This window comes from Bacteroidetes bacterium SB0662_bin_6, assembly GCA_009839485.1.
Taxonomy (GTDB): domain Bacteria; phylum Bacteroidota; class Rhodothermia; order Rhodothermales; family VXPQ01; genus VXPQ01.
In genome coordinates, this window is sequence record VXPQ01000039.1 from 1 (window position 1) to 57,671 (window position 57,671).

The 57,671-nt window shown below is 59.1% G+C and carries 47 protein-coding genes (1 of these 47 running past the window's edge); 29 read left to right on the forward strand and 18 right to left on the reverse strand.

What is annotated here, in order from left to right; genetic code table 11:
* From F4Y00_07395 to F4Y00_07405, 3 genes are all read left to right on the forward strand, one after another.
* On the forward strand, nucleotides 1-890 hold an 890-nt coding region (locus F4Y00_07395; GenBank protein ID MYE04777.1), incomplete at its 5' end, for a T9SS type A sorting domain-containing protein.
* A gap of 34 nt (nucleotides 891-924) precedes the next feature.
* The gene (locus tag F4Y00_07400; GenBank protein ID MYE04778.1) at nucleotides 925-1,812 is read left to right on the forward strand and encodes a hypothetical protein; all 888 of its coding nucleotides are present in this window, start codon (nucleotides 925-927) and stop codon (nucleotides 1,810-1,812) included.
* A 28-nt stretch (nucleotides 1,813-1,840) separates the two neighbouring features.
* Nucleotides 1,841-2,551, forward strand: a complete 711-nt coding sequence (locus tag F4Y00_07405) for a haloacid dehalogenase type II (protein MYE04779.1) — start codon at nucleotides 1,841-1,843, stop codon at nucleotides 2,549-2,551.
* A 21-nt stretch (nucleotides 2,552-2,572) separates the two neighbouring features.
* Here F4Y00_07405 and F4Y00_07410 read toward each other — a convergent pair whose 3' ends face one another.
* Both F4Y00_07410 and F4Y00_07415 read right to left on the reverse strand, forming a co-directional pair.
* Entirely contained in the window at nucleotides 2,573-3,391 is an 819-nt protein-coding gene (locus F4Y00_07410) for an intradiol ring-cleavage dioxygenase (GenBank protein ID MYE04780.1), read from the reverse strand.
* A gap of 139 nt (nucleotides 3,392-3,530) precedes the next feature.
* Entirely contained in the window at nucleotides 3,531-4,190 is a 660-nt protein-coding gene (locus F4Y00_07415) for a hypothetical protein (GenBank protein ID MYE04781.1), read from the reverse strand.
* A gap of 279 nt (nucleotides 4,191-4,469) precedes the next feature.
* Here F4Y00_07415 and F4Y00_07420 point away from each other — a divergent pair, with 279 nt between their 5' ends.
* Entirely contained in the window at nucleotides 4,470-5,369 is a 900-nt protein-coding gene (locus tag F4Y00_07420; GenBank protein ID MYE04782.1) for a LysR family transcriptional regulator, read from the forward strand.
* A 7-nt stretch (nucleotides 5,370-5,376) separates the two neighbouring features.
* A complete protein-coding gene (locus tag F4Y00_07425; GenBank protein MYE04783.1) occupies nucleotides 5,377-6,747 on the forward strand; it encodes a sugar porter family MFS transporter in 1,371 nt (456 codons plus the stop codon).
* 57 nt (nucleotides 6,748-6,804) lie between these two features.
* On the opposite strand, the gene F4Y00_07430 is transcribed toward F4Y00_07425, so the two are convergent.
* The 5 genes from F4Y00_07430 to F4Y00_07450 all read right to left on the reverse strand — a co-directional run bounded on the left by F4Y00_07430 (nucleotide 6,805) and on the right by F4Y00_07450 (nucleotide 11,751).
* The gene (locus tag F4Y00_07430) at nucleotides 6,805-7,134 is read right to left on the reverse strand and encodes a hypothetical protein (protein ID MYE04784.1); all 330 of its coding nucleotides are present in this window, start codon (nucleotides 7,132-7,134) and stop codon (nucleotides 6,805-6,807) included.
* 177 nt (nucleotides 7,135-7,311) lie between these two features.
* Nucleotides 7,312-8,364 carry a lactonase family protein gene (locus tag F4Y00_07435; protein MYE04785.1) on the reverse strand — a complete coding sequence of 351 codons (1,053 nt, stop codon included), beginning with the start codon at nucleotides 8,362-8,364 and terminating at the stop codon, nucleotides 7,312-7,314.
* Complete coding sequence (locus tag F4Y00_07440; GenBank protein ID MYE04786.1) at nucleotides 8,349-9,578, reverse strand: amidohydrolase/deacetylase family metallohydrolase; 1,230 nt, start codon at nucleotides 9,576-9,578, stop codon at nucleotides 8,349-8,351. Before F4Y00_07440 ends, F4Y00_07435 begins: the two co-directional genes overlap by 16 nt.
* Before the next feature lie 390 nt (nucleotides 9,579-9,968).
* Nucleotides 9,969-10,967, reverse strand: coding sequence for an ROK family protein (locus F4Y00_07445; GenBank protein MYE04787.1), 999 nt, complete (start codon nucleotides 10,965-10,967; stop codon nucleotides 9,969-9,971).
* Nucleotides 10,960-11,751, reverse strand: coding sequence for an SIS domain-containing protein (locus F4Y00_07450; GenBank protein ID MYE04788.1), 792 nt, complete (start codon nucleotides 11,749-11,751; stop codon nucleotides 10,960-10,962). The genes F4Y00_07445 and F4Y00_07450 overlap by 8 nt, the downstream gene beginning before the upstream one ends.
* Before the next feature lie 451 nt (nucleotides 11,752-12,202).
* Between F4Y00_07450 and F4Y00_07455 the strand changes: the two genes are divergently transcribed.
* Nucleotides 12,203-13,030 carry a hypothetical protein gene (locus tag F4Y00_07455; protein MYE04789.1) on the forward strand — a complete coding sequence of 276 codons (828 nt, stop codon included), beginning with the start codon at nucleotides 12,203-12,205 and terminating at the stop codon, nucleotides 13,028-13,030.
* On the opposite strand, the gene F4Y00_07460 is transcribed toward F4Y00_07455, so the two are convergent.
* The 3 genes from F4Y00_07460 to infA all read right to left on the reverse strand — a co-directional run bounded on the left by F4Y00_07460 (nucleotide 13,012) and on the right by infA (nucleotide 15,879).
* A complete protein-coding gene (locus F4Y00_07460) occupies nucleotides 13,012-13,821 on the reverse strand; it encodes a DUF547 domain-containing protein (GenBank protein ID MYE04790.1) in 810 nt (269 codons plus the stop codon). The genes F4Y00_07455 and F4Y00_07460 overlap by 19 nt on opposite strands.
* A 74-nt stretch (nucleotides 13,822-13,895) precedes the next feature.
* Nucleotides 13,896-15,653: a gamma-glutamyltransferase gene (ggt, locus tag F4Y00_07465; protein ID MYE04791.1), complete on the reverse strand. Its 1,758-nt coding sequence runs from the start codon at nucleotides 15,651-15,653 to the stop codon at nucleotides 13,896-13,898.
* A gap of 4 nt (nucleotides 15,654-15,657) precedes the next feature.
* Nucleotides 15,658-15,879: a translation initiation factor IF-1 gene (infA, locus tag F4Y00_07470; GenBank protein MYE04792.1), complete on the reverse strand. Its 222-nt coding sequence runs from the start codon at nucleotides 15,877-15,879 to the stop codon at nucleotides 15,658-15,660.
* 243 nt (nucleotides 15,880-16,122) lie between these two features.
* Between infA and F4Y00_07475 the strand changes: the two genes are divergently transcribed.
* The 4 genes from F4Y00_07475 to F4Y00_07490 all read left to right on the forward strand — a co-directional run bounded on the left by F4Y00_07475 (nucleotide 16,123) and on the right by F4Y00_07490 (nucleotide 22,695).
* Complete coding sequence (locus tag F4Y00_07475) at nucleotides 16,123-17,922, forward strand: choice-of-anchor B family protein (GenBank protein ID MYE04793.1); 1,800 nt, start codon at nucleotides 16,123-16,125, stop codon at nucleotides 17,920-17,922.
* 73 nt (nucleotides 17,923-17,995) lie between these two features.
* Complete coding sequence (locus F4Y00_07480) at nucleotides 17,996-19,780, forward strand: choice-of-anchor B family protein (protein ID MYE04794.1); 1,785 nt, start codon at nucleotides 17,996-17,998, stop codon at nucleotides 19,778-19,780.
* 55 nt (nucleotides 19,781-19,835) lie between these two features.
* A complete protein-coding gene (locus F4Y00_07485; protein MYE04795.1) occupies nucleotides 19,836-21,314 on the forward strand; it encodes an arylsulfatase in 1,479 nt (492 codons plus the stop codon).
* 88 nt (nucleotides 21,315-21,402) lie between these two features.
* The gene (locus F4Y00_07490) at nucleotides 21,403-22,695 is read left to right on the forward strand and encodes a beta-lactamase family protein (protein ID MYE04796.1); all 1,293 of its coding nucleotides are present in this window, start codon (nucleotides 21,403-21,405) and stop codon (nucleotides 22,693-22,695) included.
* A gap of 27 nt (nucleotides 22,696-22,722) precedes the next feature.
* Here F4Y00_07490 and F4Y00_07495 read toward each other — a convergent pair whose 3' ends face one another.
* A complete protein-coding gene (locus F4Y00_07495; GenBank protein ID MYE04797.1) occupies nucleotides 22,723-23,784 on the reverse strand; it encodes an amino acid ABC transporter substrate-binding protein in 1,062 nt (353 codons plus the stop codon).
* 300 nt (nucleotides 23,785-24,084) lie between these two features.
* On the opposite strand from F4Y00_07495, the gene F4Y00_07500 reads away from it, so the two are divergent.
* Nucleotides 24,085-25,587 (forward strand): Gfo/Idh/MocA family oxidoreductase, encoded by a 1,503-nt coding sequence (locus tag F4Y00_07500; protein MYE04798.1) that lies wholly within the window; start codon nucleotides 24,085-24,087, stop codon nucleotides 25,585-25,587.
* An 88-nt stretch (nucleotides 25,588-25,675) separates the two neighbouring features.
* Here F4Y00_07500 and F4Y00_07505 read toward each other — a convergent pair whose 3' ends face one another.
* Entirely contained in the window at nucleotides 25,676-26,980 is a 1,305-nt protein-coding gene (locus F4Y00_07505) for an NCS2 family permease (protein MYE04799.1), read from the reverse strand.
* Between the two features lie 188 nt (nucleotides 26,981-27,168).
* On the opposite strand from F4Y00_07505, the gene F4Y00_07510 reads away from it, so the two are divergent.
* A complete protein-coding gene (locus F4Y00_07510) occupies nucleotides 27,169-28,017 on the forward strand; it encodes a sugar phosphate isomerase/epimerase (protein ID MYE04800.1) in 849 nt (282 codons plus the stop codon).
* A gap of 49 nt (nucleotides 28,018-28,066) precedes the next feature.
* Nucleotides 28,067-28,954 (forward strand): PIG-L family deacetylase, encoded by an 888-nt coding sequence (locus tag F4Y00_07515; protein MYE04801.1) that lies wholly within the window; start codon nucleotides 28,067-28,069, stop codon nucleotides 28,952-28,954.
* A gap of 128 nt (nucleotides 28,955-29,082) precedes the next feature.
* On the opposite strand, the gene F4Y00_07520 is transcribed toward F4Y00_07515, so the two are convergent.
* Nucleotides 29,083-30,585: a sulfatase gene (locus F4Y00_07520; protein ID MYE04802.1), complete on the reverse strand. Its 1,503-nt coding sequence runs from the start codon at nucleotides 30,583-30,585 to the stop codon at nucleotides 29,083-29,085.
* A gap of 49 nt (nucleotides 30,586-30,634) precedes the next feature.
* Between F4Y00_07520 and F4Y00_07525 the strand changes: the two genes are divergently transcribed.
* The 5 genes from F4Y00_07525 (at nucleotide 30,635) to F4Y00_07545 (ending at nucleotide 36,225) form a co-directional block, all read left to right on the forward strand.
* Nucleotides 30,635-31,699, forward strand: a complete 1,065-nt coding sequence (locus tag F4Y00_07525; protein ID MYE04803.1) for a TRAP transporter substrate-binding protein — start codon at nucleotides 30,635-30,637, stop codon at nucleotides 31,697-31,699.
* A gap of 8 nt (nucleotides 31,700-31,707) precedes the next feature.
* On the forward strand, nucleotides 31,708-32,241 hold the full coding sequence (locus tag F4Y00_07530; GenBank protein MYE04804.1) for a TRAP transporter small permease: 534 nt from the start codon (nucleotides 31,708-31,710) through the stop codon (nucleotides 32,239-32,241).
* Nucleotides 32,242-32,244: 3 nt separating this feature from the next.
* A complete protein-coding gene (locus F4Y00_07535; protein MYE04805.1) occupies nucleotides 32,245-33,540 on the forward strand; it encodes a TRAP transporter large permease in 1,296 nt (431 codons plus the stop codon).
* A 37-nt stretch (nucleotides 33,541-33,577) separates the two neighbouring features.
* On the forward strand, nucleotides 33,578-34,657 hold the full coding sequence (locus F4Y00_07540; GenBank protein ID MYE04806.1) for a DUF1080 domain-containing protein: 1,080 nt from the start codon (nucleotides 33,578-33,580) through the stop codon (nucleotides 34,655-34,657).
* A 182-nt stretch (nucleotides 34,658-34,839) separates the two neighbouring features.
* Nucleotides 34,840-36,225, forward strand: coding sequence for a sodium-dependent transporter (locus tag F4Y00_07545; GenBank protein ID MYE04807.1), 1,386 nt, complete (start codon nucleotides 34,840-34,842; stop codon nucleotides 36,223-36,225).
* Between the two features lie 49 nt (nucleotides 36,226-36,274).
* Here the strand turns inward: F4Y00_07545 and F4Y00_07550 are convergent, their stop codons facing one another.
* Nucleotides 36,275-37,222: a nucleoside hydrolase gene (locus F4Y00_07550; GenBank protein MYE04808.1), complete on the reverse strand. Its 948-nt coding sequence runs from the start codon at nucleotides 37,220-37,222 to the stop codon at nucleotides 36,275-36,277.
* 257 nt (nucleotides 37,223-37,479) lie between these two features.
* On the opposite strand from F4Y00_07550, the gene F4Y00_07555 reads away from it, so the two are divergent.
* A complete protein-coding gene (locus F4Y00_07555; protein MYE04809.1) occupies nucleotides 37,480-38,685 on the forward strand; it encodes a tetratricopeptide repeat protein in 1,206 nt (401 codons plus the stop codon).
* A gap of 80 nt (nucleotides 38,686-38,765) precedes the next feature.
* Nucleotides 38,766-39,935, forward strand: a complete 1,170-nt coding sequence (locus tag F4Y00_07560; GenBank protein MYE04810.1) for a cystathionine gamma-synthase — start codon at nucleotides 38,766-38,768, stop codon at nucleotides 39,933-39,935.
* 39 nt (nucleotides 39,936-39,974) lie between these two features.
* Here the strand turns inward: F4Y00_07560 and F4Y00_07565 are convergent, their stop codons facing one another.
* The 4 genes from F4Y00_07565 to alr form a co-directional block, all read right to left on the reverse strand.
* A complete protein-coding gene (locus tag F4Y00_07565; GenBank protein ID MYE04811.1) occupies nucleotides 39,975-42,122 on the reverse strand; it encodes a tungsten formylmethanofuran dehydrogenase in 2,148 nt (715 codons plus the stop codon).
* A 75-nt stretch (nucleotides 42,123-42,197) separates the two neighbouring features.
* The gene (locus F4Y00_07570) at nucleotides 42,198-43,562 is read right to left on the reverse strand and encodes a HAMP domain-containing histidine kinase (GenBank protein MYE04812.1); all 1,365 of its coding nucleotides are present in this window, start codon (nucleotides 43,560-43,562) and stop codon (nucleotides 42,198-42,200) included.
* A gap of 169 nt (nucleotides 43,563-43,731) precedes the next feature.
* Entirely contained in the window at nucleotides 43,732-44,442 is a 711-nt protein-coding gene (locus F4Y00_07575) for a response regulator transcription factor (protein MYE04813.1), read from the reverse strand.
* Nucleotides 44,443-44,547: 105 nt separating this feature from the next.
* Nucleotides 44,548-45,807 (reverse strand): alanine racemase, encoded by a 1,260-nt coding sequence (gene alr / locus F4Y00_07580; protein MYE04814.1) that lies wholly within the window; start codon nucleotides 45,805-45,807, stop codon nucleotides 44,548-44,550.
* Between the two features lie 94 nt (nucleotides 45,808-45,901).
* On the opposite strand from alr, the gene F4Y00_07585 reads away from it, so the two are divergent.
* From F4Y00_07585 to F4Y00_07625, 9 genes are all read left to right on the forward strand, one after another.
* Nucleotides 45,902-48,169 (forward strand): S9 family peptidase, encoded by a 2,268-nt coding sequence (locus F4Y00_07585; GenBank protein ID MYE04815.1) that lies wholly within the window; start codon nucleotides 45,902-45,904, stop codon nucleotides 48,167-48,169.
* A gap of 10 nt (nucleotides 48,170-48,179) precedes the next feature.
* Nucleotides 48,180-49,475, forward strand: coding sequence for a dihydroorotase (locus F4Y00_07590; GenBank protein MYE04816.1), 1,296 nt, complete (start codon nucleotides 48,180-48,182; stop codon nucleotides 49,473-49,475).
* A gap of 5 nt (nucleotides 49,476-49,480) precedes the next feature.
* Complete coding sequence (locus F4Y00_07595; GenBank protein ID MYE04817.1) at nucleotides 49,481-50,743, forward strand: D-alanine--D-alanine ligase; 1,263 nt, start codon at nucleotides 49,481-49,483, stop codon at nucleotides 50,741-50,743.
* Nucleotides 50,740-51,801: a bifunctional oligoribonuclease/PAP phosphatase NrnA gene (locus tag F4Y00_07600; GenBank protein ID MYE04818.1), complete on the forward strand. Its 1,062-nt coding sequence runs from the start codon at nucleotides 50,740-50,742 to the stop codon at nucleotides 51,799-51,801. The genes F4Y00_07595 and F4Y00_07600 overlap by 4 nt, the downstream gene beginning before the upstream one ends.
* Before the next feature lie 30 nt (nucleotides 51,802-51,831).
* The gene (locus tag F4Y00_07605) at nucleotides 51,832-53,343 is read left to right on the forward strand and encodes a leucyl aminopeptidase (GenBank protein MYE04819.1); all 1,512 of its coding nucleotides are present in this window, start codon (nucleotides 51,832-51,834) and stop codon (nucleotides 53,341-53,343) included.
* Nucleotide 53,344: 1 nt separating this feature from the next.
* A complete protein-coding gene (gene pdxA / locus F4Y00_07610) occupies nucleotides 53,345-54,412 on the forward strand; it encodes a 4-hydroxythreonine-4-phosphate dehydrogenase PdxA (protein ID MYE04820.1) in 1,068 nt (355 codons plus the stop codon).
* Nucleotides 54,409-55,092, forward strand: a complete 684-nt coding sequence (locus F4Y00_07615; protein MYE04821.1) for an ATP-binding cassette domain-containing protein — start codon at nucleotides 54,409-54,411, stop codon at nucleotides 55,090-55,092. The genes pdxA and F4Y00_07615 overlap by 4 nt, the downstream gene beginning before the upstream one ends.
* Before the next feature lie 130 nt (nucleotides 55,093-55,222).
* Entirely contained in the window at nucleotides 55,223-56,983 is a 1,761-nt protein-coding gene (locus F4Y00_07620; GenBank protein MYE04822.1) for a sodium:alanine symporter family protein, read from the forward strand.
* A 136-nt stretch (nucleotides 56,984-57,119) separates the two neighbouring features.
* A protein-coding gene (locus F4Y00_07625) for a Na+/H+ antiporter NhaC family protein (GenBank protein MYE04823.1) crosses the window boundary here: on the forward strand, nucleotides 57,120-57,671 show its 5' portion. 1,242 nt of this gene lie beyond the right edge of the window; the window shows 552 of its 1,794 coding nt (coding positions 1-552); its start codon is at nucleotides 57,120-57,122; its stop codon lies beyond the right edge, outside the window.

Genomic DNA, 57,671 nt, shown 5'->3' on the forward strand with positions numbered 1-57,671 from the left:
CTGATGGAAGTATGCTGGCCTCGGGAGGCAATGACCATACCGTCAGGCTGTGGGAAGCGGCTACGGGGGACAACACCGCAACGCTCAAGGGGCATACCGGGCGTGTCCATTCGATAGCCTTTTCGCCTGATAGCAGTACCGTGGCGTCCGCGTCCGATGACGGAACCGTCAGGCTGTGGGATGCGGCTACGGGAGACAGCACCGCAACGCTCGAGGGGCATACCGGACGTGTCTATTCGGTAGCCTTTTCGCCCGGTGGAGACATGCTGGTTTCGGGAGGCGATGACCATACGGTCAGGCTGTGGGATGCGGTTACGGGGGACAACACCGCAACGCTCTTCGGGCATACGTTTTGGGTCAGTTCGGTAGCCTTTTCGCCCGATAGCAGTACCGTGGTGTCCGCGTCCTATGACCATACGGTCAGGCTGTGGGATGTCGCTACGGAGGACAACATCGCAACGTTCGAGGGGCATACCGGGAGTGTTTATTCGGTAGCCTTTTCGCCCGATGGAAACATGCTGGTGTCAGGGGCGCGGGATGGCTTCATTAATCTGTGGGACGTATCGGCGGGCATAACGACGCATGCATTCAATGCCGAGGGGGAGATTCCAACGGCCTTTCATCTGCGCGGCAACTATCCCAATCCGTTCAATCCGTCCACGCGCGTGGTCTTCGACCTGCCTGCGGCAGCCGAAGTGACGGTGCATGTCTTTGACGTATTGGGAAGGAACGTGATGGTCACAGACCCCGTGTCTGTATCGGGTGGTCGGGACCATTCGCTTGAAGTGAACGCATCCTCGTTGCCTTCGGGCGTATACGTCTATCAGGTAAGGGCGCAGGCGGGTTCGGACATGCTTATCCGGTCAGGGCGCATGATTCTTGCGAAATGACGAGGGGGGTACAACGATATCAAATACAGCATGGGTGGCCCTGACGTTTTTTGGACCGGTGTTGCCGGAGGGCTTGCAGGAAGATATGAGTGAAGGATACCGCCACGACCCGGTTTCGGCGATTGCAGAGGCAGAAGCGACGGGTGAGACCGCCGCCATTTTTGCAGACATCCGACGAACCATGCAGCTTCCGCTGATCACATCGATCTGGCGCACGCTCGCCGGCGTGGAGGGGGGCTTGCGCGCCGTCTGGGCGGCGGCGAAGCCGCTCTATGAATCAGGCCAGCCTGATGCGGCGCTATCCAGGGTATTGGAGCGTGTCGTGCTGCCGGCGCCTGAACCGCTCGTTCCCGGTCAACTGGACCGTGCGGGTGTCTCGGCGGGTGACCTGCCGGCGATCCGGGCGCTCCTCAATGCCTATAACCGCTCGAACGGGCTGAACCTGATCGCGCTGAGCAGCCTCGTCGTGACGCCTGCCGGACCACCCGCGAACCATCCGGTTCCTCCTTCGCCATCGCCGTGGCCGATCTTGCCTCCGTTGCTTGCACAGGCCGACATGGCAGCGGATACATGGATCCTTCTTCACGATCTGAACCGTTTCGGCGCCACATCCGACGAACCCGGCCTCGCCACGCTCTGGCGACACCTTGCCCACTGGCCCGGCTTGCTCGCCGTTATTCATTCAGGCCTCGCCCCGCTTCAAAAAGACGGAACGATCCGGCGCTCGATCCGGCAGTTGCTGGCGGGAGCACAAGCAGAGGGAGCCTCCCTTGCGCGTCTTCGCCCGGAGCGCATCGACATGCCGGAGGCGGCGCGGGCGATGGTCACGCAGTACGTGCGCCATCCGGGGCTGGTCGTTCGCATGGTCGCCATCGGCCACGGCCTCGCACACTGGCTGCGGCAAGCGGATCAGCAGGTTTGATCAGAGTATCTTGTAGCCCGTGTATCCCATGAATCTTTCCTCCACCAAAGCGTTGACCTTCGATGTCTTCGGCACGGTCGTCGATTGGCGAAGCACCATCATTCGCGAGGGGAGAGCGCTCGGCAAGCAGAAAGCGCTGGCGGTGGACTGGGAGGAATTTGCCCATGCATGGCGGGCCGGATACGAGCCGTTCATGCACCGCGTCCGCACGGGCGAGCTGCCCTGGTTGAATATCGACGCGCTTCATCGGATGATCCTGGACGAATTGCTGGTCCGGTTCCAGGTTGTGGGGCTTAGCGAGGCAGAGAAAGATCGTCTGAACCGCGTATGGCACCGGCTCGATCCCTGGCCGGATGCCCGCGCAGGGCTGGAGCGGCTTCGCCGACGCTTCCTCGTAGCCCCGCTCTCCAATGGAAACGTTGCGCTCCTGACCCACATGGCGAAGCGGGCCGACCTGCGCTGGGATTGCATTCTCTCCTCAGAGCTGGCGCATCGTTACAAGCCCGACCCGGAAGTCTATCTGACGGCGGCCCGGCTGCTTGGCCTCCGCCCGCAGCAGGTGATGATGGTCGCCGCCCACAATACCGATCTCGTGGCGGCGCAGGCGGTGGGGTTTCGTACCGCTTTCGTCTATCGAACCCGGGAATACGGCCCAACCCAAACGACGGACCTCACTCCGGATCCCTCGGTCGATGTCATCGCCAGGGATTTCGAGGATCTCGCAGATCAGATTGCTTAAAGCGTCCACCGATGCCGGTAGCTAACGACGACGCCGGCGACGTCCGAAGCCGTCGCTGCGGCCGACCGGGGCATCCGTCAGGTCGAGACCGATACCGAACGTAGCATCGTATGCATCGTCCTGCGACGTGACGTCGAGCAGGAGTTCCTTGCTGAAGATGCCGTCCCTCGTATTCAGTCTGTTCCGTCGCCCATGCTCCGCATAGGGCTCGCGGGCGTGGACGATATCGTTCAGCGATTCGTCAAAAAACAGTTGGGACGTGAATTCGTACGCCTGCCCCTCTGCATCTTCCGTGCGGATCTTGAAGTGGATGTGGACCGCCCGGCCCGGATACCAGCCGGGATAAATCGTTGCAAAAGAGGCGGCACCGTACTCGTCCGTTCGCTGATATCCTCTGAGGAACGATTCGCCCCGCGTATCGAAGCCGAACGCATTGTCGTTGAAGGCCGAATAGCGCCCATGCGCGTCGCACTGCCAGATGTCTACGAGCGCTCCGGCAAGGGGGGCGCACGCCCCGTCCCGGATTTGCGATACGTTGAAGGTGAGCGTGAGCGGCAGTCCGGGTTTTACCTCTCCGGTCGAGGGTTCGAGCCGGATGTCCGATCGTTCGAGTCGTTCGTTGGTGAAGTAAGGCCCTTCGGTCATTTCCGGGCGAACGATGCAGTCGGGTAGCGGTTCGCCGTTCGCTCGGGCCGGGATACTCGCGGAAGCAGACGTCCCGGCGATCGAGGCGTGCGCTGCACCGCCGCCGAGGAGGAATGTCCCACCGGCCCCGGATAGCAGTTGCAGCACTTCCCTGCGACTCAGAATTCGCCCGACGGGCAGATCGTCCTGATCCATTGCGGCCTCCGATTGGTTGTGTTCCGCAGCGGGATGCTCCGTTATGTGTCTTCAGCGTGTGTCGAGGGAGAGCCGATCACATCGCTTCATCCTATATGATTTGATTCCATATGATTTCATTCCATTATGGCGACGGCGTTCAAAGAGCCGCGATGGACCGGAGATGCTGTACGCTCGTGACGATTGCCGGACGATCTTTCCCTGCATAAGGCACTCCCTCGTCCGTGTGGCTGAGCCACTGCTCCGCGTTCCGTATCGCTTCATCGGCCGTCGTTCGGATATGTGCTTCCGTCCAGTAGCCATCCAGCACTTGCAGCGCCTCGAAAATCATGTCCGCGTTAGGAGATTCTATGGAAATCAGCATGTCCGTGAAATACCCGACTCCCTCCTGGGAGGCGTTGTCATCCTGGAGTAAATAGTTCAGCAATTCGGGCGCAATGGATTCTACTACATACGATGGAATCGCTTCATCCCCTGCAATCACTTCCTCGTCGTCGGCTTTTTCGATGATGGACCGGGAGGCCCTGTACAACTCCTCAGCAGAGATTATACCCTCTTTGTATTGTCGTTCAACTCCCCACAACGGGTCGAGCACGGTCTCGTGAAGACGATCAAGTCGTGCCATCATTTCCTCGTACCTGACTTTTTCCGCCTCTGTGGAGAAAGTCAGCTCGCCGGCATCGGAGGAAGATGCGTCTGAGGATCCCGTGGAGCCATTGTTGCAGCCCGCAAGAAGCGCCAGCGCCAGAATCGGCAGGTACATGGTCCGGGCAAGAGGGCTGAATAGAAGTTTTTTCATGAGTTTGTTCATTGCGTTCTCCTCCTTTTTCAAGGTATATCTGTCCGGTTTGGATGAGCGCATGGGAGAACTCTCGGCCTGATACAGACCCTAGCTCAACCGCGTCCCAAGGTCCTCGCCCTTGCGGATTTCATCAGAGCTTCCTACTGATTATAAGTGATGACATTCCAGGTTCCCAAATGAAAAAAACTTCCATCCACAGATGCATCTATAGAATAATTGCATAATAGACCCTATCTTTATGCAGTTTTTGCATAGATCACATTTTTCCGCCTGGTTGTGGACACCCAGCACATCCTTTCTTTCGTAGCCGCCGCCGAGGAAAAGAACTTCAGCCGGGCCGCCGAGCGGGTTTCCCTGACCCAGCCCACGCTGAGTCGTCACATCCAGCGTCTCGAGGAAGAACTGGGCGTGGAGTTGTTCGACCGGAGCGGGCATGCCGTGGAATTGACCGGGCCGGGCGCGGCGTTTTTGCAGGAAGCCCGGCGTACGCTCGATCAGGTGGAGATCGCCCGCCGTGAAGCGCAGCGGGCTGCGGAGGGGGAAGTGGGCCGTCTCGTGATCGGATTTACAGGGTATGCTATGTACGGCGCGTTGCCCCGTTTTCTGCGCCGCTTCCGGGAACGTCACCCCCGCGTGGCGCTCACCCTGCGCGAGATGCGGACACACGAACAACCGGATGCGCTCCGCCGCCGAACAATTTCCGTAGGATTTACCGGCGCGTGTCCCGAAGATTTCGCTTCCGAGGTGGTGGCCCGCGAGGAGATGCTGCTGGCGTTTCCGGCCCGCCACCCTCTTGCCGGCGCCTCCGAAATCGCTTTGGCCGATCTGGCCGAAGAATCCTTTGTGATGGTGGCTCGGCCTTCCGAGCCGGAATTGTTTGACGGCCTTGTAGATTTGTGCCGGCGGGCAGGATTCGGCCCGCGTATTGCGCAGCGGGCAAACCGTATGGGCGTGGCGCTGGGTATGGTGGGAGCCGGACTGGGTGTGGCCTTTGTGCCCGCCTCCCTGCGGAATCGACCGGGCATGCAGGATGTGCGGTTCGTGCCGCTTGCCGGCCCCGCACCCCACCTTCTGCTCAGAATGGTGTGGTCGGAAGAGGATCCGGATCCTGTGCTTCGTCATTTTGTGGAAGCGGTTCGTTCCGTACTGCCATCTGCGCTGTCCCCGTCCCTGTAAAGGCCGTATGTCCCGTTCTTCTTCCGGTTATCTGCTGCGCCTCGCGCTCATCGCATCGCTCGGCGGGTTTTTGTTCGGTTACGACACGGCGGTTATTTCCGGCACGATCGGGTTCGTAAAGGACAAGTTCGAGCTGGGCCCTGTCATGGAGGGATGGTATGTCAGTTCGGCGCTGATAGGGTGTATTGCGGGGGTTTCGGTGGCGGGCTTCCTGAGCGACCGGTTCGGGCGCAAGCTGATTCTGATGCTGTCCGCCGCGCTGTTTCTGCTTTCCGCGATCGGGTGCGCGTATTCCGGCGGGCATTTCATGCTTATTGTGTACCGGCTTATCGGGGGCGTGGGCGTGGGTGTGGCCTCGATGCTGTCCCCGTTGTATATCTCCGAAGTTTCGCCGTCCCGCGTGCGCGGCCGCATGGTTTCCATGTACCAGTTGGCCATCACGGTCGGCATCCTGTGTTCGTACTTCATAAATGCCTGGCTGCTGCACCGGGCGCCCGGCGTGTCCGAAGGCATTTTCGCCGGAGACGAAGTGTGGCGCGGCATGCTCGGTAGCGAATCCGTGCCTGCGCTGCTTTTTCTTTTGCTGCTCTTCATGGTGCCGGAAAGCCCTCGCTGGCTGGTTGCCCGAAGCCGTCCCGACGAAGCGCGCAAAATTCTGGCGCAGGTGGCGGACGAGGAAACCGCCGCCGGACAGGTCGAGGAGATCGAGACGACGCTGGCCCAGGAGCCGGAATCCTGGAAACGTATTCTGGGGCATCGCGGCATCCGGTTTTCGATCGTGCTCGGGGTGGCCTTGGGCTTTTTGACGCAGGTGAGCGGCATCAACGCCATCATTTACTATGGCCCGAGGATTCTCGAGGAGGCGGGTTTTACGCTGGGCGATGCACTGGGCGGACAGGTGGTGATCGGCGTGGTGAATGTGTTGTTCACCCTGGTCGCCATCTGGAAAATAGACGATCTCGGCAGGAGGCCGCTGCTCATCGGAGGCGTATCGGGGCTGGTCGTTTCGCTGCTGGTCATAGGAGCGCTCTTCCAGGCCGGCGCGACGGAAGGCCCGTGGCTGCTGATCTTTATTCTGGTCTACATCGCCTGCTTTGCGGCGTCGTTCGGCCCGGTGATCTGGGTGTTGCTTTCGGAGATGTACCCGACGCGCGTGCGGGGGCGGGCCATGTCCGTCGCCACCTTTGCCCTGTGGGGCGGTACGGCGCTCGTGGGACAGACGGTGCCGTGGCTGCTGGAGACGTTGCAGCCAAGCGGTACCTTCTGGCTGTTCGCTGTGCTGTGCGCCCCGGCCATCTGGCTCGGCTGGAAGGTGTTGCCGGAAACGAAGGGCAGGAGCCTGGAGGAGATTGAAGCCTACTGGATGGGGAGGGGGTAATAGGGCAGGGTACTCGACCCCTGCATAGACATAAGGGATGCTACGGCTCCCGGTAGTCTATTGGAAATTCAGCCCGGTCAGGTTCAGGATACCGAGAAAAACAAGGGTACCGGCAATAGCCGTTCCGACGACCCACTTGATGATCCTGGACTCTCCCTCTTTAACCTCGGCGCGGAGGTCTGAAATTCCCGTCCGTACCTCTGCAACCTCGGTCCGGACCCCTGCAATCTCGGTTCGTACTTCTGCAATCTCGGTTCGTACTTCCGCAATTTCGGTCCGCACTCCTGCAATCTCGGTCCGCACGAAGTCCTTCGTGGCAATGCCATGCTCAAGCAGTTCCTTGTACTCCATCGTTACCGGCGTTTGAGAAGAATGGCGCAGCAACATAATTGCATTACGTCTTCTGCCTCGATTGGGGTCCGTAAAAAATCACAAAAATTGCTTTTTACCGACTTTCGTGGCGTCATGGACCATGCGTTACGCTTCATGCCGGGTGGATTCGAGAGCATGCGGGCTACAGCGCCGGGTCCATACAGACACCTGCTCCCTTCAAACATAACCCCTTCAGGCAAAACAAATACACACAGGGGAAGGCATATCGAGCCCCTGACCGGTTGCGGACAACCTCCCGGTAGCCTCGTCGATCTCAAAAACGGCAATGTGATCCGTGTGCCGGTTGGCTACCAGCAGAAAACGGTCATGGATGCAGAAATTGCGCGGCCAGTGTCCGCCGGTATGGATGTGCTGCACGGGCCGCAATCCATCCGAAGCGATTTCGAATACCGCAATGCTGTCGTGCCCCCGGTTCGATCCGTACAGAAACCGCCCGTTCGGATGCACATGCAGGTCCGCCGAATCGTTTCGTGCGACAAAATCCTCCGGCAGGGTGGTGATCGTCTGCGTTTTCGTGAGCAGGCCCTGCGCGGCGTCCCAGTCGAAAGCGGTCACCGTGGAACCCAACTCGTTGATCACGAAGGCGCGTGCCCCGTCGGGATGGAACACGAAATGCCGGGGGCCGGCGCCCGGCGCCAGATCGACGGCGGGCTGGTCGGCAGGATGCAAACCACCATCCTCGCCAAGCCGGTACACCAGTACCCGATCCTGCCCCAGGTCGGCCACCACTGCATACCGGCCCGTCGCATCGGGCACGATACAATGCGCATGAGGACCTTCCTGCCGCGCAGGGTTTACGCCGGAAGCCCCCTCGTGCTGCACGAAGGTGACCGCCTCGCTTACCCCGCCATCCTCGCGCACCGTAAACACGGCGAGACTCCCACTGGTGTAATTGGAAACGAGCACGAACCGCCCGTCCGGCGTAAGCGCCACATAACACGGATCGGTACCGTGCGTAGGTACCGCATTGATCGGATGCAACCCGTTGTCGACGCCGAATGCATGCAGCCCCCCGCCAAACACGCCCTCGAATTCGAGCGTCTCGCTGACCGCATATAAAAACTTCCCGGAGGCGTCAAGGGTCAGGAAGGAGGAATTTTGTATCCCCCCGACATGGCCGGTGATCCGCATGGCGCCGGACTGCAGATCGAATTGCCCGGTGTAGATCCCCTTGCTTCCCCGCTCCGAATACGTCCCTACGTAAAAAGTCACTCCTGTATCCATGCTTCTTTGGAAATACCATTCAGATCCCACACAACGCGGCCCGCCCGCACTGTGAGTTCGGCTTCGATTTTATGGGCGCCATCCATCCGATACCCCTCTATATCCCAGAATCCGAAATTCCCTGCACGGACCCGGAACACGGTCACATCCGCCTCTGCCCCCACATTCAGATGCCCCAGTTCGTCCCGCTGTATCACTTGCGCCGGGGTCCAGGTCGAGGCGCGGATCACTTCTTCGAGCGGCATGCCGAGATTGAGAAATTTGGACATGACGTTCGCCATGTCCTTCATCCCATGATTCATGCTGCCGGTATGCAGGTCCGTGCTGATCGTATGCGGCCAGAGACCCGCTTCCACCGCGGGAACCGCCACGGAATAGACGAAACTCCCGCCGCCATGCCCCACATCGAACACAATGCCGCGGTCCGCCGCTTCAAGCACAAAGGGCCGCAGCGCCCCGTCCTCCACAATGGCTTCGCGGCGTGACACCGCCGCATACGCATGGGTAAAGATGTCGCCGGGGCGAAGGTAATCCAGGAAAAGCTCTCGCAGCGGCAACGGGGGCTCGGCTCTCCCGAAATCGATCATCACGGGAATACCGGCCTGCCGCCCCGCCTCCACAGCCCGCTCCACGGGAGTCCAGTCCCGCCCGAGATAATGAGCCAGTTTCACGCCCACGACCACCTCCGCGTGCAGCCCGGCGGCCATCGCCGTGAGTTTGGGGTCCATGTCGGACAGATCCTGCTCGATGGGCTCGCCCTTCATTCCCTGGCCGACGATATTCAGGAACGCCAGCACACGGGTTTCCGCATGATCTACCGTTTGTTCGATGAACGTGCGGAGGGTGCGCCAGCCGGGCCCGCCCGTATCCACGATCGTCGTGACCCCGGATCGGAAGGTGAAGGCATCCGGCGGCAGGCTGCCGTAGCTGTTCGCCAGATAGTTGTCCGGCGTCGTTCCGTGAAATACATGGGCGTGCAAGTCGATGAAACCCGGCGCCACATAGAGCCCGGAGGCATCCACCACCTGCTTCGCACGCGCGGGATCGATGTGTTCGGCCACTTCGGCGATCCGCCCATCGGCGATTCCCACATCGCGCACGCCGTCCACGCCGTTTTTCGGGTCAATAACGTGTCCGCCCGAAATGAGCAGGTCCAGGGTGTCGGGGGGTATCAAGGAAGCGTCGCGGGATGTCAAGGGAGCGTCATGAGGCATTAAGGGGGCGTCTTGGGACATCGGAGAGATGTTCTGAAACATAAAGGGTGTATCGTGAGACAAAAAGGGTGCGTCGCGGGACGTTAAGGTAGCCACGCGGGATATCCAGGGAGCAGAGCGAGATATATCGCTACTCTGCGGCGGCGTCCTGTCCTGTCCGGCAAAACTTCCCGGCACGGACAGGAGCAAAAAGATTATCAAACACGAAGATGTTACGAAATGTGACTTCATTGTTTTTTCAGGATACTCTGATTACGTCCGCATAGTGTCAACAGGCCCTAATCCCGCACCGCACTTGGACAGCGAAGCACTCAGCTTCCTGCCACCCCTGTACTTTGCCGCCCTACACCTGCACCGCACCCGAGCCGTCATTCGCCCCCCATCTCCCGATCACCCTGCATTTCCCTGCTCGCCCGATGCTGCACGCTCCGCCCGTTCCCAAGCAAGCGCCGCCGCGCCGAGAACCCCCGCATGATTCCCCAATTCCGAAAGTACGACCGGGACCGAACTTCCCCGCGGATATCGAAAAACATGCGCGTCGATGTGCGTCTGCACCCGGTCCAGAAAATGTTCGGCGGCGTTTGCGCCCCCGCCCCCAAGGATAATGATTTCGGGCGCATACATATGCACCACGCTCACCAGAAACCATCCGAGGGCCGTCGCCCACCGGTCCAGCACATCCAGACACAAGGCATCTTCCTGTTCCACCCCGCGAATGACCGCCGCGAAATCGACGGCATGAGGATTCTCGAAATACAGATCGTTGAGCACCGACGGCAATCCGCGCTGAAGGCCGTCCCGCGCCATCATGGCGAGACTCGCCGCCGCACAAAGAATATTGGCGGTGCCCATCCCCCGCGTAATGCAGCGCCGGTCGCTATGCGCATCCTGAATGATGTGGCTCGCCTGGGTACCGAACATAAGATGGGGATCGCGGAGCACCTTGCCATCGAGCATCACCCCCGATCCTACACCGGTTCCCAGCGTGATCGTGACGACCCACTTGCGGCCTCGCGCCAGCCCGTAGCGGGCCTCCGCAAGAATACACAGGCGCGCATCGTTGTCCGCAATGACCGGGACGCCCGTGGCCTCCGTCAGTCGCGGCACAATGGGAAACCCCTCGACTTTCAGTTTGCCGGGCAGGAGCACGCTCCCGAATTCCGGATCGACGGCGCCGGGAAATCCCAGCCCGATCGCCGCAGGCCGGCGCCCGAGGGCTTCCGCAATCCGTTCCGTCTCTTCCGCCATGGCGCTCAGAATTCCCTCCGGCGGCAAGGAGAACCCCGACGGACGGATGCCCGGCTCCGTCAGTTCGCCGGAAGCCGACACGGCCCCGCTCTTGATACGGGTCCCCCCGACATCGAACCCTATAACGTATTCCTCAGGCATGCTCCGAGTTATTGCCGGTATACATGTGCGCAAGGCTCTTTCGGTAGGCCTCGTAAAAACGATCCAGCTGTTCCTCGGCGCTCGTGTCGCCCACGAACTGGTGACTTGGAAGCACCTCCGGACAAATACCTTTTGCGAGGAGCCGCTCCGCCACCTCCACGCGCAACATATTGATCAACATGCCGCCCGTGACGGTGGACACGGGGCCCGTGCGCCACTCCATCCCTTCCAGTTCCAGCACGCAATCCCCCGGAGGAGACAGGTTGTCCAGCACCACATCGGCGACATCCACGAGTTTTTTGCCGGAGGAATGGGCCGGCGGGGACTGCTCGCAATGCCCCCGGGACAGAATACCGATTACCGGCATGCCGCGGCGCTGCGCCCCCAGCGCCATTTCCACGATGAGCGGACGAATCCCGGACGTCGAAATGATGATGAATGCATCATGCGGACCGAAATGAAACCCCTTCAGAATTTCCTCGGCATAGCCCTCGTATTTCTCGAGAAAAAGCGGTCCGCGGAGCCCATTCGTCCCCACAATGGAGGCATGATTCGAAATAGCGTGCTCCACGAGCGCCACGAAACCCACAAAGCCGCCTTGCCTCGGGGTCATCTCCTCGCACATCATCCGGGAGTGCCCGGCGCCGAAGAGGAACACGAGGCCCCCTTTGGCGATGCGCTCGGCGCACAACTCGGCGGCCTGCTCGATGTGGGATATCTGTGTATCCTGCAGGCGTTTCAGCAAGTCAATGGTTTTGTCGTAGTAGGTTTGTGCGGATCCCATGCGTTTCGGTGGGGGAAAGAGTAAAGATTGCGGGCGGACAGAAGGCGGTTCGGCTTGCTTGAACAGATTTTGGCGGAATTTAAGGTGTATTGTTGTGACTTTGTTTCGATCCAATCAACCCGACGGGAGTCCATATCCATACGAATACGCCGAACGTTTCGGGTTTGCCCCGAACCGGATATAACTTCGGAAAAGCAGAGCATACAGACCACCCCGCCGCTTATTCACGTTTGTTTTACCTCAAAGGGTTATGTTTACGGGACGGGGGTGTCTATGACCAATACTATGTTCCGTGTTTACGTTCCCCCCGATCCACCCCGAACCCATACGTATATTCCTCATGCTCCGTACCTCTTTCGCATTCATCGCCTTGCTACTCCTCCTGACCGGCTGCGCCCCGCAGGCCGATCCGGATGCTACGGATAGTCCGGCAGAAGAAGCCGCTCCCGTGCTGTACAGTTCGCTGGAAACGATCGACATTGAAACAGGGGAGCGCGACGTCGTGCTCACGCTCCCTGCGCATTTCGAGGCGCCCAACTGGTCGCCTGACGGGACCTATTTCCTGTTCAATTCGGGGGGGAGGATATTTCGGCTGCCGGTAGAGGGGGGCGAGCCTGAACTGGTCGATGCCGGATTCGCCGTGCGGGCAAACAACGATCACGGCATCTCGCCGGACGGCAAGACGCTTATCATCAGCGACGGCACGGAAGAGGGGGTATCCCTCATTTACACGTTACCCATCGAAGGCGGCGAGCCGCAGCGCGTGACCGAACACGGCCCATCCTACTGGCACGGTGTATCGCCGGACGGCCGGACGCTGGTCTACACGGGCCTGCGCAACGACGACTACGACATTTATGCGATCTCTGCGGAAGGCGGCGAGGAAACCCGGCTGACGACGGCTCCGGGGCTGGACGACGGGCCGGATTATTCGCCGGACGGGCGATACATCTACTTCAATTCGGTGCGCACCGGCACCATGCAGATCTACCGCATGGATGCGGCGGGCGGCAATGTGGAAGCCCTCACCTCGGATCCTTATAACGACTGGTTTCCGCACCCGTCGCCCGACGGGCAGTGGATCGCGTTCCTCTCGTACGAGCCGGATGTGGAGGGGCACCCGGCCAACAAGGACGTGATGCTGCGGATTATTCCTGCGGAAGGCGGCGAGCCCCGCGTGCTGGCGCACCTCTTCGGGGGGCAGGGTACGATCAATGTGCCGTCCTGGGCGCCCGACAGCAAACAGTTCGCGTTCGTCAGCTACAGACTGGAGGAATAATAGATATTTAACGTCCAGTCGTAGTCGGTGAACCGGATGCGGGCCTTGCCGGAGGCGAGAAACGTACGTTCCGGGCCGGGCGGGAAAAAGCGCGCCAGATACCGGGTGATTTCGGCGTCGTTTTTTCCGAAATCCCTTGCATACCAGTCGAATACCTTGGTCAGGTATACCGTGTTGCTGGCAATGTCCACGCGGTTTTTTTCCGGGAAATCCAGTAAGAACCGTTTCGACTGATCGTTGAGTTGTTCGTTGAGATGCGTGCCGATGTACGCTTCCTGCCGTAGAGGCGGGCACGAGACCGCTGCGCAGACCAGCGCGAAGTGAATGCGCGGATCGTCGAATTCCTTCCGGATGATTCCGTGCTCGATGTCGTCGAGCGTGTACGTGACCCCGCCCACCTTCGCCAGAGGCTGCGTCCAGGGGCCCTTTATCGCAAGGCCCAGCGTCTTGTTGATGTTGCGGATGCTTTCGCGCTCGTCGTGCAGGTTGATGAGCTCGATGGTCCAGGCGTTATAGGCGTTGAGCCAGAGCGCCAGTTGGCTGTTCCGGGATAGCGATGCCGGATCGACACGGTCCAGCAGGTCGAGATATTCGTCGAATGCTTCGGAAGCGGCGAAGGCGTCGTAATCGACCATACCTTCGTAGGTTACATGGTTTTGCAGGAGTGTGGTGAAGATCGAATGGTCGACTCCTTGCGCCTGCGCCGGCTGCGGCGCGGTATGCGCGACGAGGAATAGGAAGAGAGCCAGTGATATCCCGCGATGCTCCCTGTATGATCCGGCGTGCTTCATGGCATAGTGGCGGCAATGCCTGTCTTCGGTGTCAAAATGGACTATGTTGGACTATGTGGTGCGGAACTCCGGTTTCAGTATCCGAGCGCGTTCCCGTCCTTACGCATATCGGCGCCTCCGTGATACACTCCTTGCTCGGCGCCCCAGAGGATGGCCTGATACCCCCCGAAGTAATCGGTAGGGGCAAGAATGTGCCCCCGCCGGACCAACTCCTCCCGTACTTCCGGCGCGATGCCGCTTTCGAGCGCCAGGCGGCCACCGTCCGTCATGGTTCCGCCCGTAGGTTGTAGTGCGCTGGAGTGGCTGAACCGCGCCGCATCTCCGGCCTCCTGCACATTCATGCCGAATTCAATCATGTTCAGCAGCACCTGCACCTGTCCCTGCGGCTGGAACGGTCCTCCCATGACCCCGAAGGCCATAACCGGCTGCCCGTCGCGCATCACGAAACCGGGAATGATGGTATGGAAGGGGCGCTTGCCGGGAGCATACACATTCGGATGATCCGGGTCGAGCGAGAACTGGGATCCCCGGCTTTGCAACACGAAACCGAGGCCGTCCGGGGTCATGCCGCTGCCGAACTCGAAGAAATTGCTCTGGATGAGCGATACCATGTTTCCGTTCGCATCCGCAACGGTCAGGTAGACGGTATCCCCGTGTTCGAGATCGCCGGTTGCGATGCGTTGCATCGCCTGCGTCATGTCGATGCGGCCGCGTTGTTCGGCGGCGTATTCTTCCGAAAGCAGGCGTTCGAGCGGGATGTCCGCAAAAGCCGGATCGGCATAATGCCGGGCGCGGTCCGCGAAAGCGAGTTTTTTCGCTTCCACAAGGACATGGAGGTAATCGGCGGTATTATGTCCCAGCGACGCGAGGTCGAAGCCTTCGAGAATACGGAGCATCTGCAGGACAGCCATTCCCTGTCCGTTCGGGGGCAGTTCATACACCTCGACATCCCGGTAGGGGACGGATACCGGGTCTACCCATGTGCTTGTGTGCGCCTCGAAATCGGCCTTCCGAAGCGGCGTGTTCGTGCGGCGGGCCCATGCGTCGATGGCATCGGCAATGGCGCCCTCGTAGAATATGTCGCGTCCCCCTGCGGCAATCCGTTCGTACGTGGCGGCAAGATCGGGATTGCGGAAAATTTTACCCTCGGGCGGCATGCGCCCATCCACGAACCAGGTGTTTTCGAAGCTGCTGAGATCGCCGATTTCGTGGATATGATCTTTTAGCCGCTGGTGCGCCTGTGCCCATGAGAAGCCCACGACCTGTGTGATGGGCGTTCCCTCGCGGGCGTACCGGATAGCGGGAGCCAGCACATCCTGCATCGGAAGCACCCCGAAACGCTCGTGCAACGCGAACCATCCGTCCACGGCGCCCGGTACGGAAACGGCCAGCGGTCCATGCAGCGGGATCCCGTCGGCTCCGTCCAGACGCTCCATGAGATCATCCAGGGATTGCCCGAGGGGTGCGCGTCCGCTCGCATTCAATCCATGGAGTTGTCCCGATGCTTCGTCCCACACGATCGCGAACAGGTCTCCGCCGATTCCGCAGTTGTTCGCTTCGACGAAACCCAGCACGGCGTTGGCGGCAATCGCGGCGTCCACCGCCGATCCGCCCTGTTTCAGAATATCGATGGCGGTTTGGGTGGCCAACGGGTGGCTGGTCGAAGCCATGCCGTTTTGGCCGACCGCGGGGCTGCGTGTGGCGAAGGTGGCTCCGGTCAGGCGGTCTCCCCGCCCCGTGGGCGGTGCGTTTTGGTCGGGGGCGGGCTGGCAAGCCGTTTGCCAGACGAGCGCCGGAAGAATAAGGAGCATGAGCCGGCTGGTCGATCGCATGGTTTCAGCCCTTGTACCGGAACACGATGCGACCTTTGGAAAGGTCGTACGGAGAAATTTCGATGTCTACCCGGTCTCCGGGAATGATGCGGATATAGTGTTTGCGCATCTTGCCGGAGAGCAGCCCGAGGATTTCGTGCCCATTGTCGAGCCGGACGCGGAACTGTGCGTTTGGCAGCGCCTCCGTCACGATGCCCTCCTGTTTGATTGCTTCCTGTTTCGCCATGTAAAAGGTATGTTTGCGGAATGCCGGATTGCGAGTGATACGGCATGGTCGTTCGAAAGTGCCTTGCGGTCACAATTCGTTACTTTTTGGTGTATCGCGGACGCAAATCCGGAACACTTACGGAACCGTATATCCCTGAAAAAATTTCAGTATAAAAGATGTACCTTGAGAGTGTGAAAAAATTATTACGGATTTCCCCAGGTCTATCTTCCCCATGCGCTAAGGAAAAATCGGAGGTGCAAGATGTATAGCGTACGCCTGCGGTATCCCGTAACCGTGTCATCACGGCTTCTCCCTTGTGCGGCTCCAGTGCTCCGCTCCCCCGGAATCTTCACGAAAGCGATAAGGGGGAATGTTTTTTCCGAGCTTTCTGTTCGTTTCGCAGGGTATGCTCTTACCAGCCTTGTGCTTCTGTTCGTCGTTTCTCCCACAGAGGCTTCTTCGGCTCGATTCTTCCAGCAGCAGGCCGGGGATGGAAAAGCCGCGTCCGCTAATGTGGAAGTGGAAGACGCCCATGATGGAGTTTCCCGAACGGTGCGCATTACAGGACGGGTGCCTTGTGTGGATGGAGAAGCCGCCGGGTATCCCTGCAAGGACATGGATTTGCTGGCCGTAGTCCCGCGAGAGGATATGACGGGATTTCCATGCCCTGATCCGGCGGACTGCTTCAGTGACATTTGGGGCTGGACTGATCCGGTGACGAGGATAGAGTATGCACTGCTCGCCCGGGTCGACGGCGTCGCATTCTTCGACTTGAGCGATCCCGAAAATCCCTCGTTCGTCGGAATGTTGCCGATGACGCCCGGTAGCCAGGCCAGTTGGTGGCGCGACGTAAAGGTTGTGAACGATCATGCCGTTATTGTGGCCGATTTTGTCGGCCCGCATGGTATGCAGGTGTTCGATCTTTCGCAACTTCGGGATGTAACGGATGCTCCGGCGACCTTCGAGCCTACCGCCCTGTACGACGCCTTCGGTCCGGCGCATAATGTGGTGGTCCACGATGAGACGGATCATGTATATATCGTGGGTATACAGGGCGCTCAGCAGACACCGTCCGGATTTCCATGTGGTGCGGGCCCGCATATCGTGGACATGAGCGATCCGGCGCAGCCCACGTTCGCAGGGTGCTACCATTCCTCCGTGAGAGGTATTACAGCCGGTAGTTACACGCACGATGCGCAATGCGTTCGATACAGCGGACCGGATACGAGACATCAAGGGAAAGACATTTGCTTCAGTTCCGATGAGACGGGCGGTGCCATTACGGATGTGACGAATCCGGCTTCGCCTGAAGAACTCGGTGTGTTCGGATACCCGAATTTCGCCTACACGCACCAGGGATGGCTGACGGAAGACCACCGCTATCTTTTCGTAAACGACGAACTGGATGAGGATGATGGCGCCAGGACTCGAACCATGATCTTCGATGTGCAGGAGTTGGATGATCCCGTTTTTGTGGGTGTCTGGCATGGGCCGACCACTGCCATAGATCATAACCTGTATATCCGCGGGGATAAATTGTACGAAGCAAACTATACGGCCGGATTGCGCGTCATGGATATTTCCTACGACGGCGAGTTGTCGCTCGACGCGATCCGCGAAGTGGCGTATTTCGATGTGCTTCCTCAATCGAACAGGCCAAACTTTGCAGGCTCCTGGAGCAGTTATCCCTATTTTGAAAGCGGAATCATTGCGGTTTCCAGCATGAATGACGGGTTATTTATTCTTGCGCCGCCGTCCTTATCGGTAGGCGTAAGCGCAGAGAGTGAGGAATTACCCGCGGAAGTGGCGCTTCTCGGCAATTATCCCAATCCGTTCAATCCAGAGACGATGATACGCTATGCATTGCCGCAGAGCAGTAAGGTGCGTCTTGCAGTGTACGATTTGCTCGGGCAGGAAGTGGCGGTGCTTGTCGACGGTTCCCGGCCCGCGGGCCATCACACGGTACGGTTCGACGGGGGTGATTTGCCGAGTGGTTCGTACGTGTACCGCTTACAGGTCGGGGAGGAGATCGTGGCCCGCACGATGGCGCTGGTCAAATAGGTGGTTGGCCGTTCTTTTCCGGGGTATTCACCAGAGTTTTTTCCCGCGCGCTGACAAAAAACGGGGAGGCAAAATGCATAACGCACGCATGCGGTATACCGTAAACGTTTCCCGGCCTCTATCTTACACGATTAAAGGGCTCCACTCCCCCGGAATCTTCGCGAAAGCGGTAGGGGGGAATATTTTTTCCGGTTGTTCCGTCCGTTTTGCACGGTACGCTTTTGCCGGTCTTCTATTTCTGTTCGTCGTTTCTAATGCAGAGGCTTCTTCGGGTCGATTTTTGCAGCAGCAGGCCGGGGATGGCAAGGCCGCGTCGGTGAGCGTGGATGACGCGCACGACGGAGTTTCCCGAACGGTGCGCATTACAGGGCGGGTGCCTTGTGTGGACGGAGAAGCCGCCGGGTATCCCTGCAAGGACCTGGATTTGCTGGCCTTCGTACCCCGGGAGGAGATGGAGGGATTTCCATGCCCTCGTTCAGGATACTGCTTCAATGATATCTGGGGCTGGACCGATCCCGTTACGGATGTCGAATACGCGCTGCTTGGCCGGGTCGACGGCGTTGCGTTCTTCGACCTGAGCGATCCGGAGAATCCCTTGTTCGTCGGTATGTTGCCGAAGACACCCGATGCCTGGTCCAGTTCCTGGCGCGACGTAAAGGTGGTGAACGATCATGCCGTGATTGTAGCCGACGCCGCTGGCGCACACGGGATGCAGGCGTTCGATCTTTCGCAACTCCGGGATGTGACGAATCCTCCGGCAACCTTCGGGCCTACCGCCCTGTACGACGCCATCCGTTCGGCGCATAATGTAGTGGTCAACGATATATCGGATCATGTATATATCGTGGGCATACAGGGTGATCATGAGGCGCCGGGTGGCTTTGCCTGCGGCGCGGGGCCGCATATCGTGGACATGAACGATCCGGCGCAGCCCGCGTTCGCAGGGTGCTACACCCCGTCGCGGGGACGGGGGTATACGCACGATGCGCAATGCGTTCGATACAGAGGGCCGGATACAAGATACGCCGGGAAAGATATTTGCATCAGTTTTGACGAGGCGGGCGGAGCCATTACGGATGTGACGGACCCGGCTTCGCCCGAAGAACTGGGTCTGTTCGAATATCCGCGCATTGGCTACACGCATCAGGGGTGGCTGACGGAAGATCACCGCTATCTCTTCGTGAACGACGAACTGGACGAAGGCCATGGCTATGCTGATTCGACCCGAACCCTGATCTTCGATGTGCAGAAGCTGGACGACCCTGCTCCTGTGGGCGCTTGGCATGGGCCGACCCCTGCCATAGATCATAACCTGTACATCCATGAAGGCAAGTTGTACGAAGCGAACTATCAGGCCGGATTGCGCGTCATGGATATTTCCTACGACGGTGCGTTGTCGCCCGACGACATCCGCGAAGTGGCTTATTTCGATGTCTATCCTCAATCGGATCTACCAGGCTTTATAGGCTCCTGGAGCAGTTATCCCTTTTTCAAGAGCGGAATCATTGTGGTTTCCAGTATGGATGACGGGTTATTCGTTCTTGCGCCGCCGTCCTTATCGGTAGGCGTAAGCGCAGAGAGCGAGGAATTGCCCGCTGAAGTGAAGCTTACAGGTAACTACCCCAATCCGTTCAATCCGGAGACGACGATACGGTATGCCTTGCCGCAGGCCGGTAAAGTCCGTCTTGTGGTGTACGATCTGCTCGGGCAGGAAGTGGCGGTACTCGTCGACGGTTCCCGGCCTGCGGGCCATCACACAGTGCGGTTCGACGGGGGTGATTTGCCGAGTGGTTCGTACGTGTACCGCTTACAGGTCGGGGAGGAGATCGTGGCCCGCACGATGACGCTGGTCAAATAAGGCAGGTTGGTCGTATCTTCCTCAGAGTATTCACTGAGGCTGTATTTTTCCCATCATGCGTGCTATTCGTTTTCTCTTTTCCGGCTTTGCACTGTGTGCGCTGGCGGTCGTGTGGGCGGCCTGCGGCGGTTCCGAACAAGCGGCTCCGCTGCCCAACATTGTAGTCATCCTTGCAGACGATATGGGATACGGCGATCCGGGCGCCTCGAATCCGGATTCGAAGGTTCCGACGCCGCACATCGACCGGCTGGCGGCGGAGGGTATGCGTTTCACGGACGCCCATTCGCCGTCCGCCGTATGTACGCCCACGCGCTACGGATTGCTTACCGGACGATACGCTTGGCGGACCCATCTGAAAAGAGGCGTGCTGGTGGGGTATTCTCCGAACCTGATCGACACGACCCGCCTGACGCTTCCCGGGATGCTGCGACAAGCCGGTTATGCAACGGCAGGCATCGGCAAATGGCACCTGGGGCTGGGAGACGCCGAACGGACCGACTATGCCCAGCCACTTCGTCCGGGGCCGGTTTCCCTGGGATTCGATTATTACTTCGGCATTCCGTCGTCGCTTGACTTCGAACCGTATGTCTGGTTCGAGAACGACCGGGTCGAGCAATTGCCCACGGATTCCATAGAGGCTTCCCGGCCCTGTTGCAAGGAAGATTTTTACCGGGGAGGCGGCATTGCGCCGGATTTCCGGCATGTGGATGTGCTGCCCCGTACCGTCGAGAAGTCCGTGGAATATGTGATGCAGGCGGGCGACAAGCCGTTTTTTCTGTACGTTCCCTTCTCCGCACCGCATACGCCCTGGCTGCCGACCGAGCCGTTCCTGGGGAGCAGCGGCGCCGGAACCTACGGCGATTTCGCGGTGCAAGTGGATGCCGGCGTGGGGGATATCCTCAACGCACTCGACGAGGCGGGCGTCGCGGAAAATACGCTGGTCGTGTTCACCAGCGACAATGGCGCCCACTGGCTTCCGTACGAAATCGAAATGTTCGACCACCGGGCGAATCTTGACTGGCGCGGGATGAAGGCGGACATTTACGAAGGCGGGCACCGCGTGCCCTTTGTCGCCCGCTGGCCGGGCAGGATCGAAGCAGGCTCGGTGAGCCATGAACTGATCTCGCTCGTCGATCTGATGGCGACGTTCGCCTCCGTTACCGGGCAGATGCTTCCCGACGATGCAGGTGAAGACAGCTACAATCTGACGCCCGTGCTGCTGGGTGAATCTCTGGAAGGACCCATCCGCGAGGCCACCGTGCATCACTCGGTTAACGGCACATTCGCTATCCGGCAGGGCTCCTGGAAGCTGATCGAAGGACTTGGGTCGGGCGGTTTCACACAGCCGGTATCCGTCGAGCCGGGCCCGGGAGATCCGCCGGGGCAGTTATACCACCTTGGAGATGATCCGGGCGAGACGAACAATCTGTATGCGGAGCATCCGGAAGTCGTCGAAAGGCTATCCGCCTTGCTCGCCCGGTACCGGGAACAGGGATACAGCCGCCCTATGACCGGAGCTCCCGCTCAACATTGATATAATGAAACCGTACGACGCCGTGGATATCCGGAACGCAACCCCGGATCATTACAGAAGCAACGGCAAGATCACCTGGATCGAATCCATGGGATCGCTGCTCTGCTTCCGCGCTGTACTTGTGTTGCTTGCAGCGTTGCTCTTCTGTGCGCCCGCGGCGACGCAGGCTTTCTCCCAGTCTTTTGCACCGGCCACCCCGGAGGATGCGGGCGTTTCTTCGGAACGGCTTGCACGCATCGATGCGGCACTCGAACAGTACGTCGAGCAAGAACGGCTACCGGGCGCCGCACTGGTAATAGGCCGGCGCGGGCATGTCGTCTATGCCAGGGCATTCGGCTACCGGGACCGTGAGGCGGAAGAACCGCTCGATGTCACCGATCTTTTTCGTATCGCTTCGCAGACCAAGGCGGTCATTTCCGTGGGCGTGATGATTTTGCAGGAGCAGGGACGCTTGCTGATCGATCAGGACCTGAGCGATTTTATTCCCGAATTCGACAGCACCACGGTGGCCGTGGAGAAAGAGGAAGGGGGCTATGAGATAGTTCCTGCCAAGCGCAAAATCACTGTGCGCGATCTGCTTACCCACACCGCCGGTATCGGATACGGTTGGGGCCCCGCCGCCGAGCGCTGGGTAGAGGCGGGTATTCAGGGCTGGTATTTTGCGGACCGCGACGAACCGATCGCCGCAACGGTCGAGCGCATGGCGGATTTGCCCATGGACGCCCAACCGGGCGGGCAATTAGCGTACGGCTACGCCACGGACATTCTGGGCGTGGTTATCGAGCGGGCTTCCGGCATGCCGCTGGACGAATTTCTGCGGGTCGAAATATTCGAGCCGCTGGGCATGGCGGATACGCATTTCTACGTGCCTCCGGAAAAAGCGGACCGGCTCGCTGTGGTGTACTCGCTGACGGAAGCGGACGGGATGGTTCGCGCGCCGGATCCGGGTCACATGGTCGGCCAGGGCATGTACCTCGAGGGGCCGCGAAAGAGTTTTTCCGGGGGCGCCGGTCTGGTTTCCACGCCGGGAGACTATGCCCGCTTTCTGGAGGCGCTCCGGCGGGGAGGCATACTGGGCGGGGCCCGTATTCTGTCGCCCAAGACGGTCCAATTGATGACGGTTGATCATGTACGCGATGCATGGAAGGGAGACGGAGGCAGCGGGTTTGGTCTCGGTTTCGGCGTTATCGAGGAGCTTGGATGGAGCGGATTGCCGGGTTCTCCGGGAGCGTACTGGTGGGGAGGGGCCTATCACTCCACGTACTGGGTCGATCCGGCGGAGGAACTGGTCGTTTCGTATATGACGCAGGTTATTCCTGCCCAGGGTCTTGACGACCACCAGCGTATCCGGGCGCTTGTCTACCAGGCGCTGGTGGATTGACGCGCATGGACTGAGTCGGAGCGCAAGTCAGAAGGAATCGGATCTCTCGTTCCAGAGCCGGGCGCGTTGCATGAAGACGGAAGGATCTTCGCGCCATTGGGCATAACCGATCTGCATACTGTCGGTCAGCCAGTCGATTCTTTCGTCGATGCATGCACGCAACGGAGCGTCGTTGACGCTGAGCGTGAAACCGCCCAATTCGATCGCAGTGTCGAGCGCTGTAACAGCGAACGTTCCGTCGGAGATACTGCTGGCGTCGCGGTTGCCGATTTCGCCGCGGGCGATTGCATCGATATCGCCGTCGCGAAGCGCATTCAGCAGTTCGGTTTCTCCCGTCAATTCGCCGAGGTAGACGATCTGCGGCATGGAAGCAGCAGGCGGATGTAGATGGCTTCGAAGACGCAGCGCAGGCGAGACATACCCGGCTGAGATGGTGTAGTCCGCCGTTCCGTCGGCCGTCAGGATACCGTCGGGCGTTTCGATCTGTGTCCCTTCGACCAGTACGCCGTCGGAGTTTATCAGACCGGTGATTTGCAGCAGCCTGAATTCGCCGGTTGTCGCCGGTAATGCGCCGACGCGGATTTCGTTCGTCAGATCGGCGTAGGCGGCGATGCGATCGGCGTCTTCCGACCGCACCAGCAACGATTGCCGGAATGTGATGTGTCCGGCAGTGAATTCGACCACTTTGCTTCCGGTCTCATCCTTCGTTCGCGATTCGAGGATCGTGATTCCTCCGCCCGCCATATCGTAGCCTGTCGCGGAGGGTTTCAGCCAGATCCCGCCCCACTCGGCGACAGGGTAGCGGTCGAATGACAGATTGGTCTCATTCATGGTTTCCAGCGCGGTGACCAGATCTGCTTCGTAGCCGCGGTGATCGCCGAAACCGGGCGATTCCGGATTCTCGTCGGCGCTGTAACTGACGGGCGCGAAGAAAGCGTAGAAGCCGAGATTCAGTGTTCGGCCTTCGTCGACGCAGCCCGCGGCGGACATTGGATCTGCGGGCGAACACCCTGATGCGTACATCAGAATCGCCAGCAGCCATGCGGCGCCGGCGGCGATGGAAAGACGCGGTCGTTTTGAAGCGAACAAGGCGGGTGGTCCCGGTCACGGCAAGGAAGTTTCCGCAACAAAGATAGCATATGTTTTTATCTGATCGCAAGACGCGGCGCAGGGGTTGCGCACGCCGATTCGGATCGGGAAAGCGATGCGGTCAGGGACTGCCGAGGTGCGCATTTTGGCACGGCATCACACAAGGCTTGATAGCAAATGAAAAATTTGTACCTTCAAAAGGAATACACAGGCGCGGTGGTATTGCAGGTGCGATAGCCTCTATAGCCACGGGAAGATGTACTCATCCCGGTCAACTACTCACGAAGACGCAACACGCTGATGGAAGGATCGAAAAAGGGTTTCTCACGCAGAAAATTTATCGGGGGCATGGCGGCGGCCTCGGCTCTCTCTGTAGTTCCTCGTCATGTACTGGGCGGTGCGGGCTTTGTAGCCCCCAGCGACAAAATCAACATTGCGCAGATTGGCGCCGGTACCCAGGCGCTTCGTCAGTTGAACGGTGGTACGATGCAGCGCGACGACGTCCGGATCACGAGCGTCACCGATCCCAACCGCGATACGCAGGATTATGTGGATTGGGGCCGGTTCGGCACGCGGCGCAGTATCCGCCGGTTGCTGCAGGATGATTCCTGGGGCGAGGGAGATACGGGCACGCGCGGCGGCCGCGATTATGCCAAGCTCGTTATTGACACGTACTATGCCGAGTCCGGCGATTCCGATGGGGTGCGCACGTACGAGGATTACCGGGAGATGCTTGCCGCTGAAGACGACGCGGACGCTGTGGTCGTTATTGTGCCGGATCACCTCCATGCACACATTTCCATTGCCGCCATGAAGGCGGGGAAGGCGGTCATCATGCACAAGCCGGTCGGGCTTTCGCCGCATGAAGTGCGCCGTGTTCTCGAGACGGAAAAGGAAACCGGCGCCGTGACGCACCTGTTGGCCTACAGTGCGCCGGAAAATCACGGGCGCCTGAAGGCCTGGCTGGAAATCGGCGCCATAGGGCATGTCCTTGAAGTGCATAACTGGACCAATCGGCCCGTATGGCCCCAGGCATGGCCTGATTATCCCCAGGAGCAGGTGGCGATTCCCGACGGGTTAAACTGGGACCTGTGGCAGGGGCCCATCCCGCATCAGCAGTACCATCCGCTTCTGGCGCACACGCTGTACCGGGGCTGGTACAACTACGGCGCAGGGTGCCTCGGCGACATGGGCAATTACAGTCTGTGGCAGCCGCATCGTTTCCTTAAGTTAGGGGCGCCGGACATGGTGGAAGCATACACCAGCAAGAGCGTTATTCTGGGTGATGACTTGGTATGCCAGACGCGTCATTATTCGCCGGTCGCTTTTCCGAGCGCCAGCCAGATTCATTTTCGGCATCCCCGCACGGAAGATCGCCCCGAAGTGGATGTCTACTGGTATAGCGGCTCCATGAAACCGCAGACTCCGGAGGAATTGTTCATGGCTGATGGACAACTTCCGGGCGAGGGCATGTTGTTCGTGGGCTCGAATGGCAAAATCCTTTGCGGCTTTCGGGGAGAGAATCCGCGATTGCTTCCGGAGCATCGGATGACGTCCATGAATATCGAGGAAGAGGATGTCCGCGAGATGAATCAGGACGACGAGTGGACCGAAGCCGTGCGTACGAAGGAGCCCTCGCGCGGATCGTTCAGCGAAGCAGCCAGCCTTGCGGAGACGACAGCGCTGGGTATCGCCGCCGTGCAGAATCCGGCCACGCGTCTGCTCTGGGATTCGGAGAACATGACGTTTACGAACGCCGATGTTTCTTCACGTCGTACGTACCGGGAAGGCTGGGAACTGTAGCCGGATCATTCCACGGAGAGCCGCACATGGTTTGCAAATCAGGTATTTGTTCTGAGATGTACACCGTGTGCGGCATGTCTTCTTGCCGTTAGGCCAGGAATACGTAGCGCAGGAGGAAAAGGGCCGCGAGCACATGCACCAGCCAGGAAACCTGGCCTGCGCGCCCCCGCAATATCTTGAGGGCGGAAAAGGCGATCAGTCCCATCGCCAGCCCATCCGCAATGCTGAACGTGAGCGGCATGCCCGCCATGATCAGGATCGCGGGGACCGCCGTGTCGATGTTATCCCAGTTGATTTCTCGCGCCAGCCCAACCGTGGTGGCGCCAATGATGATCAGGGCCGCCGCCACGACCGCTGCCGGAATGGAGGTCGCAAAGAATGCGGCCGGCAGGGCGATGAGAAACAATACGCCGGTGACGACGGCCGTCAAGCCGGATCGTCCGCCGGCGGCGATTCCCGCGGCGCTTTCGATATAGGTGGTCACCGTGGATGTGCCGGTCAGCGCGCCCCCTATCGTCGCTGCCCCGTCTACCCCCAGCATGCGTCCGAGACGGGGTACCTCTCCTTTGGTGTTTTCGAGCCCTGCTTTTTTGATCAGCCCGATCACGGTGCCGAGGGAATCGAAGAAATCCACGAAAAGCATGGCGAAAACGATATCCAGCAGTCCGATGGACAAGGCGCCCTGCAGGTCGAGCGCAAAGAGTGCATCCAGTGCGCCGCCTTCCTGGGCGCCTCCTCCTCCAAGCATGCCCAGCGGGATGGCTGCCAGCGTGGCTACGACGATACCGATCAGGATGCCGGCCCGTATGCCTCGCGACAGCAGTGTTGCAATCAGAAACAACGTTCCGATCGCCAGGAGAGCCTGCGGCGAAGTCAGGTCGCCGCGCGTTACGAGCGTGGCCGGATGCGCCTGAATCAGCCCGGCGTTATTCAGGCCGATCATCATCAGAAAAAGTCCGATGCCTGCCCCGATGGCGGGAAGCAGTTCGCGGGGCATCATGCGCACGATGGCCTGCCGTACGCCCACGACGGTAAGCAGCACGAAAACCACTCCTGAAAGAAATACGACCCCGAGCGCCTCCTGCCAACCGAGGCCCATACCCTGCACGACCGTGTAGGTAAAGAACGCGTTCAGCCCCATGCCGGGTGCCACCGCGAGCGGCAGACGGGCCCACAATCCCATGGCGATCGTGCCGAGTCCGCTCATCAGGCAGGTCGCGAATGCTGCGGCTGCCGGAGGGATACCGGCGTCGGCGAGAATGGCGGGGTTGACGGCGATGATGTAGCTCATCGCCAGGAAGGTCGTTGTGCCGGCGAGGACCTCTGTCCGCACCGACGTGCCGAGGGCGGGCAGATCGAAGTACCGTTCGAGGCGGTTCAGCAGGGAAGACATCGTGTTGCGCAATGGATTGGGGGCGCCGAGCTCCGGATTGCCGGCATGGCCTCGGGCAGGGAAACTGCATCGAAATTAGGCCAATCTCCGCAAACAAAGTTAACCAGAGTATCCTTGAGAGAATGAATTTTTTCCGTACGTTATGCAAGCGATCCCTTAATCTCTCCCAATCAAAGCACTTACCTGTCATGGACAGACGTTCCTTTTTGCAACGCACCGGCGCGCTCGTAGCCGGCGGACTCGCATGGAGCCGCGCAGGCTACCCTGCGCTTGCTTCCGCCGCCGACGGTCATCTCTCGCACATTGGCGTGCAATTGTATACGCTGCGCAGCATCCTCGGTGACGATTTCGCCGGGACACTTGAACAGATTGCCGGAGTAGGCTACAAGAACCTCGAGTTTGCGGGCTATTACGGGCACACGCCTGCCGATGTCCGGAAAATCCTCGACGATCTGGGCCTCAAGGCGCGTTCCGGACACTTCGGTATGCCTATGGTGCAGGAAAATCCGGACACCATTATCGAAGGGGCGGTTACGCTGGGCATGGAATATGTCGTCGTGCCCGCGCTGCCTACGGCCATGCGGGCTGACCTCGACGCCTACAAGACAGCCGCCGCCGCATTCAACGAGCTTGGCGAGAAATGCAAGGAGGCCGGCGTCCGGTTCGGCTACCACAACCACGGCTTCGAATTCGAGGAACTGGACGGCGTCCTGCCCTACGATGTGCTACTCGATGAAACGGATCCGCAACTCGTGGTCATGGAACTCGATCTGGCCTGGATCGAACATGCCGGAAAGGACCCGCTTGCGTATTTCGAGCGCCATCCCGGACGCTTTCCCCTGTGGCACCTGAAGGACATCGACGAGGAGGGAGAGCTCGCCAACGTGGGTGCGGGGCGCATCGACTTCCCGGCCATTTTTGCCAAGGCAGAGCAGGCCGGATTGCACTACGGCATTGTCGAGCACGACCGACCCGGCGACGATCCGGTGGCAAGCATTGCTGCGAGCTACGCGTACCTCGACGACATCCTCGGGTAAGCGCTCGAAAATCCCGTCCCCGTTGCACAAACGATCTCTACCCGTACCTATGCGCTACACTGTCTCTTTTTTCCTGATCCTGTTTTTTGCCGTCGTATCGGCCCATGCGCAATCGGCTGAACCCTTACGCGTCATCGCTTTCGGAGCGCATCCCGACGATGCCGAACTGAAAGCCGGCGGCGTGGCGTATCTCTGGGCGCAGGAAGGCGCCGCCGTGAAGTTCGTGTCCACGACCAACGGCGATATAGGCCATTTCGAACAATCAGGCGGCCCGCTTGCGCAGCGGCGCGAAGCCGAGGTGTCCGTCTGCGCGGATATTTTCGGGATTACGACGGAAGTCTACGATATTCACGACGGGGAGCTCATGCCGACGCTGGAGAACCGTAGGAAGGTCGTGCGATCCATTCGCGAATGGGATGCGGATATTGTAATGGCGCACCGGCGATACGATTACCATCCGGATCATCGTTACACAGGCGAGCTCGTGGACGATGCCGCCGTAACCGTGGTCGCGCCGTTTTTCGAGGCCCTGACGCTTGGCGTGGACCGTAATCCCATTTTCCTGTATCTGTATGACGGCTTCCAAAAGCCCTATCCGTTCCAGCCGGACCTGGTGGTAGGCATCGACGAGGCGGCGGAAGCGAAGTGGGATTGTATCCGCGCCATGCCTTCCCAGTTTTCCGACGCGGATTCCTGGCAGGGGCGGTATCTGCCGAACGTCCCGGAGGATCCGGAGGAACGCACTGAATTCATTCTGGACTATATGAAAACCCGCAGCGCTGCCGTGGCCGACAAGTACCGCGACCGGCTCATCGAATTGTACGGCGAGGAGAAGGGTCGCGCGATCGTCTACGCCGAAGCGTTCGAGATTTCCGAGTACGGACGCCAACCCAGCGAGGAAGAACTCCGGGCGTTGTTTCCCACCTTCGACGAGTAGATTACGTTTCGTTCGATGTGCCTCACAAGGGGCGCTTGCCCCTGGTCCGACGTGTCCGGTTGAAAGCCGGTGCTACCTGATGGTTGCGGGTTGCGGGGCGTGGGGGAATCGGCTTTTTACGTGGGGGGTCATTCGAGTGCGTTCTCCGGATTCTCCAGGGTGTTTTCCTTTCCGGGCGGCATGCGCTGGAAGGTGCGATTCGGAAGGGCGTCTCCGGTTTCCCGGTCGTATTCGTCCGGAGTGCGTGCTGCCGGACTTGTGTCGCCCGTTGCCTCCTGCCATGCTCCCAGCACGCCGCGCAGGCGCTCGAGGGCTTCGGCGTGCGCGGAGTCCTGTGACACATCGTACAGTTCCTGCGGGTCGTCTGCGACGAGATACAATTCTTCTTCCGGGCGGGGAGTATCGAACACAATGTGCTGATGCGGGGTCAGGCTTCCTTCATCCCGGAGCGCCCGCATTTTCTGAAAAGTGTCCCCCCGGATGGCGTCGGCAGGCGGGCCGTTGGGAATGTCCGTGTAGAAGTTCCGGATATACTTGTAGCGGCTGTCGCGTACGGCGCGCACGCGGTCGTCGAAGTCGTGCCAGTTTCTCTCGGCAAAGATGTGATCGCGTACCACAGCGGACGGGTCGTTAAGGATGGGCACGATGCTTTCTCCCTCGAACGAGAAGGGGCTTTCTATGCCGGCCAGGTCCAGAAGCGTGGGCGCAAGGTCCACGGTGCTCACCAGGCTGGCCGTTGTGGAGCCGGCCTTCACCCCGGTCGGAAAACGCACGATCCACGGGGTGCGGACGCCGCTGTCGTATACCGTGGTCTTTGCGCGGGGAAACGGAGCTCCGTTGTCGCTTATGAACAGTACGAACGTGTTTTCCGCGACCTGCTGCCGGTCCAGTTCGTCCAGCACGCTGCCGACATAGTGATCCAGCCGGGCAATTTCGTCATAGTACAATGCGAGGTCCTTTCGCACTTCCGGCGTGTCGGGTAGATAGGCAGGGACGACCACATCCTCAAGGGCATGGGGAGTATCGAGGATGCCCTCCTGGTAGGGGCGATGGGGATCGAACGAAGAAAGCCATGCAAGGAAGGGCCGGCCTTCGGGCCGCTGCTTCAGGGCGTCCACCCATGCCCCGGCGCCGCTGGCGTATCCTCCACCCGGCATGAGTTCGTTTTCGCTCGCTTCTTCGGTCGTGCGTTCCCCGCCCCCTTGGATAACCAGATCGAATCGCGCTACGGCGGCATCCCCCAGATGCCATTTGCCTGCCGATGCGGTCCAGTATCCGGCCTCTCGAAGAAGGTCTACAAACGTAGTCTGGTCTTCAGGTAAAGGCCAGTGCAATTGTTCGGCGCCGGTCTGGTGCGGGTATTTTCCGGTCAGGATGGAAGCCCGGCTGGGGCTGCATGAGCTGGTAGTGACGAAGGCATAGTCGAAGCGCATGCCGTGGTCGGCCAGCCGCTGGAGGTTCGGCGTCCGGATAAAAGGATGGCCGTAGGGCGAGGCGTCCTCCCATCCCATATCGTCTGCCACGAGAATCACGAAGTTGGTCGGGTCGGTGGGGGCGGGTGCTTCGCCGCAGGCAGCGGCGCTCATAGCTGCCGCAAGCAACAGGATGGCGGGAAAGAAATTTCGGGACATGGACGGGATGCAAAAAAATGGGGAGAGCGGGTCTGTTTGTATCTCAAGTATGCCGTACTTTCGGGAAGCCACTTGCAGGGTGTGTCGGCGGTACGACCCCAAAAGATACTGCATCACTCGTTTACGATTCGAACCCGTGCGATTTGGAAAAACGTTGTGCCTGACTGCGGCGCTATGTCTGTCGGCGTGTACTTCTGGCTCCGATGTGGTCGTCATCAAAATGGGCCACGGCCTCGACGCGTCGCATTCCGTGCATCAGGCCATGGTGTATCTCGGCGAGCACCTTGCCGCAAAGTCCGATTCGACAATGCGGGTGGATGTATACCCCAGCCAGCAACTTGGCACCGAGCGCGAACTGCTGGAGCTCCTGCAGATCGGCAGCGTGGGCATGACCAAGGTGTCATCGGCGGCGCTGGAAGGATTCGTTCCGGAGTACCAGGTGCTGGGGCTGCCGTATCTCTTCCGGGACGAACGACATCGTTTCGATGTGTTCTGGGACAGCGAAGTAGGGCAGGATATTCTTGCCAGCGGGCAGGAATTCGGGCTGCGCGGCCTGACCTACTACGACGCCGGCACGCGCAGTTTCTACACGAAGACGCAGCCGGTGCAGACACCTGCCGATTTGCAGGGACTCAAGATCCGGGTGCAGGAAAGCCCGGTTGCCATGCGCATGGTGCAGGCACTGGGCGGTTCGCCTACGCCGATCGCATGGGGCGAACTGTACACAGCGCTTCAGCAGGGCGTGGTGGACGGCGCGGAGAACAATCCGCCATCGTTTTACCTGTCCGGACATTATGAAGTGTGCAAGTATTACACGCTGGATGCGCACACCGCCGTGCCCGATGTGGTGCTGGTCAGTATGACGCTCTGGAATGATCTCACGGAGCAGCAACGGGAGTGGCTCCAGGAAGCCGCGCTCGAATCGGCGGTCCGTCAGCGTGCCCTTTGGGCCGAATCCGTGAATGAGTCGCTGGCGGCGGTGCGCGAGGCGGGCGTTGAGATCATCGAGCCGGATATTACTCCCTTTGCGGAGGGGGTTGCCTCCATGTATGAGGCGTACCGGGACGATCCGGTCATCCATTCGCTGATTGAACGCATCCGGGAGGTCCGGTAGTGGATACGCTGCGCCGCATCGTGGACAAAAACCTTGCGTGGTTCCTGGTTGCGCTGATGGCGCTTGCCATTGTCAACGTGCTGTGGCAGGTGTTTACACGATGGGTGCTTAACGATCCCAGCGCATGGACCGAAGAATTGGCGCGCTATCTCCTGATCTGGATCGGGTTGATCGGCGCGGGATACGCCGCAGGAAAGAAACTGCACCTTGCTATTGACCTGCTGCCGAGCGCATTGCACGGGCGCAGGCGCCGCGCCCTCGAATTTTTTATCGACGCCATCGTGCTGCTGTTCGCCGTGTTTGCAATGGTGATCGGCGGAATTCGTCTCATGAGCCTGACGTTGCTCATGGATCAGACATCTGCTGCGCTGGGCGTTCGGTTGGGCTATGTGTATCTGGCGATCCCGCTGAGCGGTGCGGTGATTGCGTTTTATGCAGTGGTTTCGATCATGGACCGCGTACGCGGCAGGACGTCTCCCGAAGCGGATGCGTCAGGCACCGCCGATGCAGGGCATTCCCAGACCGAATACACCATCGACTGAAGCATGGAACTGGCGGGCGTGTTCATACTCGTGGTGGTATTCCTGGCGCTGCTTCTCATCGGCGTGCCCGTAGCGTTCAGCATCGGGGTAGCGACCGTGTGTACCTTGCTCCTGAGTATCCATCCCGGCCCGGCCCTGACGACCGCCGCCCAGCGTATGGCCACGGGGCTCGACAGTTTTGCCCTGCTCGCCATACCCTTCTTTATTCTTGCAGGACAGATCATGAACCGGGGAGGGATCGCCCGCCGGTTGATCGATTTCGCCAAGAGTCTGGTGGGTATGCTGCCCGGAGCGCTCGCCCATGTGAATATCGTGGCGGCCATGTTTTTCGGGGCCATTTCCGGTTCGTCGGTGGCGGCAGCCTCTGCCGTGGGCGGTGTCATGGCCCCGCGCATGAAAGAGGAAGGGTACGACACGGGCTACGGCGCCGCCGTGAACATTACGGCGGCGACCACCGGACTGATTATCCCGCCCAGCAATATTCTCATCGTGTATTCGCTGGCGAGCGGCGGGGCGTCCATCGCCGCGCTTTTTCTTGCCGGCTACCTTCCCGGTATTCTGGTGGGAATCACACTCATGGTGGTGGCCGGCGTCATCGCCTGGCGAAGGAGGTACGCCCGTTCGGACCGGGTGCGCGTGGGGGTCGCCGTCCGCAAATTTCTCGATGCGCTTCCGAGTCTTTTTCTTCTCTTCGTGGTGATCGGCGGCATCGTGGCAGGCATCTTCACAGCGACCGAAGCGTCCGCTGTGGCCGTGGTCTATGCCTTGGTGCTGGCCCTTCTGTACCGGGAGGTGTCCCTGAAGGATCTGCCGTCCATTTTGCTGCAGTCCGCCTCCACGACCGCCATCGTGATGCTGCTGGTAGGCACGTCGATGGGGCTATCCTGGGCGATGTCCTACGAAAACATTCCCCAGAACGTGGCCACGACTCTTGTGGCGCTCAGTGACAGCCCGATCATGATTCTTCTGATCATAAATCTGGTGCTGCTTTGCGTGGGCACATTCATGGATATCACGCCGGCGGTGCTCATCTTCACGCCCATTTTTCTGCCCATCGTGACGGCGCTTGGCATGGACCCCGTTCATTTTGGCATCGTCATTGTCCTGAATCTCTGCGTAGGCATATGCACGCCGCCCGTGGGCACGGTGCTGTTCGTGGGGTGCGGCGTGGCGGGCGTACCCATTACCCGGGTGATCCGACCGCTCATGCCGCTTTACATCGCCATGATCGTGTCGCTTATGATCGTTACGTACGTACCGGAACTCAGCTTGTGGCTTCCCCAGGTATTCGGGTTCTAAACCGGGATCGTCGTTTAATACAGGAATCAGACACGCAATGGAAGTAACGGTCGATACATCCAGGATCGAAAACCCTGACGTATCATCGCGTGAAACACCTGCCGCTGCTGGGTACTTGACCGCTTCGCGGTTTGCTCGAACCGGGCGTTTTCCGGAAAGGAAGGCCATACATCCGCGAGGCGATTTTATGCCTTGTGTATGGCTATCAGGGAAAGTAGATTGCACGCTGCGGCGCATGGATTCGCCGGCATCCGTAACCAATCCATTCTTCATCATGTCACGTACCCTTCGGATTCCTGCTACGACAACCCGGCATGTCCTCCCACCGCATACCTTTCCGGTGTTTGGGACTTTGCTGGTTCTTGCCTTCGGTCTTTCCGCTTGCTCCGGTGCGGACGCAGACCCTCCCGGCGCCGGGCGATATGCTGACGAAGCTTCCTCCTCTGACATATCCCCGGATGATTGGCGCCCGCTTTTCGATGGGGAAACCCTGAATGGATGGATCGGGCTTGGCCGCGATGCGGTTCCCGAAGGCCATTGGCAAGTGGAGGACGGAACCATCCGCAAGGTGGCTTCAGGGACCGTTCCGGTGGCCGAGGACGGCCAGCCGCTTTTGGGCGGCGACCTTATGACGACGGAGACATTCGGGGATTTCGAATTCGCCTTCGAGTGGAAGGTGGCCGAAGGGGCGAACAGCGGGGTCAAGTATAACGTCTCCGAGGAATTGTCCACCTCCCATGTGCCGAGGTATGCGGCGCTCGGATTCGAATACCAGGTGCTGGATGACGATCGGCATCCCGATGGCGCATTGCCTTCCCACCGGAGCGGAGCACTGTACGACATGATTCCGGCAGGGGAGGCCAAGGCCCTGAAGCCGGTCGGGGAGTGGAACGAGAGCCGCATCGTGTTTGAGGGGATGCATGGGGAGCATTGGCTGAACGGCGCCATGGTGGTCGAGTACGACATGGACAGTCCGCGCTTCGATTCGCTCCTTGCCGCCAGCAAGTATGCCGATATCGAGGGGTTTGCCGACCGCCGCGTCGGACATATCGTGTTGCAGGATCATAGCGACGACGTATGGTTCCGCAATCTCCGGATCCGGGAGATTGGCGAGTAGACGCCTGCTGCATCCGTTCGCTGCGGTTTTTCAATATCAAGGTTCGCTTTGCGCCGGACCCATTCCGGTCTGTAGCCGGACAGGCTTGCGTTTCATGTTTGCCACTTGATAGGCGCAGTGCGATGGCGTATCCTTTGTTTGCATTCCGTCCGGCCTTTACGTGCAAGTTCTGAGCAACCCCCATGGAAACACAAAAACGCGACGTCTGGAGTTCGAATCTCGGCCTTGTGCTGGCCGCTACCGGCAGCGCCATTGGACTTGGCAACCTCTGGAAATTTCCTTTCATCACGTGGGAGAACAACGGCGGCGCTTTTGTCCTCGTGTACCTTGTGTGCATTCTGGCGGTGGGGCTTCCCATCATGATGGCCGAGTTGCTCATAGGCCGCCGGAGTCAGAAAAGCATCGTAGGGGCGCTCAGGGACGTGGGCGGTCCGGCATGGAAGCTTGTGGGCGGATGGGGCGTGTTGTGCGGGTTCATTTTGTTGAGTTATTACACGGTGATTGCCGGTTGGTCGCTTTTCTATTTCTGGAAATCCCTCGGGTGGACATTCGGCGGTTTTCCCGCGGATCTTTCGACCGGGGATCTCTTTGGCGCGCAGGTCGGCGATGCAGGGCTCCAACTCATGCTTTCGCTTGCGTTCAGCATTGCCACGGTCGCCGTGGTGTATTTCGGGGTGCAGAAGGGGATCGAGCGCGTGGCGAAAGTTCTGCTACCTGTCCTTTTCGCCATCCTCATTCTGCTTCTCGTCAGCGCGCTTGGCATGAGCGGTTCAGGCGAGGCCCTGAAGTTTATTTTCGAACCCCGATTCGGCGAACTCGAGTGGAGCGGCGTGCTCGAGGCGCTTGGCCATTCGTTCTTTACCCTTTCGTTGGGTATGGGCACCATGGTTGCGTACGGCTCCTATATTTCGCGCAAACAATCCATTGTAAAGTCTGCGGGAGCCATTGTCGCCTTCGACACGCTGATTGCGCTGGTCGCTACGATCATCATGTTCTCGGTGATTTTCTCGGTGGCCGGATTGAGCGAGGAAGTGGGCAAGTCCACGGTCGGTATGCTCTTCATTTCGCTCCCCGAATTGTTTTATACCGCAATGCCCTTTGGAACCGTGCTGGGGCCGTTGTTCTATGTGCTGGTGGCGCTGGCTGCGCTGACCTCCACCATCTCGCTGATGGAGGTGGAAACCAGTTTTCTGATTGATGAACGCGGCATGAAACGCCAGAAGGCCGTGGTCGTGTCGGGCGCCGCCATCTTCGTGTTCACGATCTTTGCGGCCCTGTCGTTCGGTTCCACGCCGGTTATTTCGACGATGGCAGCCTTCGGGAAGACAGGCTGGTTCAGCATCGCCGACCACTTCGTCTCGAACTGGATGCTGCCTACCGGCGGATTGGGGATAGCGATTGCAGCAGGCTGGTTCATGACGCGCAAGGCTACGGAAGACGAACTGGTGGATGGTAACCAGCCCGGCTGGTTCCGTTACGGAGCATGGCGATTTTTCATCCGCTATGTGGCTCCGGCGGCGGTGCTGGCGATCATCCTCGCGGTCATTCTGGGGAGGGACTTCAGTTAGGGCCTGTACAAAACGCCATGGCCCGGGGATTTGCAGGCCGATTTCTGCTTTATCCACATACCCCTTCCAGAAAGAGCTCCAGGAACCGTTCGACGGCCACTTCCATGGCCACCTGCACGGTGGGTGCGTCCGATGTGCCGTCTGTCGGCTCTGCGGTCATCATGCCCCTGTCCGGTCCCTGTTTGTCCACCACGTCGCAAACCATTCTTTGCGTACGGATCAGGCTCGGATCCATGGCGGCGCCCATGGCAAGCGGATCGTGCAGGGGACAAGCATCGTGTCCGCGTTGCTGCAGGGCGCAATCAAAGTACGCCCTGGTTGCATCGAAAAGAAACCGGCGCAGTTTGCCTTCTTCCATGGATGCAAGACGCTCATGAAAGCGGGCACGGGAAAGGAGTGTTTTTTCCGTCACATTCAACCCGACCACCGTGACGGGCAGGCCGGAGCGGATTACTGCACGGGCTGCATACGGATCGGAGTAGAAGTTGAATTCGGCGCGAGACGTCACGTTGCCCCGCCCGTCGCCGGAGCCGCCCATGACCACGATTTCGCGGATGTTTGCCAGCGCCGCAGGGTCCTGCTCAAGAGCCATGGCTACATTCGTGAGCGGCCCGAGGGCAATCAGGGTGATTTCTCCCGGGTGACGCCGGGCCAGATCCAGAATAGCGTCCGCGGCATGGGCGCTCTCGATTTGCAGATGCTGCACGGGCCAGGCTTCCGAGACCCCGCCAATGCCATCCCCCCCGTGTACATGCTCGGCTCGCGTTACGGCCGGGCTGAGCGGCTTGGCGCATCCCCTGAAAACAGGCGGCGGAGCGACTTCTACAGCTTCGAGGATGCGCAGGGCATTCGCCGTGCAGGCATCGACCGAAACATTGCCGGCTACGACCGTGATCGCCCGTACGTCCAGTACCGGCGAACGCAGCGCCAGCACGAGCGCAAGCAGATCGTCCAGGCCGGGATCGGTGTCTATGAGGACGGGTTTGGGGACAGGCATTATGCGAAAGCAGGACGCGTTACCGCCCAGGGGCGACCTTGAGGCTCCGGATGCGGCCGGTTGCAAGGTCGATCCGCCACCGAAATCATACGGTGCGACAGGTCAAACCGTAGCCCTCCGGGTTTGATCCGTTATCCCCCTGCCCGGTTTCCACATCCCGATGTAAAGTGGTTGTATGAGGCGAATAAAGATCGTACATTCTACACTCTACGTTATATCCCGTCCAAACCAGTGTTGCGAACTGACCGTACGGTCCCATGAAACGAACAAAAACTGCTGTCCTTCTTGCCTGCATCGTGGGTGCTTTCCTGTGGATGGCCCCCGGATGTTCCAGCGACCCGAACGTTGAGGGCGCCAAACTGGATCTCCGCAATCAGGATTACGACCGGGCGCTTGAGAACATTGCCGAAGCACTTGCGCGTAACCCCGATAATGCGGAGGCCCATGAATTGAAAGGCCAGGTTCTTCTGGCGCAGTCCGCGCAGACTCCCGATCATGCAGAGTACATAGGCCTGATTCATGAAATGCTTGACGCGTACGATTTGGCGCTGGCAGCCGATCCCGGCCTGGATAATTCTATCTCGCGTTCCCGGACCATGGCGTATGCCGATGTATTCCGTAAAGGTATCCAGGCGTTCAACCGGGCCTCGGAGAACCGCGACGAATTCAGAACAGCGGCGGATTATTTCGGACTTGCCTCCGAAATCATGCCTGATTCCTCCGGCCCCTATGTCAACCAGGCGTTCGCTTTCCTGAACGTCGGCATGGAGGAGGAAGCCGTTGCCCCGCTCGAAACAGCTATCGAAAAGGGCGATACGCAGAGCAACACTTTCCTTTTCCTCGGGGATATTTACAATCGCCAGGGCGATACGGAAAAGGCTATGGGAGTGTTTAGTCAGGCGGCGGAGTTGTATCCCGAGAATTCCGATATTCAATCCCAACTTCTGAATCTGTATGTACAGACAGGTCAGGCTGAACAAGCGATGACGGAGTATCAGGCGGCTGTGGATCAGGACCCCAATAACGAGGTGCTCTTGTACAATTACGGCTCTCTGTTGCTTGAAGCGGAACAGTTCGACGACGCGATTCACTATCTCGGCCGTGCTGCAGAAGTCAGCCCCGACTATGCGAATGCGCATTACAACCTCGGAGCAGCCTATATCAACAAGGCGGTCAAGTTGGCTGAGCAGATCAGCGGGATGGACGATGCCCTGAGGGAGGAACGGGATGATCTTGAGGATGATGAGATTTCCGCGCGCGAGAGCGAAATGGACGCCCTGGCGCAGGAACGCAGCGATCTGTTTGGCGCGGCGATTCCGTCTCTCGAGATAGCCAAGGGCCTTGTAGAAGCCGAGGGCGCCGACCCGACAGGCATCTGTCAGGCGCTATACACCTCGTATGTGCAGACGAACCAGATGGATCAGGTGGAAGCGGTTACCGAGTGTGCGGGATACGGCGACTGACCTTCCCGCATCTTTTTCCGAAACGCACGGAGCCCGGACCTGAATTTCAGGTTCGGGTTCTTTCTTTTTACAAAATTTCTATGGCGAACCACACCAGACCGTCCCGGGGATTCGGCACCCTGGCCGTTCATGCGGGGCAGAAGCCGGACCCTGTCACGGGTGCGATCATGACCCCCGTGTACCAGACCTCGACATTCGTGCAGGAGGCCCCGGCAGAGCACCGGGGATACGAATATGGGCGTGCCTCCAACCCGACGCGTACGGCCCTCGAGGAAAATCTTGCTGCGTTGGAAGGCGCGGCGCACGGCGTTTGCTTTGCTTCAGGCATGGCTGCCCTCGATGCTATGTTGAAGCGGCTTCGGCCCGGCGATCATGTACTGGGTATGGCTGATATCTATGCCGGCACGATTCGTCTTTTTCGGGAAGTGTTCGAGCCCTACGGCCTGGCCTTCAGTTTTGTGGATATGACCGACCTGCAGGCCGTAGAGGCTGCCGTGCGGCCGGAAACGAAACTGGTATGGATCGAGACGCCCACGAACCCGTTGATGCGGGTGGTGGATATTGCGGCCGTATCCGAAATAGCTCATGCTTCGGGGATCGATGTGGCCGTGGACAATACGTTTGCCTCACCGTTTCTTCAGCAGCCGTTGGCTCTCGGGGCGGATATGTCTCTGCATTCCACCACCAAGTACCTTGGGGGGCATTCCGATGTTATCGGCGGTGCGGTGCTGACGAACGACGACGCATGGGCCGAAAGCCTCCGGTTTCAGGTGAAAGCTTCGGGCGCTTCCCCTGCGCCCCTGGATTGCTTCCTGGTGCTGCGCAGCACCAAAACACTGCATCTGCGCATGGAGCGGCATTGCCGGAATGCTCGTGCGATTGCAGCCTTTCTCCAGGACCACCCGAAAGTGGGCCGGGTGCATTATCCGGGCTTGCCGGATGATCCGGGCTACGAAACGGCCCGCAAACAGATGCGGGATTTCGGAGGGATGCTGTCGTTTTCGCTGGCGAACGATCGAAAGGAAGAGGCCGTTCGCATGATGGCGGGCCTGCGCATCGTTTCGCTGGCGGAGAGCCTTGGGGGAGTGGAAAGCCTGATTGAACACCCGGCCACGATGACGCATGCCTTCCTTTCCCGGGAAGAGCGGGAGGCGTTCGGGATCACCGATTCCCTGATGCGGCTCTCGGTGGGTGTGGAGGAGGAGGCAGATCTGGTCGCCGATCTTGACGCCGGGCTTTCCGCCGTGTAGAAACGCCCGTGCGTTTGCCCTCCGAGTATCTTTTAGGGCCTAATAATCCAGCAGCCCTCTTGCGGCGGTGTAAATGTCCTCATCCTGAGGCAGGACCGCTTTTTCGAGGGGGCCTGAAAAAGGAATGAAGGTGAATTCGCCGGCCAGACGCCGCACCGGTGCGTCCAGCAAGGCAAAGGCTTCGTCCGCGATCCTTGCAGCGATTTCCGCACCGAAACCCATGAATTCATGGTCTTCGTAGGCGATCAATGCACGGTTCGTTTTTTTGACCGAGGCGAGAATCGTTTCCATGTCCAGCGGAAGCATGGTCCGGATATCGATGATTTCCACGGAAACATCGTCTTCCCGCTCCAGCCGGTTCGCGGCGTGCGTAGCTTTGTGGACGATCATTCCCCAGGTAACGATGGTCAGATCGCTGCCTTCGCGTGCTACGCGCGCCTTGCCGAAAGGAAGGTAGCCGTTTTCGTCCGCTACAGGGGTGCGCGCGGCGGCCAGACGATACAACGCCTTGTGTTCGAGGAACAGAATGGGGTCCTGGCTTCGGATGGCTGTCTTCAACAAGCCCTTCGCGTCAGAAGCAATGGAGGGCATGGCCACCTTGAGGCCGGGGAAGTGCGCGAACATGGCCTCGATGTTCTGGGAGTGGTATAAGCCTCCGTGGATATACCCGCCGCACGGCACACGGATGACCATGGGGCAACTCCATTTGTTGTTCGACCGGTACCGAAGCGAGGCCACCTGATTACGGATGTGCTGCATGGCCGGCCAGATGTAATCGGCGAACTGTATTTCCACCACCGGCTTGTAGCCGGACGCAGCCAATCCCATTGCAGTGCCCACCACGGATGCTTCGGCCAGCGGCGAGTTGAAACAGCGATCGGGTCCAAACAAATCTGTCAGATCGCGGGTTGCCTTGAACACGCCGCCTTTTTCGCCGGCTACGTCTTCGCCGTAAACGATAACCTGTTCGTCCCGCGCCATCTCTTCCTTCAGGGCGGCATTGACGGCATCCACCATGACCATCGGATCACCGGTTGGCTCCGAGGCCTCGTAGTCGATGCCGGGGTCTCCTTCGAACAAGACATAGCGGGTCGCGCTTTCCGGTGTGGGATCACTTTGCTCCAGCGCCCACGCAGCGGCTTCTTCGAGTTCCTTGCGGATCTCTTGCTCCATTTCCTCGACCGAATGCGCATCCAGGACGCCTTCCTCGATGAGGGTCATTTCCATTAACAGGAGCGGATCGATTTCCTGGGCTTCCGACAATTCTTCGGAAGAGCGGTATTTGGCATGGTTATCGGATGAGGAGTGGGGGAAAAGACGAACCACATCGGTTACAAGGCATACCGGTCCCTGTCCGGTCCGGATGTGTTCGATGGCATGCTTGGACGCTGCCGCCATTTTGAAAAAATCCGTTCCGTCAACCCGGATGCGCTTCAGCCCCTCGTATCCCGCAGCCAATTTGTACGGGGTACCCCCGGCTATCTGATCTTCGACCGGTACCGAGATAGCGAATTTGTTGTCCTGAATAAAAAAGAGCATGGGCGCCTTGATGCGGGAGGCCCAGTTCAGCGCCTCGTGAAAAGCGCCTTGGGATGTAGCCCCTTCTCCGGCGGATACATACACGAAAGCGTCTTCGCCCCGGCGCTGCACGGCCATAGCAAATCCAAGCGCGGGAAGGAACTGTGAGCCCACGGAAGATGACGCTGCCAGAATGTTGAGTTCCCGTACGCCGTAATGCTGGGACATTTGCCGTCCGCCGGAACTCGGGTCGTCGGCCTTGGCAAGATGAGCGAGCAAGGTATCCCGCGCGGTCATGCCGACAGCAAGAGAGATGCACAGGTCCCGGTAGTACATACAGAACCAGTCGTGTCCGGGCTGTACATACATGCCGATGGCCGCTTGAGCGGCTTCATGGCCGGCACATCCTGCGTGAAAGAAACCCTTGCCCTGCTTGAGCAGGGTCAACATCTTTTCATCGAGCCGTCTTGCCAGTAGCATTGTACGGTACGCCTCACGGAGCTGCTTTCCGTCGAAATCGCTGGCGGTCAGCGTGTCTACATGCAACTCTTCTGCATAGGCTATACCCGGTATAATCGCTTCGGAAGTATGCCCATTGCCATGGCCGGGATCGGGACGAAGAAGCGCTTCCCGATCCGAGCGGCTCTTTTTTCGATGTTGATCCTTCATTTTCGCCATAAGAACGCTCCAGGACACATCATTTTGAAAATACGAAGAAGGGATCGGGATTTCCAGAAAACAGGGTTACGCGGGGTTGGCGAGCGGCAACTCGAACCAGAAACGGGAGCCTCGACCGAACGTGCTCTCCACGTAGACAGGTTCGTTGTGCGCACGCAGGATCTGATGAACGATGCTGAGTCCCAGGCCCGAACCCCCGCTTTGGCGCGCCCGGTCCGGATCGACACGGTAAAACCGCTCGAACACTCTGTCGAGATGATGTTCCTCGATACCGCGACCCGTATCGATTATCTCAATGCGCACTTTGTCGAGCCGTCGCCGGAAACGGCACCGAACAGTACCTTCGTCGGTGTAGGAAATGGCGTTCTCGATCAGATTTGTCAGAACCTGCCGGATGCGATTCCGGTCGGCATATACATACTCGATAGGATTCTCCAGTTCGAGATGCAGTTCCTTTTCCTTTACTTTCGAATCCAGGGTATCGCCGATTTCGCGGAGCAGTTCGGACAATTCGAAGGGGGCCGGGTTGATGAGGTCTTCCCGGTATTCGAGCCGGGCAATCTCGATAAGGTCGCTGAAAAGGGTTTGGAGCCGGTGCAGATTCGCAAGCCCCTTTTCGGCATAGCGCCGGCGTTTTTCGGGGGTCAGCGAATCGCTGCCAAGCGCTTCGAGGTATCCGCTTACGGCAAACGTCGGGTTACGTACTTCATGGCCCACATTTCCGATGAATTCGTTTTGCAGTTGTGTCAGAGTCTGCAGTTCATTGATTTGTCTCTGGAAACCGGCGGACATGCGGTTCAGGCTCATCGCAAGGACGCGAAACTCGGCAGCACGGGAATCCACCTCGATGTTTTCGCCCGGATTGCCTTCCGCAATCCGTCTGGCCGAGTTGTTGAGGGCCTGGAGGGGCGTTGTGATTTTGTTGGTGGCGACCCAACTCCCCGCCAGCGCAAGGAGCAGTATGAGGGCCATGCTCACGACAAGCGTTGTACGCATATTGCGGAACATGGATACCAGCGGTGATTCCGGTTGTCCCACGGATACGATCAGACCGGTGGGTTCGTGGAAAAGCAGAGCATACAGCACGATTCGACCGTCGGCGTCGGAGCGCTCGACGAAACGGACCGGATCGGCCCGGGAAGGGCTTTCTTCCGGAAGAATCCGGACTTGTGTGGAGACATCCGCATGGCGCAGGGCTGCCTGGGCCGGCATGATATCGATGCGCAGATCCGCCAGCGCACTGACCTCTGAAATCATTGCGCGTTGCGTGTCCGTGGAGTCGGTTTCTTCGAGACGGTCGGCAATTCGTTCGGCATAGCGGAGCAGCGTACTGCGGGCCAGTTCCTGTGCCTGGCCTTGCATTGCGAAAGCAACATAGACTCCTACGACCACGACGGGCGGTCCTACGAACAAGGTAAACGTGAGAATCATCCACGTTTGCGTTGAGGCTCGCCTGGGAATGATGAGATCAGTGAGTCGCTTCAGCAAGCCCATGGACCCGGAAATCTTGTTGATGAAGCCGGACCTGAGTCCGGTAAACCCTCATTGCTGCCGCACCCTGCTGTTCCGGCGCGGCCCTGAAACGCTGCACTGCGCCGGATTACCCGACTTCCTCGGCCTCCTGTGAGAAACGATAACCGACGCCCCGTACCGTCTGAATGTGCCGGGCGAAATCGCCGAGTTTTTCACGCAGGTTCTTGATGTGTGCATCCACCGTGCGCTCCGTAACCATCATGGCATCCTCCCAGATTGTTTCGAGTAACTGTTTGCGGCTGAATGCCTTGAGAGGGTGGCGAACAAGGTACAGCAACAGGCTGAACTCGGTTTCGGTAAGGCCGATGTCCTGGTTTGCAATCGTGGCGCGGTGCTCGTCCTCGTAGATCTTGAGATTGTTGATCTCGATAAATCTTCGTTCCCGGATGCCCGACAGCCGGAGCGCTGTTTTTACGTGCGCCAGAATCACTTCCGAGGAGACCGGTTTCATGAGATAATTGTCTCCTCCGGCCATGAGCCCCCTGATCTGATCTTCTTCTTCCGTTTTGGCCGTCAGGAAAATGATCGGGATCGTTTCTGTGGAAATACGCGAACGCAGTTGCTTGCACACCTCGATGCCGTCGAGTTTCGGCAGCATGATGTCGAGCAGGATGACATTCGTGCCGGGTGTCGCTTTGGCAAGGGCCTCTTCGCCATCGTAGGCTTTCTTTACCTTGTATTTTGCCTCTTCCAGGAAATGGGATACCATTTCCACCACGTCTTCCTCGTCATCCACGACGAGAATAGTGATGTCCGAAGGATCTGCAGGTGTATTCATACCGGTTGATGCGCCCTAAGTAGCCCGAGTAGTTCTGAAATACCACATTCTGGAAATATACGTCAAATTCGGCAATGAAACGCGCATACGGAGTCGGATGGCGACTCAGTGAAAGTATATTCGCGGCACATGGGCCGGGACGCCAACCAGTATTTCATGCGAGATGGTTTCGGCCCATGTGGCCAGGTTCGCGGCGTCGGGTTCGTTCTTGCCGGGTTTTCCCTCCGCTCCGAAAAGTATCACGTCATCCCCCACGGCGATATTGTGCTCCGGTCCCGTATCGACCATGAACAGGTTCATACATACCGTTCCCACCACCGGGTATCTTTCCCCCCGAATGGTCACAAAGGCCCGGTTGCCAAGAATTCTCGGATAGCCGTCTGCATATCCTGCTCCGACGGTTGCGATGGATGTAGTACGATCCGTGGTCCACGTACGTCCATAGGATATGTTCGTACCGGCTTCGACTTTTTTCAGGTGGATAACTTTCGAGTAGAGGGTCATCGCCGCGCGTAGTCCGTAATCCTCTGCGAATCCCGTATATCCGTAGAACCCGATTCCTGCGCGCGCCAGGGATCGATCCCAGGCGGTCGCTTCGGGGAATCTGAGGATGCTGCCCGTAGCCGTGGCGTGTATGGTTTGCGCAGCATCTCCAATCTTCCTGACTACATGATCGAAGCGTTCCAATTGCTCGTACGCAAACCCGGCGTCACTGTAGGCTGTGGCGAGGTGCGTCCACAGGCCGGCGATTTTTACGTTCGGCGCGCGATCGAGACGGGTTACGATCCGCTCGGCTTGCCCGGGAGTTATGCCGATGCGTCCCATACCCGTGTCCACCTTGACATGTACGCGAAACGTGTGGGTGGCGCATTCGAGCACGGCGTCCGCGATCGCAGGCGAGGAAACAGTGACCTCGAGTTCGTGTTCGGGCAGGACATGCAGGTGCTCGAGAGGCGGTCCGGTAAGGACCAGAATACGCTCCTCGATGCCGCCTTCGCGCAGGCGCAGGCCCTCAGCGGTTGTAGCCACGCCAAACCAGCGTACGCCATCCTGGGCCAGTGTGCGGGCGGCATGCAGGATGCCATGGCCATATGCATCTGATTTCACGATGGCCATCAGCGGGGCTTTCCCGGCGTATTTGCGAAGAACGGCTGTGTTGTGCTTCAGTCGATCCAGATGAACATGGGCTCTTGTTTGCGAATACAATACATCGGTTTCGCGGAGCCCGGGAACGGAAGCATTTTCTTTGATAAGAGGCCGGGGCAAGATCGGAGCAGGATAGTGGTTTCGGATTCGTGGCGACGCGCAATATAATCGCAATCTCACACCGGATACATATCTATTGTCGCATTTTGGCGCTCGCATGGATAATTTACGGACTACGGCGTCACGGGGTCATTTTCGTGGTATGCAACGGGACGTTCAACGAACTCGCACGATCCATCCGGATATCAACATCATGTACAGATCCATTTCGATATGCTTGTTTGCGGCGCTGTTACCGGCGGCGGCGGTGGCGCAGGAGACCGAAACGCCCATGCTCACGCTGGAAGACATTCACGCTTCCGGAATGTTTGTTTCCGCATCGTTTCAAGGAGGAAAGTGGGCCGGGGAGGGGCCGGTCGTGACATTTGTCGAACAGGATGGCGAGGTGGCGCATCTTATACGGTACGACCTTGAAACGGAACAGCGCGAATTCCTTGTGGACGGCGAGACATTGTACGCCCCGGATGCGGAGCGTACCGTCGGAATCGACGGGTATGCATACAGCCCCGACGGGTCCGCCATGCTGATATATACCGATTCGGAACAGGTATGGCGATACAATACGAAAGGCTATTATTACCTCTACGACCTGGCGGCGCAGGAGCTGACTCCCATTGCACGCCGCGAAGACGGGTTCCAGATGTTCGCCAAGTTCAGCCCGGACGGACGCCGTGTGGCGTTTGTGCGAAACCGGGATTTGTTTGTCGTCGATCTGGCCGATATGTCGGAACGCCGGCTTACCGACGACGGGGCGCCCGGCAGGATAATCAACGGCACATCCGACTGGGTGTACGAGGAGGAATTCGGATTACGGGACGGATGGGCATGGTCGCCTGACGGAGCCCGGATTGCCTATGTGCAACTCGACGAATCGGACACGCGGGAGTTCGCTATGGCGGACCTGCGTGCACAGTATCCGGAAATTGAACGGTTTCGGTATCCGAAAGCCGGTGAGGCCAACAGCGAAATACGTGTCGGCGTGGTGGATGTGATGTCGGGGGAGCGCCGGTTCTTTGATACGGGAACGTGGCGGACCGGGGAAGACGACCCGGAATATATCCCAAGCCTCGGCTGGACTCCCGAGGTGGATGGTATGTCTTACGTATGGTTTTTCCGCCTCAATCGGGAGCAGAATCGGGTGGATGTGCTCTATGGCTCTCCGGAGGATATGTCTACCCGTCTTGTGCTTCGAGAGGAGAACGATACGTGGATCGATGTAGAGACAAGTTTCGGGGATCTGGCCGGGGGAACGATTACGTACCTTGACGACGACAGGCACTTCGTATGGATGAGCGAGCGGGACGGGTACCGCCATCTGTATCTCTACGAAAACGATGGTACATTCGTGCGGCAGTTGACCCATGGCGCCTGGAACGTAACCAGTTTTCACGGTATTGCTCTCGACCGGGACGCCATCTTTTTTACCGCCACGGAGGCTTCGCCGCTGGAGCGCCAGCTATACCGCGTTTCGTTCGGGGATTCGGATGCCGCACCGGTCCGGATTACGGAGCGTTCGGGCAGCCACAGCATTGATATGTCGCCCGATCTGCGGTACTACATCGACCGGTTCACAAACGTGCGAATGCCGCTTTCCGCCACACTTCACCAGGCCGACGGTACGCTTGTCAAGGTGCTTGAGGATAATGCAGCCTTGCGGGAACGGCTTGCTGCGTACAATCTTCCGGAGCCTGAGTTTATCGAAGCGCCCGGGAGCGATGGAACCATGCTGAACGCCTGGATGCTCAAGCCCACGGATTTCGATGCATCGCGGCAGTACCCGCTTCTGTTGTATGTATACGGGGGGCCCGGGTCGCAGACGGTGCGAAATACATGGGGCGGCAGCCGGTATCTCTGGCATGCGTATCTTGTAGAGGAATACGACATGATTATTGCCAGTGTGGACAACCGCGGTACAGGAGGACGCAGCAAGGGCTTCAAGAGCGCGACGTATGAAAGACTGGGGATCCTCGAGGCGGAGGATCAGATCGCTTCGGCGAAGCATTTCAGTGCGTTACCATATATCGATGGGGAACGCACGGGCATGTGGGGATGGAGCTATGGCGGTTTTATGACCCTTATGTCGATGCTGTATGAAGATGGGCCGGACACGTTTGAACTGGGCGTTTCCGTGGCTCCGGTGACCAGCTGGCGCCAGTACGACACGATCTACACGGAGCGGTATATGTCCACTCCGCAACGCAACGAGCAGGGTTATCGGAACAGTGCGCCTGTAACATGGGCAGACCGGTTGAGAGACAACCAGGATCTGTTGATTATACACGGCGATCTTGATGACAATGTGCATTTTCAGAACACCGTCCAGATGGCGGATGCGCTGCAGCAAGCCGGCAAACAGTTCGACCTTATGATGTATCCTGGCCGGAATCACGGAATTTACGGGGGAATGACCCGCCTGCACCTGTACACGCTCATCACGGATTACATCGCAGACAACCTGTAAGACTCGCCGCATGAAGACACCCGATCTTCTTCTCAAGGGAGGCACTGTGCTTGATCCGGAAACCGGATCAGAGGAAACTGCCGACGTGTTGGTCAGGGATGGCCGGATCGCATCCATGGGGGCAGACCTTGCTGCGAAGGATGTTCCTGTCTACGATTGTTCCGGCAAGATTGTCTCTCCGGGCTGGATGGACATGCATGTCCATTTTCGGGAACCCGGCTACGAGCATAAGGAGACGATTGTTACCGGATGCCGCGCCGCGGCGTCCGGCGGATTTACCGCTGTGGCATGTATGCCCAATACATCTCCTCCCATCCACACGCGCGATGTGGTGGAGTTCATTATTGAGCGTGCCGCGGGAACCCCGGTGGATGTGCATCCCATTGCCTGTGTGTCGAAAGATCGCAAAGGGGAGACGCTGGCCGAAATGGGAGATTTGATTGCTGGCGGGGCAGTTGCTTTCAGCGATGACGGTTCGCCGGTACAGCATACCGGATTGATGCGGCGCGCACTCGAATACAGTTCCTCGTTCGGGAAGCCGGTCATTAACCATATGGAAGACCTTACGCTCAATGCAGACGGACACATGCATGAGGGAGAGGTGGCGACCCGGCTTGGCGTTCCCGGTATTCCTTCTCTTGCGGAAGAGGTGATGATTGCCCGCGACATTCTGCTGGCCGAGTTCACAGGGGGGCATGTGCATGTGGCGCATATTTCCACGGCGCAGGCTGTCGATCTCGTGCGCCAGGCGAAGAAGCGCGGCATTCGGGTTACCGCGGAGGTGTGCACCCACCACGTTGCTCTGACCGACGAAGCCGTTGAATCGACCGGTTTCAGTACGGAAGTCAAGATGCATCCCCCTTTACGCACGGCAGCGGATGTGGAGGGCCTCAAGGAGGGGCTTCGGGACGGCACAATCGACGTGATCTGTACGGACCATGCTCCGCATGCCCCCTTTGAGAAGGAGGTGGAATTCCTTGCGGCCCCGTTTGGCATTCTCGGCCTCGAAACGGCCTGGGGCCTGATTGGCCGGGAACTCATTGCGCCGGGTGTGTTGACGGTTGCCGAAGCCGTACAGAAAATCACAGTGGCCCCCCGGCGTATTCTTGGTTTGTCTCTTCCTGTCGTTGCCGAAGGAGAAGAGGCCAATCTGACGGTGTTCGACGCTACGACGCGCTGGACGTTCGAGTCGCGGCATATCCGTTCGAAGAGCCGCAACACGCCGTTTACGGGCAGTGAGATGGTAGGGCGCCCCTGGGCCATCTATCATAGAAAGCAGTTCGTGCCGACGGACACTACAGAATAACCGGCATGGATCCGAGTGCTCACAAGATCCGTGTCGGGGTGCTTTTCGGAGGGGTTGCCCCCGAACACGAGGTATCCGTCATCACAGCGCAGCAGGCGATTCATGTGCTGGATCGGGAATTGTACGAACCTGTGCCGGTCTACATAGCCAAGGATGGCGCCTGGTTCGTCGGGGACATGCTGGCGGATATCCAGGCGTTTCAGGATATTGAGCGCATTCGTCGTGAAGCCGTTCCGGTTCATGCCGTTCCGGGCGATGCGCATGCGCTTCTTCTCGTCGAACAGAAACGTGCCGGGTGGTTTGCGCGCCGTCCGAGGACATACCGGTTGGACGTGGCGTTTCTTGCCTTGCACGGTGGCTCCGGAGAGGATGGGGGCGTACAGGGATTTCTGGAAATGTGTAACGTGCCCTTTACCGGCAGCGGGATTGCCGGATCGTCCATCGGCATGGATAAAGCACTATCCAAGTATCTGTGTCGGGATCAGGACATTCCCGTGGTGGATTTTCTGGTTCTGCACGAATCCGAGTGGGGGGATCAGGAAGAAGCCTGGCTCGATCACTGCGAGCGGGAATTGAGATATCCTGTGGTGGTAAAGCCGGCCTGTCTCGGATCTTCGATAGGGATCGCGAAGGCCGGGGATCGAAAGACGCTGGACCGGGCTATCGAGAATGCATTCCGGTACGACCGGAAACTGGTCGTGGAGCACGCCGTGCAGCAGTTGAAGGAAATCAATTGCGCGGTGCTTGGCAGGGAGGATAACGCCATCGTGAGCGTGCTTGAGCAACCCCTGCATATCGACAGCGAAGAGTTGCTCACTTTTCAGGACAAGTACATGCGTGGGGAACCCGGTGGAGAAGCAGCCAAGCGTGGCGCACGGAACGCCAAACAGCCGGAGGCGGGGCGCGGTATGGCATCCCTGGATCGCATTGTACCCGCGCTGATCGACGAAAAAACCGCCGAACGCATTCGCGCGATGGCATTGCAGGTATTTCGTCTGTTGGGATGCGCAGGGGTGGCGCGTATTGATTTCATGATTGACGAAGCCGACGGCGCCGTGTATTTCAACGAAATCAACACCATTCCCGGCTCGTTCTCATTTTATCTTTGGGAGCCGGCGGGCATTTCCTTTGGAGAGCTTGTGCATCGAATGATCGGGTTGGCTTTCGAAAGCCACCGTGCCCGAAACCGGCGTATCCGCACGTACGATGTGAACCTGCTCTCCGAAACCGGCTTGCGCGGGATCAAGGGCGCGAAATCGGAATCATGACACAGGGTACACCCGCTGACATACTTTCCCTCGTAGAGAAACACGATCGCCTGTTTTTGACGAGTCATGTTCGTCCGGACGGCGATGCGCTTGGATCGGAAGTGGCCTTTGCGGATTTTCTTGCAAAATTGGGAAAGCAGGTTACCGTGTTGAACAGTGATCCGCCCCCCATGAACATGGAATGGCTTCCCGGTGTCCGGGACATTCGCATTTTTGACGGGTCTTTGGCGCACCGCCAGTGCATTGACGAGGCAGGAGCGGTGTTCGTACTTGATACCAACGCGGAGAACCGGCTCGGCAATCTGGCCGGTCCGGTGCGCGGAGCGCGCGGCACGAAGGTGCTGATCGACCACCATACGCATCCGGAGGACTGGTTCGATATGCGTTACGTATCTACGACCGCTTCGTCAGCCGGCGAACTCGTGTATGAGATCATTGCCGCCTGCGACCCCGATCTGATCGACGCCCGTATTGCTACGGCGCTCTATACCGCGATTATGACGGATACGGGTTCTTTCCGATACCAGGGCGTAACCCCAAGGCTGCACCGCATGGTGGCGAATATTATAGAGCGGGGAGCGATCGTTCCGGGGGTTGTGCACGCAGCCATCTTCGACCACCGTTCCATGGAGGGGTTATATCTGCTTGGACAGGCGCTTGAAACCGTACGGTTGTATTGCGGGGGACGGGTTGCCGCCATTACGGTGACGCCCCGCATGCTGGAAGATACCGGAGCAAGCAGCGAGGAAACGGAAGGCTTCGTCAATTTTGCACTGTCGATCGATCGCGTGGAAGCCGCCGTACTGTTTCTGGAAACGGCAAAGGGTACGAAGATGAGTTTTCGCTCCCAGGGCGATATTCCGGTGGATACATGGGCGAGAGCTTTCGGAGGGGGAGGACACAAGAATGCCTCGGGTGCGTTCCTTCTCGAGCCGCTGGAGAAAGCCCGCGACAAGGTGATGCGCGTTGCTCCACGTTATATCGGCGCTTCCACGAGCAATCAGGACGATGTTGTGCTGAGTTCAGAGGATGATGCCGACCTTGCTTCCCTATCTTGAAACCAGGTTCAAAAAACGGTAATCGGGATTATGTTTTCTGTAGATGTTTCGGTCACGGCAGTTCCGCTTGCGGACATGGATGTCGATGTACTGATTGTGCCGGTGTGCGAGGACCGCGCCGCCGCTCGTCTTGAGGAATTGGCTTCGGAATGGGGCGCTCCGCTCCGCTCCGCAGCGCAGGATTTCGACGGGTCGGCAGGCGCCGCTGTGTTGGTGTATGCACCATCCGGGCAGGCAAAGCGGCTGGGTCTGGTCGGTATGGGTCCGTCCGGCAAGGTGGGGCCGGAGGAACTGCGCCGTGCAGCGGCGGCCGGGGAGGGCCTTGCAGCGAAGTGCGGTGCGGCCACGGTAGGTCTTGCGCTGCCGACCACCGGTATGGAGGATGCTTCCAGTGCTGCCCAGGCGCTGGTGGAGGGGTATATGCTGTCCGCCTATCGCTTCGCCCGGTACAAGACCGCTCCGGGGAAGAAAGAAGTTGCGGCGTTGGAACGAATCGTTGTACACGCTGGCGGCAGGGACTCGGAGGAGGCGTCCGGAGGCGCTGAACGTGGGCGCATCCTTGCGGAAGCGGTGGCGACGGCCCGCGATCTGGTGAACATTTCACCCGACGAGAAGTCGGCGACGGCATTTTCCGGTATGATTGCGGATCTGGGCAAAGCGCACGGTTTTTCCACAGAGGTGTGGGACAAAACCCGCATCGAACGGGAAGGCATGGGGGGGCTGCTTGCTGTGAACCGGGGCAGCCAGGAGCCTCCGACATTCACCATCATGACCTGGAAGCCCGATCATGCGAAGACCGAGCCTCCCGTGGTTCTTGTGGGTAAGGGGGTCATGTTCGATACGGGGGGGCTTTCGCTCAAGCCCACGCACAATTCGATGGATCACATGAAGGCCGATATGGCCGGCGCGGCGGCAGTGGTGGGTGCGATGAGTGCGCTGGCCCGTCTGAATTTTCCCCGGCATGTCGTCGGCCTGGTTCCTGCCACCGACAACCGCCCCGGCGAAGACGCGTACGTACCGGGGGATGTCATTCGGATGCATTCCGGAAAGACAGTCGAGGTCCTGAATACCGACGCCGAGGGGCGCATGATTCTTGCCGATGCGCTTTCGTATGCATCCGTATACAACCCGCCGCTGGTCATCGAGTTGTCCACTCTGACCGGCGCCCAGGTGGTTGCGCTCGGATCCGAAGTGGCCGCAGTGATGACGAACGATCGGCCGGGTTCGGAAGCCCGGCTTCATGCGATGGAAGAGGCGGGTCGCCGCACCGGCGATCTGGTGCATCGCATGCCCATGTATGCCCATTACGGCGAATTGCTCAGGAGTGAGGTGGCGGACATACAGAACATCAGCAGCAGGCGGGAAGCGGGCTCTATTACGGCGGCCAAGTTCCTGGAGCATTTCACGCAATACCCGTGGATTCATATCGATCTGGCCGGTCCGTCGTTTCTGAAGCATGTTCTGCCGTGGCGTCCCAAGGGGGGCACCGGCTTCGGGGTTCGCCTGCTGGTTGAATTTCTGCACGCATACGATCCTGCATGACATGGCTTCGGGTGCTGAACCGGTCCAGGCGCCGACGGATGCTTCCGCCCGAACGGGTGGCCGTTTAGAGCGGCCTCGCGTCGCCGTCACCTTGGGTGATCCCAATGGCATAGGCCCGGAAGTCGTACTCAAAAGCGTGCGAGAGACACACAGGTTGCAGATAGCGCAACCGGTGATCGTAGGCTCCGCGCAGGTACTCCGTGCACATGCTGCCCGCATGGGAAACAGCTTGCCGGACATCCGGATCGTTACTTCCATGCCTGATCGGATTTCGCCGGAGGGGCTGTTCGTGCTCGATATAGCGCAGGACGAACCATTCGAGCCGGAATTCGGCAAGGTGGCTGCGGAAGCGGGTGCCCTGGCCATGCGCTCGGTCGAACGCGCCGTAGCCATGTGTATTGCGGGGGAAGTGGATGCGGTGGTGACAGCCCCTGTGCACAAGGAGGCGATTTCGATGGCCGGGTACATGCATCCGGGCCATACGGAATTTATTGCCGGGCTTGCCGGTTGCAGCCGGTATGCGATGATGATGATTGCGGAGGGATTACGCGTCGGTCTTGTGACGGCGCATATGCCTCTGCGGGATGTGCCGCATGCTGTCACGCGCAAATCCGTACTTGCAGGCATCCGGGTGGTGCATGCCGCACTTCGTGTCGATTTCGGCATACAGAGCCCGGAAATCGCCGTGCTGGGACTCAATCCCCATGCCGGGGAAGGAGGTGTGCTTGGCCGGGAAGAAACCGAGGTGGTCGGCCCCGCTATCCATGAGGCACGGGCCGGCGGACTGCTTGCGTCCGGGCCGCATCCTGCGGACGGCTTCTTTGGGGCAGGCGCCTGGCGCCGGTACGACGCCGTGCTCGCCATGTACCACGATCAGGGCCTTGCGCCTTTCAAAACGCTTGCTTTCGAGCATGGCGTCAATTATACCGCAGGCCTGCCGATCGTGCGCACATCCCCGGATCATGGAACCGCATTCGATATTGCGGGTCAAGGAAGAGCGCGTTCGGAGAGTATGCTGAGCGCTATCCGTCTGGCCGTCGATATAGTGCGGTGCAGGAACCGCACATGATCCACCTTTCCGACATATCGCTCTCGCACGTGTTGCCCGACGGCCATCGCCGTACCGTGGTCGAGCACCTTGACCTGACGATCCGGCAGGGAGAAATGGCGTACCTGGTCGGTCCTACCGGAAGCGGGAAAACGACCCTGTTGCGGATGTTGTACATGGATGTGTTTCCGGATGCGGGTGTAGCGCAGATAGGCGAGTACCGGACAGATCGGATGCGTTATACGAAAATCCCGTATTTGCGCCGCTCGCTGGGCGTGGTGTTTCAGGACTTTCAATTGCTTCCCGATCGTACGGTCTATGAGAATGTTGCATTTGCTATGTATGTCATCGGCAAGCGGGGCAGAGCCGTCAGGGAGCGCGTTATGCAGGTGCTTTCGCAGGTAGGGCTGAGTCACAAGAAGAAGCACTTTCCTCACGAGTTATCCGGAGGGGAACAACAGCGCGTTTCGATTGCCCGGGCCATCGTGAACGAGCCGTTGATGTTGTTGGCCGACGAACCCACCGGAAATCTGGATCCGAACGTCGCTGACGACATCCTCAAATTGATTGTCGGGCTTCACCGGCAGGGCATGACGGTGCTGATGGCTACGCACAATTATCGCCTGATCAAGCAATTTCCTGCCCGCACACTGGGTTTTATGGGGAGACACATTGTGGATGTAGACCCCGAAACCCTTTAAGATATGCGTACCCTGTTCCGAAATCCTTGCTCCGGATCATGCATGACGCGCAGACCGTTATGTTCGGAATTGCACAGGAAGATGTGAAGAAGAGGGCATTCGTTTACCAATCCTTTATGCAGGCTTGATTATGGATTTTTTTGAACGGGTTGTTTCCGCACTGGAAAGCGCCATATGGTCATTCGGTCCCTCTATCGGGGGCGAGACGATTCCCCTCGTCGTCATCCTGCTTCTGGGCACTGGCGTTTTTCTGACGCTTCGGTTGCAGTTCATTCAGGTGCGTCGTCTCGGGCACGGGTTTGCCGTCACATCGGGCAAGTACGACGATCCCGACGAGCCCGGGGACGTGTCCCATTTTCAGGCGCTTACCACGGCTCTTTCGGCTACGGTGGGCATTGGGAATATCGCCGGGGTGGCCATCGCCATTCACTGGGGCGGTCCCGGAGCGATTTTCTGGATGTGGGTCACTGCCTTTCTCGGCATGGCGACCAAATACACGGAAGTTACGCTGGCGCAGAATTACCGGGACATGGTGCCCGCGGATGATGCTTCCCGCCGGCAGGGCACGGTAGCGGGAGGACCGATGTATTATATCGAACGGGGAATGGGCAAGAAGTGGAAGCCGCTTGCCGGATTCTTTGCCGTGCTGCTTGGCATCACCGCTTTTTTAACCGGCAACGCGGTACAGGCCAATACCGTAGCCGATGTGATGGCCTCGGAGTTTGGTGTCGCCACCTGGATTACGGGTATTTTGACCGCGGCCGTCATAGGCATGGTCATTCTCGGGGGCATTAGCCGTATCGGCCGGGTGACCGGAATCCTTGCCCCCGCAATGGCCGCTGTGTATGTACTGGGCGCCCTCCTGATCATTCTGATCAACATAGACCAGCTTCCCTCTGCACTGGGACTCATTTTCCGGGAGGCGTTCAATCCAAGCGCCGGGGTGGCCGGGGTTGGAACGGGAGCGTTTCTCCTTACGCTCATGTGGGGTGTTCGCCGGGGGCTGTTTTCGAACGAGGCCGGGCAGGGATCGGCGCCCATTGCGCACTCTGCGGCCAAGACCGACGAGCCCGTTTCGGAGGGGGTTGTGGCCTTGCTCGAACCGTTCATCGACACCATCGTCATTTGTACGATGACGGCGCTGGTCATCCTGATCACCGGTGTGTGGAGTGACCGGGTGCCCACGGAACTGGATCTGGCGTCGGGCGATATGGGCTATGTACAGCAGGATGGGGCAGGCGCCTTTTCCACTGCCGATCCTCTGGAGGAAATCCTGATTCGTGACGGGATGCCGCTAACCGGTCCGGGCATGGCGCAACCTGCCTGGCACGATGTGGTCGTCGAGCGATTGTTTGTCGATGCGGCGCATACCGAGCCTTTTACCGGGACCCTGGTGCCTGCCAGTCAACACGCCGTCGGGAATGACGGGGATGTGTATGTGGTGCTGTACGGAAATGCCGTCGAGAACGGTGCGCCGATGACGCAACTCGGTTTTCAGCGGGGGCTGTCGCCTCTGGGGAATTGGGGGGGATACATCGTTATTCTATGCGTGCTGCTTTTCGCAATTTCAACGGCCATTGCATGGAGTTATTACGGCGACCGCTGCGCCTATTATCTGTTTGGCGAGAAGGGCGTAATCCCGTACAAGGCGGTCTTTGTGGCGATGCACTTTGTAGGCGCCACGCTGGCCCTGACGACGGTCTGGACCCTGGGTGATGTGTTCCTTGGCATCGTGATTCTGCCGAACCTGCTGGCCATGATTTTCCTTTCGGGCAAGGTTCGGGAAATGACGATCGGGTATTTCAAGCGCCGGCCCTGGATCGAGAATTATGAAGCGCACAAGCGCAGTATCGAGGAGAAACGCAGGAAGAAACGGCAATCCCGTGGATAATAAACGAAGCAAGGGAAGCTGTTTTTCCGGGGTACTGCGGCGCCTCTTCTGTGTAAGGGGATGGGTGTTTGTGGCGGTATTCTGCTGGGCCGGCGTCGTACAGGCGCAGACTTATTCTCTGGATGCGCCCTCCCTGATGCTTCGCGGCAAAGCCTTTGACGTGCGTGTGGAAGGCGTTCAGACAGACGCCGATTCCGCGGCGGTATTCACTGTGCGGATTGGGGAAGCGGCGCCCCGGGCGCTGGAGGCTTCGCGGGACGGGCAGGTATATCTGCGTGATGCGGAAGTGGCGTCGACAGGGTCTATATCGGTCGAATTATTGCGTAACGGGCAGGTGGTCGCGCAGGCCGGAATGCATGTCATTCCCGGATGGGTTTCTATCATCCCTCCTCTCATTGCCATTGCTGCCGCACTGATCCTGAGGCAGGTCATTCCCGCCCTGTTTCTGGGGCTTGTGGTGGGTGCATGGGTTGCGAAGGGAATGGGATTCACGGCATTGTGGACGGGGCTTCTCGATACGTTTCAGGTGTATGTACTCGCTGCGCTGATCGATCCCGGTCATGGCGCCATCATTCTTTTTTCGCTCATGATCGGGGGCATGGTGGGCATCATTTCGCGCAACGGGGGGATGCAGGACATTGTCGAACGCATTGTCCGCCGGACCCGCTCGCCGCGCAAGGCGCAGTTA

Excerpts from the sequence above, each read along its gene's own strand:
- F4Y00_07405 (MYE04779.1), top strand. The coding sequence starts at position 1,841 with ATGAATCTTTCCTCCACCAAAGCGTTGACCTTCGATGTCTTCGGCACG.
- F4Y00_07410 (MYE04780.1), bottom strand. The coding sequence starts at position 3,391 with ATGGATCAGGACGATCTGCCCGTCGGGCGAATTCTGAGTCGCAGGGAA.
- F4Y00_07415 (MYE04781.1), bottom strand. The coding sequence starts at position 4,190 with ATGAAAAAACTTCTATTCAGCCCTCTTGCCCGGACCATGTACCTGCCG.
- F4Y00_07425 (MYE04783.1), top strand. The coding sequence starts at position 5,377 with ATGTCCCGTTCTTCTTCCGGTTATCTGCTGCGCCTCGCGCTCATCGCA.
- F4Y00_07430 (MYE04784.1), bottom strand. The coding sequence starts at position 7,134 with ATGTTGCTGCGCCATTCTTCTCAAACGCCGGTAACGATGGAGTACAAG.
- F4Y00_07435 (MYE04785.1), bottom strand. The coding sequence starts at position 8,364 with ATGGATACAGGAGTGACTTTTTACGTAGGGACGTATTCGGAGCGGGGA.
- F4Y00_07440 (MYE04786.1), bottom strand. The coding sequence starts at position 9,578 with ATGCCTCATGACGCTCCCTTGACATCCCGCGACGCTTCCTTGATACCC.
- F4Y00_07445 (MYE04787.1), bottom strand. The coding sequence starts at position 10,967 with ATGCCTGAGGAATACGTTATAGGGTTCGATGTCGGGGGGACCCGTATC.
- F4Y00_07450 (MYE04788.1), bottom strand. The coding sequence starts at position 11,751 with ATGGGATCCGCACAAACCTACTACGACAAAACCATTGACTTGCTGAAA.
- F4Y00_07460 (MYE04790.1), bottom strand. The coding sequence starts at position 13,821 with ATGAAGCACGCCGGATCATACAGGGAGCATCGCGGGATATCACTGGCT.
- ggt (MYE04791.1), bottom strand. The coding sequence starts at position 15,653 with ATGCGATCGACCAGCCGGCTCATGCTCCTTATTCTTCCGGCGCTCGTC.
- infA (MYE04792.1), bottom strand. The coding sequence starts at position 15,879 with ATGGCGAAACAGGAAGCAATCAAACAGGAGGGCATCGTGACGGAGGCG.
- F4Y00_07475 (MYE04793.1), top strand. The coding sequence starts at position 16,123 with ATGTATAGCGTACGCCTGCGGTATCCCGTAACCGTGTCATCACGGCTT.
- F4Y00_07480 (MYE04794.1), top strand. The coding sequence starts at position 17,996 with ATGCATAACGCACGCATGCGGTATACCGTAAACGTTTCCCGGCCTCTA.
- F4Y00_07485 (MYE04795.1), top strand. The coding sequence starts at position 19,836 with ATGCGTGCTATTCGTTTTCTCTTTTCCGGCTTTGCACTGTGTGCGCTG.
- F4Y00_07490 (MYE04796.1), top strand. The coding sequence starts at position 21,403 with ATGGGATCGCTGCTCTGCTTCCGCGCTGTACTTGTGTTGCTTGCAGCG.
- F4Y00_07500 (MYE04798.1), top strand. The coding sequence starts at position 24,085 with ATGGAAGGATCGAAAAAGGGTTTCTCACGCAGAAAATTTATCGGGGGC.
- F4Y00_07505 (MYE04799.1), bottom strand. The coding sequence starts at position 26,980 with ATGTCTTCCCTGCTGAACCGCCTCGAACGGTACTTCGATCTGCCCGCC.
- F4Y00_07510 (MYE04800.1), top strand. The coding sequence starts at position 27,169 with ATGGACAGACGTTCCTTTTTGCAACGCACCGGCGCGCTCGTAGCCGGC.
- F4Y00_07515 (MYE04801.1), top strand. The coding sequence starts at position 28,067 with ATGCGCTACACTGTCTCTTTTTTCCTGATCCTGTTTTTTGCCGTCGTA.
- F4Y00_07520 (MYE04802.1), bottom strand. The coding sequence starts at position 30,585 with ATGTCCCGAAATTTCTTTCCCGCCATCCTGTTGCTTGCGGCAGCTATG.
- F4Y00_07525 (MYE04803.1), top strand. The coding sequence starts at position 30,635 with ATGCCGTACTTTCGGGAAGCCACTTGCAGGGTGTGTCGGCGGTACGAC.
- F4Y00_07535 (MYE04805.1), top strand. The coding sequence starts at position 32,245 with ATGGAACTGGCGGGCGTGTTCATACTCGTGGTGGTATTCCTGGCGCTG.
- F4Y00_07540 (MYE04806.1), top strand. The coding sequence starts at position 33,578 with ATGGAAGTAACGGTCGATACATCCAGGATCGAAAACCCTGACGTATCA.
- F4Y00_07545 (MYE04807.1), top strand. The coding sequence starts at position 34,840 with ATGGAAACACAAAAACGCGACGTCTGGAGTTCGAATCTCGGCCTTGTG.
- F4Y00_07550 (MYE04808.1), bottom strand. The coding sequence starts at position 37,222 with ATGCCTGTCCCCAAACCCGTCCTCATAGACACCGATCCCGGCCTGGAC.
- F4Y00_07555 (MYE04809.1), top strand. The coding sequence starts at position 37,480 with ATGAAACGAACAAAAACTGCTGTCCTTCTTGCCTGCATCGTGGGTGCT.
- F4Y00_07560 (MYE04810.1), top strand. The coding sequence starts at position 38,766 with ATGGCGAACCACACCAGACCGTCCCGGGGATTCGGCACCCTGGCCGTT.
- F4Y00_07565 (MYE04811.1), bottom strand. The coding sequence starts at position 42,122 with ATGAAGGATCAACATCGAAAAAAGAGCCGCTCGGATCGGGAAGCGCTT.
- F4Y00_07570 (MYE04812.1), bottom strand. The coding sequence starts at position 43,562 with ATGATTCTCACGTTTACCTTGTTCGTAGGACCGCCCGTCGTGGTCGTA.
- F4Y00_07575 (MYE04813.1), bottom strand. The coding sequence starts at position 44,442 with ATGAATACACCTGCAGATCCTTCGGACATCACTATTCTCGTCGTGGAT.
- alr (MYE04814.1), bottom strand. The coding sequence starts at position 45,807 with ATGCGAGCGCCAAAATGCGACAATAGATATGTATCCGGTGTGAGATTG.
- F4Y00_07585 (MYE04815.1), top strand. The coding sequence starts at position 45,902 with ATGTACAGATCCATTTCGATATGCTTGTTTGCGGCGCTGTTACCGGCG.
- F4Y00_07590 (MYE04816.1), top strand. The coding sequence starts at position 48,180 with ATGAAGACACCCGATCTTCTTCTCAAGGGAGGCACTGTGCTTGATCCG.
- F4Y00_07595 (MYE04817.1), top strand. The coding sequence starts at position 49,481 with ATGGATCCGAGTGCTCACAAGATCCGTGTCGGGGTGCTTTTCGGAGGG.
- F4Y00_07600 (MYE04818.1), top strand. The coding sequence starts at position 50,740 with ATGACACAGGGTACACCCGCTGACATACTTTCCCTCGTAGAGAAACAC.
- F4Y00_07605 (MYE04819.1), top strand. The coding sequence starts at position 51,832 with ATGTTTTCTGTAGATGTTTCGGTCACGGCAGTTCCGCTTGCGGACATG.
- pdxA (MYE04820.1), top strand. The coding sequence starts at position 53,345 with ATGGCTTCGGGTGCTGAACCGGTCCAGGCGCCGACGGATGCTTCCGCC.
- F4Y00_07615 (MYE04821.1), top strand. The coding sequence starts at position 54,409 with ATGATCCACCTTTCCGACATATCGCTCTCGCACGTGTTGCCCGACGGC.
- F4Y00_07620 (MYE04822.1), top strand. The coding sequence starts at position 55,223 with ATGGATTTTTTTGAACGGGTTGTTTCCGCACTGGAAAGCGCCATATGG.